The sequence below is a fragment of the Allobaileyella intestinalis genome, assembly GCF_009695865.1.
Classification (GTDB): Bacteria; Bacillota; Clostridia; order Peptostreptococcales; family Anaerovoracaceae; genus Allobaileyella; species Allobaileyella intestinalis.
This window is the reverse complement of the sequence record NZ_VUNB01000001.1, coordinates 346029-403699: the sequence shown is the minus strand read 5'-3', so window position 1 is coordinate 403699 and position 57671 is coordinate 346029. Positions and strand designations below refer to the sequence as shown.

The window sequence follows — 57671 nt, the reverse complement described above, 5'->3', positions numbered from 1 at the left end:
GACCTTTCCACCGGCAAATCAGAGACTATAATAACAGACCTGGATCGTCAGGGAAAAATAAACATGCTTGCTTCCCTGTTCAGCGGCGGCGCTTCAGGTAAATCTGCAGAAGCAGCCGAGGAGCTGATGAACAAGGTGGAATCAGAATCATAATAAAAAAAGCCCGTGGCTTCTCCGTAACTGCATGGAATTTCATGGAGTATGGAAAATCACGGGCACTTTTATCTCTGGTTATCTGGTCTTTGATTAGTTAAGTATAGACTGTTCAAATATTAAATTCTTTAAATTGAAGCCATGAAAATCTCCAGACCCATAGTGGCATTCATCTCACCTGTCTTCATTTTTCTGTCGATATCATATAGATCCATGAGGCATTTTTTTATTTTTTTCTGACCGAATTTGACTGCAGCTTCCCGGGCTTTTTTCAGTCTGTATTCATTGGCTCCCAGTTCTGATGCCATGGCCTTAAAGGACTTGCCCGGAGAATATATCTCCAGGGAATCATACATAAGCTCAAACTGACTGGTAAGCAGGCCCGTAATGCTTAGGGCAATACCGTCTCTGTCACTAGTGTTCTTAGCTGAAGAAAGATTATTTATCACCAGCTGGAAGGCTCTCTTCCTGTTTCCCCGTCCCATTGCATCGATCATAGCAAAGATGAATTTCTCATCATCTCCTGCCATCATCTCATGGATAAGCTCACGGCTTATTTCTTCACTCTCTTCAGCCTGGAAAAGTTTTTCCAGATTTCTTTCGATATCATCCAGAGTAGCAGTAGTTTCCTTGTTGAAGTATCCTGTCAGATCTGTCAGATAATCCAGATTTCTGCCACCGATTTTCTTTCCTGCCTCCCGGATCCGCTTAAGAACAAACTGCTTGAATTCAGCTGGAGACAGGGCTCCCATCTCATAGGAAGAAGCAGCCTTGGCAAAGGACTTAGCGGCAGCGTTCAGCTTGCCCGAGCCATACATGCTGTCCAGATAGAAAATCATTACAGATGAATCCGGCTGATCCTTGGCTAGTTTCTCAATGAGTTTCAGATCTTCTTTATCCTGGTCTTTTGTTGCACTTGTCTTGCTGTTCTGGTGCAGTATCCGGAGGTTCCGGACAACCACCACCCTCCTGCCTGGAAACATAGGGTAGGTCAGAGCACTGGATACCACCTGCTGCACATCTGCATTTTCATCAAGTTCAACAAGATTAAATTCCCTGTATTCAGGATCTGTATATTTCTTTATCAGCGTATCTACTGCCCACCTGATGAGAAGGTTTTCTCTTCCATAGAAAAAAAACACCCTACCCGTTCTGCCATTCTTCAGATCTGCAGCAAAGTTCTTATATGACATCTGTATTTCCTTCCTCCGGAGACTGTCTTATCATAGTATGCACCTGGATATGGTTTTTCCGGATTCTCATACCCACAGCCCCCTGAACGTCCGTTCTGTATATTTTAATCCCCCTTGATTCTATTCTCCTGACTACCTGCCGGTGAGGATGGCCATAAATATTATTCCTCCCCACTTGTATTACAACTATTTCCGGATCCACAGCATCAAGGAATTCTGGTGATGTGCTGGTTCTGCTTCCATGATGGCCAGCCTTCAGCACATGGCACTTCAGCAGGCCAGAATTGCGGTAGTATTTTATCATAGCCTTCTCGTCTTCCTCAAGGAGATCACCTGTTACCATGATCTTCCTGCCATCTATATTTACGATCATTACCATATTCATTTCATTTTTTTCGTCCAGCAATCCTCCCCTATCGGCCTGTCTGCCGCCTGATTCTCCTTTCAGAGGCCAGATTACCTGGATGGAGCTGTTTTTCCCTATGGAAACCCGGTCACCTGCTGATAAATACAAAAGTTTTTTTACATCCTTTACTGTATCAAAACTTTCCCCCTGGTATTCAGAGGAAATAGCCGTGGAACCTACTGGATAGATTTTTCTCAGTTCCTCCACTCCCTTGCAGTGATCCTGGTGAAGGTGAGTTATGAAGGAAACATCAATTCTTTCACAGCCGTTCTTGAGAAGATACGGTCTCAGAGTTTCCTCTCCCACGTTCCTGAACCTGTCCCCTCCTCCATCTATGAGGTAATTGCCTCTTTCTGTCCTTATGTGCACACAGTCTCCCTGTCCCACGTCTGCAAAAACCAGCTGATCACCGGCCATTGGATTTCTCATGGTCCACGCCAGAGCCAGAACAGGAATGAGCAATATGGCTGCCGTAACCCCAATCCTCTTCCACTGCCTTCGTATTACCATCACCGTAACCAGTTCAGAGGTGAGAAAAAAACATACAAAATAGATACATACCAGGCCCCCTGCCGCCATAGATGGAACCACAAAAGAATGGCGTCCACCTGCCGAAAGAAGATGATTAATCTTGACAAGCAGCTGGCAGAGGCTGTCGATTATGAACACCAGCAGAGGGGGAACATATCCCGTAAGGCAGAGAAAAACAAGGACAAGTATTGCTGCCGGCGCCACCACAGAAGCCAGGGCAATCACCGGCATGTTAATGAAGAGGCTGAAAGGATCCACCATGTTGTATGAATAAGAAACATAGGGCAACATTCCCCCCTGAACTGACGCTGCCCCGCCCAGATATTTTCCAAAAAAATGACCCATCGGAACCGAAAGGAATGAAATGCCAAGCATGGCCAGATACGACATAATAAAACCGCCGTTAAACAGCAGATATGGCCTCCAGGCAAGCATTACAACCGCCGAAAAACTCAAAGCCGACAGAAGATCAAAGGGTTTCTTCACGAAGAAAGACAGCATGGACAGGGATATTATCAGCCAGGCCCTGATTGTGGAAGTGCTCCACATGGTAATCTCCCCATAGGCTGTGAGCACAATCCATATCATCCATGTCACCTGCCTGTTTCTCTTTTTTCCCGTTATGAACATCAGAGCACCATAAAGAAATCCCATGTGCAGTCCGCTGACCGTCAGTACATGAGCCGTGTTATTCTCTGTAAATTCCATATAAACCTTCTTATCCAGGTCTGACTTATCCCCGAAGAGTATTCCGTTCAACACCCCCTTGCTTTCCGGCGCCCTTTCAAAGGCCTCCATGAACTTTACTCTCTGGGCCACCATGAAGCTTCTTTCCTTCCACAGCAGTTTTTCTGGAAATTCCTTGATAATATTAATCGCACCGGCAATACCATTGGTTTCCAGGTAAAAAAGAGTGCCCTTCCCCGGTTTTTTACGGCTGTCCGGCCCGCCCAGGATTACAAGTGTATCGCTGTAGCTGCCTGGCCCATCATCCTGTCCTTTACTGCTATCAGGACTGCCGTTTCTGGTTCCTGAGGTTCCCTGAAACCGGAGCCTTCTCATCTTTGACTCAGCGGAAATCCCCCTGGACCTCAGATACAGCCTGTAGTCAAAAAGCCCCGGGTTTGTTGCTGGCTGAGGCAATTGAAATTTTCCTGCTGCAATGCATTTTCTTCCCGTCAGACTGAGAAGATTGTTCTGACCTTCCGTGTATTCTTCTATGTCCTCATTGCTGACCCTGACCTGACTCCTGCCGCCGTTCTTGTCCTTGACGGTAAAGCTCCAGCTGCTGTCACCTTTCCGGACATCCACTATTCTTCCTGCCAATCTGGTTTCCCTGCCTGCATTTTCTCCATGAACCAGCTCCCTGCCATATGAATCAAGTCTGTATCCATTCCAGGATATAACCAGCACCCCTGCAACTGCCCACAGTAGAATGTTCGCAACATCCCCCGGTTCTATTTCTCCCGACCTTGCAAGAAGGAGAAGAGCCAGAATACAAGAAAGTGCCACTGCCATGGCTCCCGGAAGGTTCATTTTGTCCCTGAAAAGATATCCGGAATATATGCCTAAGGAGAATGAAATTCCAAAGGCAAAGAGTTTTCTTCGAAGCATGTCATTTCTCCCCCCGCAACTCATCATCGGAAGCCACTTCAACCCCTGTGAACGTACAATATCCCAGTGTATTTCATGGTTCAATATGGAAAATAAATTGTGCATCCTGTTGTCAGATAACGATACATTTTCGAAAAAAGTCCCATATATAGTTTTTCTAAGCACCATATCACCGGCAAATCTGAAAATTATCTGAAAATTCCCCTATATCCTTGTGTTTTCATTCATTTGAGCCTTGAAAAATGTTAAAATAACTCGATTATGAAAGGATAATTATGGCTATAGATCAGAAACCGAATATGAATAACAGAAACAGAAAGGCCGGTGGCTCAACTGGCGTTTCCGGTTCAAAAGGCAGTAGTCCTTCATCCAAGGCTGCTGAGGAAGCACGCCTTCACAAGGAGATGCAGGCTGTAGCCAGAGCTATGGCAAAGAAACGTCTCCAGGAACAGCAGGCCGCTTCTGGCATTTCCACATCCGGCAGCAAACACACTGGCGGGCAGAAGGAACAAACACCAACTGCCGGCCATTCTTCAGGTGTAAAGAGTAAAGGGAATTCAAGCACCATGAATTCCCGGAATTCCCAGGCAAAAAAGCCCCAGGTAAATTCTGCGAAATCTGAAGCTCAGAAGCAGCAGGAAATGCGTGAGCTTGCCAGGGCCATGGCAAGGATGAAGATGAAGGAAGAAAAGAAGGGTTCTGGTGCTGGCAAGAATACTGGTATTAATTCCGGTAAAAGTGCTGGTACAAGTACTGGTACAGCATCACCTTCGATTTCACACAGGCCACACGACCACAGCAAGCATGACCACAGCAAGAAAGATGAAAAAAAGGTCATCCCAGTTGTGGAAGGTGCCCTGCCTCTTTCAGTTAGTCCCGATGACGACGACTTTTTGAAGAGAATAGATGCACAGCTCAGCGGAGAAGATGAAAGCCGCCACTCCAGAAGGGGAAGACACAACCGGAGCAAGAACTCTTCTTCTCCTGAAAATGGCAAAAATAAGTCCGGAAACAGCCAGAAATTCCAGAACTTCAAGGATAAGGTCACCCATCCAGGCAGAACTCTCAAAGAACTGTTTACAGTGGAGAACAAGGCCTACGATCCTGATGGTGGCGAAAAGGTCAATTTCAAAGGAAAATCCGTTAAGAACAAGCCTCGGCTGTTCAGCGTGAAGAAGACCATCAGAAACGCCTTCGCAGTCTTGGGGGCAATGATAGTTATTTTTGCGGTTTCCACAATTCTCATTATCGCAACAGCCCCTAAGATTGATCCGACCCACATATATGACCAGATTTCTCAATCTTCTGTTATTTATGACCAGGACGGCAAACAGATTGATAAGGTAAGCTACGGTCAGGACCGGACTATCATTAAATATAAGGACCTTAACAAACAGACTGTTAACGCCTTTGTTGCCCTGGAAGATAAGACTTTCTGGACGCACCACGGCTTCAACTGGACAAGAATGGGCGGTGCGGTGCTCCAGGCTGTTACCGGTCACGGGTCCATCAGCGGAACCAGTACCATTACCCAGCAGCTTGCCAGAAACGTATATCTCCCTGAGATAAAGAGCCAGCGAAGCCTGAAGCGTAAGATAATCGAAATGTATTATGCTCACCAGATTGAGAAAGATCTTTCGAAAGAGCAGATTATCACAGCATATCTGAACAGCATTTACTTTGGATTCGGAAACTATGGAATTGAAGATGCTGCGAAAACTTATTTCTCCAAGAACGCTTCTCAGCTGACTCTTGAAGAAAGTGCAGCTCTGGCCGCCCTTCCTCAGTCTCCAGATACCTATGCTTTCCTCGTACAACAGGATTCAGCTTCCGGTTCAGGAACAATTATCAGTGTGAACGGGCAGAACTACGTGGTAAACGATATTTCAAAGAACAGAAGAGACACCTGTCTGGATCTGATGGAGCAGCAGGGCTACATCTCCAAATCAGAACATGACAGTGCTTACGAGAAGGATCTTTCCACCTTTATTAACCCTACAATACAGCAGGCTGAACATCATTCATCATATTTCACAGACTTTACAATCAATAAAGTAATAAGCGATTTGATGGACAAGTACGACATGTCTTACAAGAGAGCCCAGGACATGGTATACGCTGGTGGTCTCAAGATATACACCACCATGGACAGCACTGCTCAGAACGCTATTGAAAAGGAATTTGATGATAATTCCAATTTCCCTGGACTAACCAACCTGCAGAAAGACGGCAGCAACAACATTATCAATGATGCCGGGGGAATCATACTCTACGATTACGGAAATATGCTGAAAGACGGCAATTTCGTATTTGCAGATGGTGAATACAAGCAGAAGAGCGACGGATCTCTTGTAGTTTATAAGAATAAACGTCTCAATATCTACAAGACCGATACCTCTGCAGGCACAGATTACAGCCTGGAATTCAAGCCAATGTACGTCAGTGAAAACGGTACACTATACATTTATCCAGGTGGATACGTAAATATTCCGGCTAAGTACAAGTCTCTTGACAGCAGCGGCAATCTGGTAATTTCAGGAGAGTACATAAATAGCAATAAGGATCTGATTTCAGAGATAGATGGACATCCTGCCTTTACAGAAAAAGCATACACCCTTCAGTCAAAGGTGGTACAGCCTCAGGCAGCAATGGTTATCACCGAGGTAGGCACTGGAGAGATGAAGGCCATGGTAGGAGGCAGAGGCGTTTCAGGAGCCCATCTGTACAACAGAGCCACAAACACAAGGCAGCCGGGATCTTCCATCAAGCCTATTGGTGTTTACAGTACTGCCCTTCAGATGAGCAAAGAGGCCTACGATAAGGGCAAGAAGTTCACCTACACAGATCCGGGAAACGACACCCAGGGTGCTGCAGGATATGGTGACTACCTCACCCCATCCTCTATCATTAAGGACGAGCCTCTGAAATTCGGAGGCAAGGTTTGGCCGAAGAACTCCTATAACGGATTCAAAGGTGATGTAACAATGCGCTATGCTCTCCAGCAGTCCATCAACACTGTTGCAGTAAAACTGTACGAGCAGGAAGGCTATGAGAACGTTGCAAACACCATAAAGAAATTCGGAATATCCACTCTGGATATTAAGGAATCCACTGGAAACAAGGACTCTGGTCCTGCTTCCCTGGCTCTGGGAGGTCTTTCTAACGGAGTATCTCCTTATGAGATGGCCGAAGCATACGCAACCTTCCCTAATAACGGTGTGAGAATGTCCACTATCTGTTACACCAAAGTTAAGGACAGAAGCGGAGTGCTTCTGGAGGCTGAATCTAAACCACATACAGTTCTGGACAAGGGCGTTTCATGGATTATGACAGATATGCTGAAGTCTGTTGTTTCAGAAGGTATTGGTAAGAACGCAAATATCTCGGGAGTCCAGGCCGGAGGAAAAACCGGTACAACAGAGAACAACTACGATATCTGGTTTGACGGTTTCACGCCTAAGTATGCAGCCTCCCTCTGGATCGGAACAGATGTTAATATCCAGCTCACATCTGCATCTGGAATGGCTGCCAGCCTCTGGGGAAAGATTATGAACCAGATTCCTGAAGCAAAGACTGGACACTACCGGTCCATGCCTTCAAATGTAGTGAAATACCATAATGAATACTACATAAAGGGAACGGAGCCTTCAAAATCTCAGCTTAAACAGGCTGAACAGGTTCAGGAAGAAGAGAAACCAGAAGAAGTTCCGAAGCCTGAAAGTCCTTCCAAGGATACGGAAAACGAAGAGAACAATCCAAACACCGGCGGCAATACTGGTGGTAACACCGGTGGCAATACCGGCGGAAATACCGGTGGTAACACTGGTGGCAGTACCGGCGGCAACACCGGTGGAAACACTGGCGGAGATACCGGCGGTAACACAGGCGGCAGTTCTACTGGAGGTTCATCATCCGGCAATACGCCATCAAATCCATAATAGTCACTGAACAGCTAAAAAACCCGTATCGGATATTTCCGGTACGGGTTTTTCTGTATTCACATATTAATTTGCTGATTAAATTCACAAGCTGATTCCCAGGTAAGCTTACATTTCATTCTTTATGAGTCTGATGGCTTCCCCTCTGTCTTCTGCCTTGAAAACTGCAGATCCGGCCACAAGTATATCTGCACCGGCTTCTTCCAGTTTTCCCCCGTTATCAGGGTTTACTCCACCGTCCACCTCAATGAGGAAGTCGTAACCTCCCTTTTTCCTCATCTCATCCAGCCTTCTTATCTTGCTGTAGCTGTTCTCAATGAATTTCTGTCCGCCAAAACCCGGATTTACCGACATCACAAGAACCATGTCAAGATAGGGCAGAACATACTCAAGGATGTCAGGAGATGTTCCAGGGTTAAGAGAAACTCCTGCCTTCATTCCCAGAGAATGGATATGCTGCAGAGTCCTGTTAAGGTGGAGGCAGGCTTCCTGATGGACGGTGATAAATTCAGTGTTTTCAGTTACAAAATCTTCCAGATATCTGTCCGGATCTGCAATCATAAGGTGAACGTCATAGGGAACGGTGGCAATGGGGTTCAAGCTCTTCATCACCGGAGCACCGAAACTGATATTCGGCACGAACATCCCATCCATTACATCCACATGAATATAGTCGGCTCCAAGGTCGCATATTTCCTTAACATCCCGTCCCAGGGCGGCAAAATCCGCCGACAGAATCGATGGTGCTATTTTCGCCATTCTGATACCTCTTTCATTATCTGTAAATATGAATTATACCTGCTCTCAGATATTTCCCCATTCTGAAGGGCCTCCTTAACAGCACAGTCAGGCTCGTTTATGTGAACGCAGTCAAGATAGCGGCACAATCCTCTGTATCTGTTCATTTCCGGGAAAAAATCTCTTACGTTCTTCCTGTTTAACCGGGGAGCGTCCAGGGATGTGAAACCCGGAGTATCGTAAACATCCGTGCCGTCAGGAAATCCGAAAATCTCCACATGTCTTGTTGTATGCTTTCCCCGGCCAGTTTTCTGGCTGATGCTTCCTGTCTCAGCTGATCCGCTTCCTGCAATGCGGTTAATCAGCGTGGACTTTCCAACTCCTGACTGTCCGGCAAAAGCAGCGCTTTTACCGGAAATTTCCTGCAACAGTTTATCTGTCCCTTCCCCTGTCTTGCCGTTTACAGGGCAAACCGGGTAAATACCGGAATAGATATCTGAAATTTCCTTAAGCCTTTCCCTGCTGACCTGATCAGTCTTATTTACAGCAATAACCACGTCCAGGCCTGCCCCTTCTGCTCCCACGCAAAGCTTGTCTATAGTAACAAAACTTGGCTCAGGTTCTGCTGCAGCAAAAGTTACAATAAGAACATCCAGATTAGAAACAGGAGGCCTGGAAAGACAATTCTTTCTGGCCTCCACATCTGTGATGACAGAGTTCCCGGCCTCATCCAGTTCAAATTCAACATGGTCTCCCACAAACAGGATATTCTTACCTCTTTTGAATCTGCCCCTGGCCTTACCCATGAACACCTGTCCTGATTCATCATCTCTGACAAAATAGAATCCACCGATTCCCTTAACTACTTTTCCTCTCATTAGCCTCCCGGCGGCTCTTCTGCCTCTTTTAATAAATCACTGCCTTCCCGGAAAACAAGTTTCCGGGAAGGCAGAATGCTTAGCCGTTGTTAGCAGTCTGATTTCCTGTGTTTCCGGTATTTCCTGTGTTACCGTTGTTTCCAGTATCACCGCCGGAGTTATCAGTATCTACCTGTGGCTTTCCTTTGCTTACTTCAATATCAATGGAAGTGCCCTTGTCAAGCTGTGTATTGGCTGCATACTGCTGCCACATTACATATCCATTTCCATATACATTTGACTCATCGTATGTGATGTTTCCAACGGTGAATCCAGCACTGGCTATGGCTGATTTTGCCTGGGACAAGCTCATTCCAGTAACTGATGGAACGTTTGCCTTTTCCTTGCCCTTTCCATCGGATATGACGATATTTACCCTTGCGCCCTTGCTGGCTGAGCTTCCGCCTTCAGGGTCCTGGGACAAGATGGTTCCTGCTGCTTCGGTGGAGGTCTGTTCTTTTACTACACCCAGCTTGTATCCGTGCTTCTTCAGATACTTCTCCACCTCGTCGTACTTCATTCCTACAACATTAGGAACTGTTCCATCCTTTGAGCCCTTGCTCAGGTTGATGGTTATCTTAGTGCCTTTCTTAGCCTCTGTTCCGGCTTCCGGGTTCTGCTCTGCAACCCTGTTCTTTGAAACAGAGTCTGAATAAACATCTTCGCCCTTCTTAATGGTGAAACCTGCATCCTTGGCTGCCTTTTCAGCTTCAGTGTAGGACATTCCGGAAAGATCAGGAACCTGGGTCTTGGCTGCTGCGAACTGTTTTACTCCCAGCACCAGAAGAGGAATCAGACAGATTGCCGCAACAATGCCTATAATCAGTCTCTTTTTTTTCTGATCAGGCGTGAGCTTTTTCTTCTTCTTGCCTCTGTCTCTGCGCTTCTTCTTTTTCTCGTCGGCCTCTTCTTCTTCCGGATCCTTTGTCTCCACCGCACGGTTAAGAGCACTCTCTCCCACCATTTTCGTAACGAACTCGATATTGTCAAGTTCCTCGATCAGCTCGTCGGCACTGGAATATCTGTTGGTCTGGAACTTGTTGGTGGCCTTCATTATGCACCGCTCAAGTGCCGGAGGAATTCCGCTTACAAACTCACTTGGGGGAATAACATCTTCGTTAATGTGCTTCAGTGCAACTGTAACCGGGTTATCTCCGTCAAATGGAACTCTTCCGGTGATCATCTCGTACATCACTATTCCCAGGGAATAGATGTCTGATCTTTCATCAACGTAGTTTCCTCTGGCCTGCTCCGGCGAGAAATAGTGGATTGAGCCGATTACCTTGCTTCCTGTTGAAAGAGTAGCATCGTTTACAGCCTTGGCGATACCGAAGTCTGCCAGCTTTGCCACTCCGTCCTTAGTCATCAGGATGTTGTGAGGTTTTACGTCTCTGTGTATTATCTTGTTCTTGTGAGCCACACTAAGAGCCGAAGCTACCTGTCTGGCAATGTTGATTACAGTTCTGTAATCCATAGGAGCTTCCTCAGCGATGATATCGCTGAGGGGTCTTCCATCTACCAGCTCCATGACTATGTAATTGATGTTTCCTTCCTTGCCTACATCGTATACTCCTACGATATTAGGATGAGAAAGCTTAGCGGCTGCCTGAGATTCTCTCTTGAAGTTTTCAACAAAAACATCATCTTTTGTAAATTCAGGGCGAAGGATCTTGATAGCAATATATCTGTTAAGCAATTTATCCTTTGCCTTGTAAACGACAGCCATGCCGCCATCACCAATCTTCTGGATAAGCTCATATCTGCCGGCTAAAAGTCTGCTGCTCATCTTAGTCCTCCATCATATCAATGCAAATTACGGAAATATTGTCACTTCCGCCTTTTTCGTTGGCCATATCCACCAGCTTCCTGGCGCAGTCCTGCATATCCTCGCCGGACTGAATGACTTCCATGATGTCCTTTTCCGGAACCTCGTCGTACAGACCATCGCTGCAGATAAGGATCTTATCGTCTGGTTCTATGAAAATATTAAAACAGTCAGGGCTGTTGTAAGCATTTGCTCCTATGGCCCTGGTAATCACGTTCTTCTTCTCGTGATGAGCTGCTTCTGATTTCGTTATTGCGCCCATCTTCAGAAGGTCATTTACATAGGTGTGATCCTCAGTGATCTGATGTATCACATTGTTGTGAATGAAGTAGACCCTGCTGTCACCTACATTGGCAATGTACAGGATCTTTCCGTCAACATAGGCAAACACCAGGGTTGTAGCCATTCCGTTATATTCCGGCTTCTCCTGAGACATCTCCCTTATGTACTCATTCACATAATTTACTGCGTCCTCGAAGTATCTGAACATAGCATCTCTGCCGGAGACCTTGTCCAGAGGGTTATTCTGTACATAATCCTGAAGGGCGTCCAAAGCAGCCTGGCTGGCAACCTCTCCTGACTTGTTTCCTCCTACACCGTCAGCCAGCATGAAGAACTTCTTTTCCTTCAAAACTCTCAGTGCATCTTCGTTCTTTGTGCGCCTTCTGCCGGGATCTGTAAGATATCCAATATTCATTAAATCACCTTTAAACTTGAAATTTATTTGTTTTCCGGTGCTTCTTGTTTTTTTCTCATAATGCACCAGTAAAAACCTGTCGTAATATTATATGGTAATAACAAGCATTTTTCAATAGTTTCAACGTCTCCGGCCTCTTTCCTCCACTGGAGAAACCAATTTATCACACCGTCATTTTCATCTTTGTTCAGAGTACAGGTGGAATACATGAGATACCCGCCGGGCTTAACATAAGAAAAAGCGTTTGCCAGGATTTTTTTCTGTATCTCCGGAAGATCTCTGATTTCTTCTTCATCAAACCTTAATTTTATCTCAGGCTTTGCTCCAATAGTTCCAAGGCCTGAGCAGGGAACATCTGCAACAACCAGCTGAAAACTGTTTTCCCATTCCTCCACTTTGTCAGTGCCGTCATGAATCTCTGTTCTGATTCCTTTGATGCCCAGCCTTTTTACGTTGCTGTTTACCAGCTCAAGTCTGTGACTGTAAATATCACAGGCCAGTATTTCGTGGATGTCCCCAGTAAGCTCTGCCAGCTCACAGGTCTTGCCCCCGGGAGCCGAGCAAAGGTCCAGATATTTTAATTCTGTGGCTTTGGGATTTTTATTGGAAAAATCATTTTCCTCCCCGAAGGCTGCGGCCTGCCCTGAAAGATCTGCCAGATGCTGAACTGCGGTCATAGAGCTTTTTCCCTGTACAGAAAACAAGCCCTCTCCAAAAAGACTGGTTCCAAGAGGTGATCCTTCATTCACCACGATTCCCAGCCTGGTGCCATCTGCCTCAGAGCACCTGCACCCTTCTTCCTCCAGTTTCTCCATCAAGGCTTCTCTGGTAATTCTCAGGGGATTTGTACGGATAACCAGGGGCTGGCCATCATTCATGGCTGCCATTATCTTTTCTGCCTCATGGTCCCCGTACTGTTCAATAAACAGGTTCACCAGTTCTGGAGCATAAGAATACCGGACAGACAGATTTTCTTCCCGGCTTTTCTTCCCCGTTACCGGATTCTTCCAGGTGTCTGTGTACAGGCTCTTCCTTTTTCTCAGATAGTTTCTTAGAACAGCGTTTATGAATCCTGCAGTTCCTCCTGACACCTTTCTGGCCAGAGTCACCACTTCATTTACAGCCGCATATTCAGGCATGGAATCCATTTCTTCAATTGCAAAAATTCCCATCCGCAGGAGAATAAGAGTTCTGTTTTTTATCTTCTTAATACCCTTTGACGCAAGACCGTCAATGTAATAATCCAGCAAAATGGAATTTCTGAGAACTCCTTTTACCATAGCTCTCACAAATGCCGGCTCGCAGTCCCTGTGATCTGAAATGGCCTTGTTGAGAGCAAGATTAGAGAATGCATCTTCTGAGTACACATCTTTAAGTGCCTGAAATGATGCCAGGAGATTTTTGTTCAACACTGGTTACCTCCGGAAAAATACGATTTCATTTTCCTCAATACACACGAAAATGCCGACTCAACCAGGAGCCGGCAGATACTTATATCAATTATTGCTAGTCTCTGTTCCTGAGAAGCATGATTCTCAGCAGAGAAGCCACTGCTGTTGCCAAGGCTGCCACGTAGGTCATTGCCGCAGCTCTCAGAACCTTTCTGCTTCCATACATGTCTTCCTTGTCTACAATACCGGCTGCCTCCATCTGCTTCAGGGCTCTGCTGCTGGCATTCAGCTCCACAGGCAGTGTAACCAGATGGAAAAGAACTACGAACACGAAACACAGTGTTCCGATGTTAAAGAGCAGGGAACCGTAAGCGTTTGTTGTTGACAGGAGCAGTCCAAGGAAAATCAGCGGCCAGGAAAACCTGGAAGTCAGGTTTACTACTGGCACCAGGAAATTCCTGATCTTAATTGGGAAGTATCCCCTGGCGTGCTGAATTGCATGACCTACCTCGTGGCAGGCGATGCACATGGACGCAATGGAATCTGTTTCCCCTACCGCCCTGGATAAATTCACAGAATTGCTGGACGGATCGTAGTAGTTGGTCAAGGCATCTCCACCTATGATGTTTACAGGAACGCTGGTCAATCCGTTGGAGTCAAGGACCAGTCTTGCAGCCTCCCTTCCTGTGATCCGCCTGCTGTTAGTAATATTTGAATATCTGTTAAATGCTGACTTGATGTTGGCCTGCACAATAATAGTGAAAATCATTGCAGGAATCAGCACTATCATAGAAGAATAATATCCCAGTCCTCCGTAATAATACATATTTCCCCTCCTAGTTTATAATAATCTCTCCTATTCATGCTGGCCGGTGGTGAACCGGTCACCCTTTTCCAGCTTTCTTCCCCGGAGAAAATCTTCTGTTTTCATGCGCTTCTTTCCCTGAAGCTGAAGTTCAAGAATTTTAAGCCTGCCGGAACCGCAGTTAATCTGGAAGCTGTCCTTATCTACCTTCGCAATGGTACCGTGATCCCCTTCCGGAGGCAGATCGATTACCTGAGCCTTGTAAAACTTTACAGTCTGTCCATTGAGATAACTGTGAAGTACAGGCCAGTCTTTAAAAGCCCTGAGCTTTCTCTCTTCCTCCGCTGCGCTTCCGGAAAAATCCGTAAGACCGTCAGTTTTTTTAATCATGTGGGCATAGGTGGATTTGCTGTCATCCTGAGGCACAGCTTTTACTGTGCCGTCCACAATGGCTGGCAGCGTTTCCATGAGAAGCTCTGCACCCATTACTGAAAGAGATTCTGCCACCTGGTCAATATCCTTGTCTCCAATTTCCAGTTCTCTTACAGCAAGCATGTCCCCAGTATCAAGGCCCTTGTCCATCTTCATCAAGGTTATTCCTGTCTTCTGGTGGCCTTCCATTATTGCGTACTGCATAGGCGCCGCGCCTCTCAGTTCAGGCAGAAGAGATCCGTGAAGGTTTACGCATCCGTATCTTGGGATGTTAAGCACCTGCTCCGGAAGGATCTGTCCGAAGGCAGCCACAACAATTATATCCGGTGAAAGTTCCCTGAGGCTTTCCACAAATTCAGGATCCTTCCTTATGGAAAAAGGCTGCGCCACCGGGATGCCGTACTCCATAGCCGTCTTCTTTACAGGAGACATAGTAATCTTTCCTCTGTTTCCCTTCCTGTCCGGCTGGGTAACCACAAGAGCAACTTCTATGTCTTTTCCCTCTGCCAGCGCCCTGAGACAGGGAACTGCGAATTCCGGTGTTCCCATATAAACTGTTCTTAACAAAATCTCACCCTGCCTATTCTCTGCTTTCTTTCTCAGCCTGTTCTCTCAAAAGCTCCTCATATTCCTCGTTGGTCATAAGGTCTTCTGCATTATCTGTATAAAGTATTCCGTCCAGATGATCGTATTCATGACAGTTTACCACTGCCGAGAATCCCTGAAACTCATATTCGTGCCACTGTCCTTCAAGATCCTGGGCCCTCATTTTTATGGACTCCGGCCTCTTCAGATGACCGGTGTAGCCCGGCACACTGAGACAACCCTCAGTGGAGATCTGCTCTCCCGTCCTCTCGTAAATGTCTGGGTTTACCATTACAAATACTTTTTCCTGATCCTCAAGATAAGGTCTTGCCACGTACATTCTCTTCATGACGCTGACCTGAGGAGCCGCAAGCCCTACACCATCAGCCTGGTCCATGGTTTCGATCATATCTTCTGCCAGAACCTTGAGACGATCGTTAAAGTTCTTAACTGGTTTGCAGTGTTTTCTGAGAATAGGATCTCCCTTTTCTGCTATTGTTCTTGTTGCCATAGAGTATTCTCCTTCTGTATATTTACTATTTCATCAATATGGATTGATGTCTATTTCGATGTTGAAATTCTCTTTGCTGGTAATGTACTTACCTCTCTCCTCCATATAGAAATGGACATATCCACTTCTGGTTCCTTTAGGGGCCTTTATCATGAAAGTGACTTTTTCCCTGCCCCCTGGCTTCAGGTTGTCGGGACGAACTGCCAGAATCTGGCCGCCTTCTATTCCCCGGGAAAGTCCGATCAGCCTTCTGCGGAAATCTTCTGCTTTCTCCATCAGCTGCTCTGAAGTAACTTTCTCATCTGATCCTGTGAATGATATCGCGATTATATCAGAGTAGGGTGGGTAATTCATGATTCTTCTGTGTAGCAGCTCTGTCTCGTAGAAGCCTTCATAGTCCATTTTTGCCGCAGCAAGTATGGACTGGTCTTCCGGCTCATAGGTCTGAATAATCACCTGGCTCCTGCCGGATCCTCTTCCTGCTCTCCCAGCCACCTGGGTTATCAGCTGGTATGTCCTTTCTGAGGACCTGTAGTCAGGTATGTTCAAAGTTGTATCTGCCAGCACTACGCCCACCAGGCCCACGTTTCTGAAATCCAGCCCCTTGGCCAGAATCTGGGTACCGATGAGTATATGAGTTTTTCCTTTCTCAAAGTCCCCTATTGTCTTGTCAATGTCCTTCTGGGATGTTGCTGTATCCAGATCGAAACGGCCTACCACCTTATCTGGAAAAAGCTCTTGTACCTGCTCCTGTATTTTCTCTGTGCCGGCGCCCAGAAGCTGAAGACTTCCTGTGCCGCATTCCGGGCATTTTTCCGGGAGCTTGAAAACCCGCCCGCAGTAGTGGCACATAGCACCTCCAAAGCTTTTATGAAAGGTAAGGGAAATGCCGCAGTCCGGGCATTTAAGCCTTTCCCCGCACTCTCTGCATATAATTGCAGGTGCGAATCCCCTTCTGTTAAGGAAAAGAATGACCTGTTCGTTCCTGTCAAGGGTCTCCTTTATACCGTCATAAAGGCGGCGGCTTACCGGATTCCGGTTTCCCGCCCGGATCTCATCCTTCATGTCCACTATCTCAACATCAGGCATGACGCTGGTGCCGATACGGTTGTCCATCCGGATCAGCTGATAGATTCCTTCCATGGCCCTGGAGTAGGATACTATACTAGGTGTAGCACTTCCCAGAAGCAGTACAGCATTGTTCAGCATGCACCTTTTATATGCTACGTCTACAGTCTCGTACTTTGGATTATGGTCTGACTTGTAAGTTGACTCATGTTCCTCGTCTATCACTATCAGGCCTATATTATCTGCCGGAGCGAACACCGCAGTTCTTGCCCCTACAACAATCTTCGCCTGGCCCTCTCTTATTCTAAGCCATTCCGAAAGTTTCTGAGATGTGGTCAGGCGGCTGTGAAGAACTGCCACCATGTCTTTTCCAAACCGTTTCTCGAACCTTCTCTGGACCTGAGCCGCAAGAGCTATCTCCGATGCCAGAACTATTACTGTCTTTCCAAGGGATACGGCCTTCTCCGCAGCTCTCATGTATACTTCAGTCTTGCCGCTGTTTGTAACTCCTTTAAGTAAAAAAGCTGCGCTCTGGTTCATCTCCAGTTTGCGGCTTATAGTATCTGCAGCCCTCTGCTGTTCCGGGCTGAGCCTGATGTTTTCCTCTTCCCCCGGAAGATCCTCTACTTTAAGCTGCTTCCTGGTGTCCCTCTTTCCACCTACAGCGAACATCTTTATTCCGTCAATGAACTTGATGCCGTATCTGTTTCTCATCCAGACTGCGGTGGATATCATCTCTTTATTAAGTGACCGCTTCTTGTCAACTTCGCTGATATCTTTAATTACAGAATCCTTGAGCTCCGTCTTAACGCCGGTTTCAAAAACGTATCCTTCTGTCAGCTTCTTCCTCTTTCCGAAGGATACAAGCACCTTGTCCCCTACACAGACATGGTCGGGGGCCCTGTATGTGTAGTAGGTATCAGTGTACTGGCTCTTATTGTCTATCACAACGCTTACGTACTGCACAGCTCCCCCCTTTCACCTGACTTATACAAAATAATAACCCGGAGCTTTTGGCGCCCCGGGCCTGAACTCAACTATTATTATACACTATCTAACTACAGAAGGAATATGTCATTCTCAGCACATTCTTCAATCATGTCATCCGGCCATACGGAGACCTGTACCTCTCCAATATGAGCCTTCTTCAGGAAGAACATGCAGAGACGGCTCTGTCCGATTCCTCCGCCAATGGAAAGAGGAATAGTTCCGTCAATAACTCCCTTGTGGAAAGGCATTTCCAGTCTGTCTGTCTTTCCATCGATCTCCAGCTGACGCCTCATGGACTCTGCATCTACACGGATTCCCATGGAAGATATCTCAAATGCCTGCTTCAGAACATCGTTCCACAGAATAATATCTCCGTTCAGCTCCCAGTCATCATAGTCAGGAGCTCTTCCGTCATGTTTCTCACCGGAAGCCAGAACTCCTCCTATCTTTTTGATGAATACTGCACCGTATTTCTCGGCAACAATGTCCTCTCTTTCCTTAGGAGTCTTGTCAGGATATGCGTCCTCCAGCTCCTGGGTAGTAATGAATGTGATTTCGTTCGGTATCTCCACCTGAATGTCTCTGTAAAGCCTGTTTACATAGTCTCCCAGGTTCTTCATTGCGTGATAAATGGTGTTTACAGTTTCCTCAAGATACTCCTCAGTGCGCTGTTCCTTTGTAATCACCTTCTCCCAGTCCCACTGGTCAACATATATGGAGTGCAGGTTGTCCAGCTCCTCATCTCTCCTGATGGCGTTCATGTCTGTATACAGTCCTCTTCCAGGCTCCACGCCATACTTGCCCAGGGCCATTCGCTTCCACTTTGCCAGGGACTGAACCACCTCTACTCTGGTTTCATCCATATCCTTTATGGTGAATTCAACTCTTCTCTCGTATCCGTTCAAGGTGTCGTTTAATCCAGTCTCAGGTATTACAAACAGCGGTGCTGTAACTCTCCTGAGCTGAAGACCATAGGCCAGCTCCTGCTGGAAGTAGTCCTTTACCTTCTTGATGGCTCTCTGAGTTTCTCTTTCGTCCAGTGCAGACTGGTAACCTTCAGGAATTATCACTTTGCTCATTTTCAATACCCCTTTCTTATACGTCTCTCTGACGTGTAAAAACAAGTTTTATTTACCCAGCCCTTCTACCAGTCCAGCATTTCTGGCGAATTCACAGCCGCAAAAACGCTGACGGTAAAGGTCGTATTGTTTCGACAGCTCCACGCTTCTCTTGAAACCGTCTTTTTTCTTAAAATCTACATCTAAAAATTGTGTGTTCATGCCCTCCCCGAGGGCATTACCCATCTGAGAAATAAGCTTGTAATTCTTATGGGGGCTTACCGTCATAGTTGTGGTGAAATAGTCAAATCCGAGAGATTCTGCGGTTCTGGCAGAATTTGCCAGCCGCATCTCGAAACAAAGAGTGCACCTCTTTCCACCTTCTGGCTCATCTGCCAGAGGTTCAGCTCTCTTCAGATATTCTCCGAAATCATAAGGCCCTTCAAGATAATCCACAAAGAATTCACCTTCGTGGTCTCTGTTAAACCCGTCCAGGAATTTTCTGAGATTATCCCTCCTGAGATAATATTCTTCACTGTCGGTAATGTTTGGATTATAATAATAGACCGTTACTGAATAGTCCGGTGCCAGCCGCTCCACACAGGCTGTTGCACAAGGACCGCAGCAGGCATGAAGAAGCACTGACGGTTTCTCAGTGCCAAGTGCAAAACTGCCGAACTTCCCGCCTTCCAGACCGGTCATTCCGGACATATTACCAGCGGGGAAAATCTGCATTGCATCTATTTTCTCTTTTGAAACAGACCTGCTGTGGGACATTGTGAACGCTCCTTTTGTTCAAAAACTATGCTGTGAGTATACCATATTCCTGGTTGCTCTGCATCATTTTTTATGATACAAAACATAATTTCAAATATCTTTTATAGATATCAACCAACATTTTCGATTAAGGTGCTGAATAAATGGAAAACAATACACGTTTCAATTCGATAAACTCATACTTGAGGAAAGTTTTTGGCCGGAAGACCGTTAAACTTTCAATTGACGGAGGCTTCACTTGTCCTAACAGAGACGGCACCCTGGGAACCGGCGGATGCGCCTTTTGCTCTCCTGATGGTTCAGGAGAGATGGCCTCAGACATTGACGGACAGATAGAGCTTCTCAGCAAAAAATGGCCGGATGCTGCCTACATTGGGTATTTCCAGAGCCATACGAACACCTATGAGCCTGTGGAAGATCTCCGCAGAAAATACTACTCGGTTTTGCAGGATCCCCGTATTTCCGGAATAGCCATCGCCACAAGGCCAGACTGCCTTAGTGACGAGGTGCTGGACCTTCTTTCAGAGATTAACCAAAATCATTTTATGTGGGTTGAACTGGGTCTTCAGACTTCAAACCCCGAAACTATGAAAAAAATGAACCTGGGCTATACGACAGAAGACTTCAGGCGCTCAGTAAAGGAACTGAACCGCAGAAACATAAAAGTTGTTACCCATCTTATTCTGGGACTACCGGGGGAATCTGAAGAAGACATGTTCAATTCCGTAAAATTCCTTACCTCAGGTGAAAACGGTCACATTTTCGGACTGAAGCTCCACCTTCTCAATGTTGTAAAGGGCTCGACTCTGGCTGCCACCATGCCTGACTACACTCCCTTCTCTTCTATCGAAGAATACTGTGACCTGGTGGTCAAGATCCTGGAAATCATACCTCCGGACATCACCATCCACCGGCTCACCGGCGACGCTCCCAGAAGTCTTCTGATCACCCCGGAATGGAGCTACCGTAAAAGGACCATACTGAACACAATAAACAAGATGATGAATGAAAGGGACGTAAAACAAGGGGACAAGATCCCGAAGTAAAAAATACCGGCTGATGGAATGTTTTCCGCCAGCCGGTATTTTTGTTGTTTTGATTCATCGCTGCTTTACTTCAGGCAGTTTGCTCTGCCCTGTCAACCACTTCTTAAGATGGAAGTGAGGTTGATCCTGGCATATTCGTGTATACAGGAATCAAGAATACAAGAGCTTCATTGGTGATTCCGTAGCTTGAATATGCGTTCTTTGTAGTGAGGGATTCGCTGTACGGTGCCATAATATTGGTCATGTACTGGTGGGTTGCAACTCTTGATGCTCCGTTTGCAACGTTGAATCTCTCAAGATACATTGTGTTCTGTTTGTTGTTAATATATCCGGAAGCCAGGAACTTAGCTGCGCCGTCAATGGCGGCCTGCTTTGTGTTCCAGCCCTGCTTCTGTGCATACTGCATTCCAAGCATAACCGGATTGCTGCTGGTATAAGCGCCGATATTAAACGGATTGTAGTATGTAATCCCGTTTATCATGTATCCGCTTTCAGCAATGCTCCCTCCGCCTGTCTCCTGTCTTGCTCTTGCAGCCAGGGAAACTGGGCTGATTCCGTACTTTGCTCCTGCAGAAGTAAACCAGGATGCCTGATATCCATGGCGCTGCAGTGCTGTACCGGCCAGAATCTTATCTACCACCTGAACGGTTTGGTATGAGCCGTTGTAGGACAGGTTTTCAAACATGTAGATTCTGTCTTCATTAAGGAAGTTTCTAGGATCCACAAAGTACGCTACAGTCTGAGCGTTTGCGGCAAACCAGTTGCTTCCGTCCTTAGGAATGTAGCTTCCCTCCACAACTTTTCCTGTTCCGTTCAGTGATGAAGGATCTGCATGGGCTGCTGCCTGAGCCTGGGAGGCCTGCTGCTGGCTCTGCTGTGGCTGCTGTGCCTGGGACCCGGAAGCTCCTGCTTTTACATCAGATTTTTCTGTTCCAATAGTTACCCAGTCAGATGCCACATAAACATCTTTTCCGTTATAGTTCGCCCTGTACCATGTATATCCATCGGCTTTCTTGGATCCTGTAATAGTAAGGGATGTTCCGGCACTAAGTGTTCCCAGTCTGGATGCGGACATGGAAGGCGCGGACCTGTAGTTAAGCCATTCTTTTACAGTTCCAGGAACGGTTGCAGTGCCTGCTGACACAGTTCCCGAAACCGATACGTAATCTGCACAAACATATACTACTTCACCGTTGTAGTTTACCTTGTACCATCCGTTATTGTCACAGGATGTTACTGATGACAGAATTGTAAGCTCCTGACCTCTGTTGAACATTCCCTTCTTCTGGAATGCTGCACCCGGGCCCACTCTGTAATTCAGATCATCAGTGGCCTTTCCGGTAACTGCTCCTGAAGACGGCTGAGCCGGCTGGGTATTCTGATTCTGAGGCTGATCCTGAGCCTGATTCTGCTGGCCTTCCTGAGGCTGAGAGGCAGCCGGCTGTTCAGTTTTCTGAAGTTTTACATAATCAGCGCAAATATATCTGTATGTGCTGCCATCTCTGAACTTATACCAGGTAGTTCCCTTGGAATCCTTTGCAGAAAGGACGATGTCAAGGGTAGTGTCTGCATTCAGGGTTCTGACATATGATCCTGAAGCTGTACCTGCTATAGATCTTATGTTGGTGTCTTTCTCTCCTACGCCCTTGATGGAGCTTACGTAAGATTCACTGGTAATGGCACCATTAATGTAGCCGGAAGAACCATTTGACAGCTTTACGTGAGTCCATTTTGCGCTTGAAGCTGTGCTGTTGGATGTGAACTTCTCATCCAGGATTGTAAATGATTCATTATTGGCTATATGACCTGCAGAAGAAGATGATGTGCTGGTACTGCTGTAAACAGTTCTGCCGTTTCCTGCCCTGAAGTCTCCAGCGGCAGTGCTCCTGTAAGAAAGTGGGTATGCTCCGTTAATCAGAGAAACGTTCCCTGCACTTTCCTTGCTTACTACGGTATTGAAGTCCAGTCCTGTGTTAATGCTCTGGAATACCCAGTTCGGATGAGCCTGGTGAAGCTTTCTGAGCTGAACCTTGTAGTCCTCCGGGAATCCCTGGGCGTTCAGCTGATCTTCAAAGGACGAAGGCTGAGCAGTGTTTCCTCCGGTATTTCCACTGTTATTCCCGCTCTGGCTGCCCCAGTTGTTTCCGCTGTTTCCTGAAGACGGATTCTCAGGCTTTGTGAAGATTGAACCTGTCAGATTTACCCAGGTGCCGCAAACGTATCTATAGGAGGAACCAATTTTTACCTTATACCACTGAGCGCTGGAATTATTTGCTCTGGCCTTCAGAACAACTGCCAGACCTGTACCCTTTCCCAAGGTTCCCGCTCTGTACATTCCTGTTCCCGCACCGTTTCTGTAATTCAATGCATCGGTGGTTACACCGTTTACAGTAGTATACGACACCCCATCAATAAGGTCTGCTCTGATGTAACCGGACCTTCCGTATCTGCTGACCCGGTACCACCTGTTGACAGATGAGGTGCTGCTGTTGGTCACAAAATATTCCTCGTGAATGGTTACCTTTGCGTTATCACCTAAACCAAAGGCAATCTTGTATCTGGTACCCGGACCGGATCTTACGTTAACTCCCACTCTGGAATTAACATATCCGGTAGCATCACTGACAGATGCGCCGTTTACCTCTACTGCACCAAATCCAAGAAGCACAAAAGCAGCCGCCAGTAGAACAATTAAAGCTGTCCTGATCTTCCCTGCAGTCATCTTCATTATTACCTCCTGATTATTTCAATGATTCAGTTCCTGTATAAGGCGGAACTGCTTCACACTATCAACACATTTAATAAACAATATCATTTTATCTGAAAATCTTATCCTGTCCAATACTGTTTCTGCCACTTGAAAGGAATAATTCCGCATATCAGTAAAAAATAATTATTATTTTTTACTGGCTTCAACGCAAAACACCCTATGTTGTATTTGCATCAATGTGCATCCACAACATAGGGCGGCTTCTCATTAGTTTACCTTATTGTAAAAAATTCTTCGGTTAGTCTTAGTTATTCGACACTACAGGGTGTATGTTTTTTGTAGCAACAATGTCCACGCCAGTGTCACACACATTTCTCAGAATCACCTGACCAATGGTGACAGGAGCTTCTAATTCAACATCTTTCAGGCTTTTCATGCAGTCCATGATTCTTCCTTTTGGAATGTCTCCTGCTGTTTTTACAGAAACTTCCGGAAGATTTCCACCCTTTACTCTTACTGTTGATGTTACCACTCTCCTGGGATCGGTCACTTCTTTTCTGGCATAGTCATCACCTTTAGGACAGGTATTTCCTGTTACGGTCAGGCTGTCTCTGAATTCTGAAGGTACCAGTTCAGAAGATTCAGGAATATCTTTATCTGATGTAACTGTCAGATTACAGCCCATCGGGCATCCTATGCAGATCAATTCTCTCTTCCACATTTTACGCCTCCTTGTCTGCAGCCTTTGCTTCTGTCTGATTATCTTCCACAGCAATTACTATTTTTTCAACCGGACCGGCAGCAATAAGCTTGTCTTTTCTGATTACAACCTGCTCCATCTCGCCAGGGGCCATCACTCTCTTCTTTGATGAAGAAAGAACCTGGTCACCGGCGGTGGTAACAACTTTTACGTTCTTGAATACTTTTCCTACACGGAACCTTACAACCTGCTTGTCAGCCATTCTCTCAGGGTCGATTTCCGCAGGCACTGTATAACGCACACCTCCAACGCCCTGAAGAGAAATCTTTTTCCCTGAAGGAGCCAGGGCACCCTTTACGTACTCAGCTGCTTTCTCACCTGCAATCGATGCTTCCTGGGAAACAAAGTCAACCAGATCGTGAACGTGGAGGACATTGCCACAGGCAAAAATTCCATCTATGTCTGTTTCCAGGCTTTCATCCACTACAGGTCCACCTGTTACAGAGCTCAGCGCAACGCCTGCCTGAGAGCTGAGTTCATTTTCCGGTATCAATCCGCAGGAAAGAAGCAGTGTATCACAGCTGTAAAACTCCTCAGTTCCAGGTATTGGCTTAAGCTTCTCGTCTACCTGTGCAATGGTTACGCCTTCAACTCTGTCTGTTCCTTTAATATCCACTACAGTATGGCTGAGCTTCAGGGGAATACCAAAGTCGTCAAGGCACTGTACGATGTTTCTCTTCAAACCGCCGGAATATGGCATGAGTTCAGCCACTACCTTTACCTTTGCTCCTTCCAGAGTCATTCTTCTGGCCATGATCAGACCGATATCTCCTGAACCAAGGATCACAATTTCCTTTCCCGGCATACGGCCTTCCATGTTTACATAGCGCTGTGCAGTTCCGGCAGAATAGATTCCTGCAGGCCTGTATCCCGGAATATTAAGGGCTCCTCTGGATCTTTCCCTGCAGCCCATTGCCAGGATGATAGCATCAGCCTCAATGGTGAAAAGGCCTTTTTCCCTGTTCATGACAGTGATCACCTTATCCCTTGAGATGTCAACAACCATGGTCTTGAGAAGATATGGGATCTTTCTCTCATTTACCATATCAATATATCTTCCGGCGTATTCAGGGCCAGTAAGCTCTTCTTTAAAAGTGTGAAGGCCAAATCCGTTGTGAACGCACTGATTCAGTATTCCTCCCAGCTCGTTGTCCCTTTCGATAATCAGAATGTCTTCTACTCCTGCATCTCTGGCTGCAACAGCTGCGGCAAGTCCTGCAGGGCCACCACCTATGACAGCAACTTCAGTCTTCATTTTACAAGTCCTCCTTATCATAGCCGGAAATAAATTCAGATCCGTGGCCCTTCTTAGTTATCTCGCCTTCATCAACTCCCAGTTCCCTTGCAAGAATTTCAACAACTCTGGGATTGCAGAAACCGGACTGACATCTGCCCATGCCAGCTCTTGTTCTGCGCTTAACTGCATCCAGGGTACGGGCTCCCAGTGTTCTGTGAATTGAATTGAGGATTTCTCCTTCTGTGACCGTTTCACACCTGCATATTACATTGGCAAAAGAAGGATCACTTTCAATGAGCTTCTGCCGCTCTTCGTTTGTAGCATTGGCCATTGAAGGAACACCTTTTCTTGTTGCTATAAAATCTTCCTTCTCTTCTGCCGGCATGATTTCCCCGGTCAGCTCAGCCACATATTTTCCTACTGCAGGGGCACTGGACAATCCAGGGGACTCCATTCCAGCCACATCAATAAATCCTGGAGCATCTTCCGGCTGTCCAATTACAAAATCGTGTTCAGGTCTGTGGGCTCTCAGTCCGCTGAAAGATGTAATAACCTGTCTGACCGGAAGATCCGGAACGCTGAGCTTCGCCTTGGTGAGAAGTTCGTTCATTCCGTCTGCAGTAGTGTTTACGCCCTCTTTGTCTTCGATATCTGTGGCAGTAGGACCTGTAAGCAGATTGCCGTGCACTGTAGGAGTAACCAGAACTCCTTTTCCATACTCAGTAGGAAGCTGGAAAATCGTGTGAGAAACGGTATTCCCCACCTTCTTGTCCATCAGGCAATACTCACCCTTTCTTGGTATTATTGTCATTTTGTTGCTGCTTACCATGTTGTGGAAACTGTCAGCATATACTCCTGCGCAGTTGATGACTATTTTAGCTGTTAAATTAACCTGTTTCCCACAGTTTTCAGCAGTGACTTCATAGCAATCTTCTTTGCGGACAATATTTTTCACTGCAGTGTTGAGCTTAAACTGAACTCCGTTGTCTGCAGCGTTTTCTGCAAGAGCCTCTGTAAGACCGAAAGGACAAACTATTCCACCTGTTGGGGCATAGAGGGCAGCGGTAACCTTGTCCGAAACTTTAGGCTCAAGTACCCTGACCTGACTGCCTGTAAGAATCTCAAGACCCGGAACACCGTTTTTCTTTCCCCGCTCCAGCAGGTCATTCAGTTTATGTTCGTCATTTTTGTCAAAACAGAGAACCAGTGATCCATTTCTCTTAAATTCGAAATCCAGGTCTTTGGACAGCTGCTCCATCATGGCATTTCCCTCAACGTTCATCTTCGCCATAACAGAACCAGGTTCATTATCAAAACCTGCATGAACGATTCCACTGTTTGCCTTCGATGTTCCCTCGCCTACATCAGAACATTTTTCAAGAACAAGTACATTATATTTATACCGGGACAGTTCTCTGGCAACAGCACTGCCAGTTACTCCGGCCCCAATAACGATTATGTCATACATTCTGTGTTTCCTCCCCTGGCTAAAAATACAGTCATATTTTCGAAACAATACTCTAGCTTTTTATTATATGAAATTTTCAGGACGATAACAAAAGAAAATGAAGATATCCATTGTATTTTTATGTGAATTTCTTCAAAACCCTCTTATGTGGGCATGTATGGATATGTAGAAATGGATTCACATAGAAGGCATAAAAAAACATCCCCTGAAAAGAGGATGTTGGTGCCCAGACTCGGAATTGAACCAAGGACACTGTGATTTTCAGTCACATGCTCTACCAACTGAGCTATCTGGGCATAATCTATCAATTTATATGGTGGGCCATCGGGGACTTGAACCCAGGACCTGCCGGTTATGAGCCGGATGCTCTGACCAACTGAGCTAATGGCCCACGTTGAGAAAAAATGGTCGGGGTGGCAGGATTTGAACCCGCGGCCCACTGGTCCCAAACCAGTTGCGCTACCAAGCTGCGCTACACCCCGTCTTCATAATATTTGCAATCTCCACCCACACCCTGAAAAAGAACATGGTCGGAGTGGCAGGATTCGAACCTGCGACCCACTGATCCCGAACCAGTTGCGCTACCGGACTGCGCTACACCCCGATGTACACACATGTTCGTAATTCAGAAATGGTCGGGGTGGCAGGATTTGAACCCGCGGCCCACTGGTCCCAAACCAGTTGCGCTACCAAGCTGCGCTACACCCCGTAAATGGCAGGGGCAGTAGGATTCGAACCCACGGCACGCGGTTTTGGAGACCGCTGCTCTACCAACTGAGCTATACCCCTATAATTGGCGGAGAAGATGGGATTCGAACCCATGCGGCCCTAATACCGAACCCTAACGGTTTAGCAAACCGTCCTCTTCAGCCTCTTGAGTACTTCTCCAAAGCGTGTCTTATGGCGGAGAGGGTGGGATTCGAACCCACGGTCCCTTTCAGGATCACCGGTTTTCAAGACCGGCTCCTTAAACCACTCGGACACCTCTCCGAATATTAATTTGGTGACCCATCGGAGATTCGAACTCCGGACACCTTGATTAAAAGTCAAGTGCTCTGCCACCTGAGCTAATGGGTCATAAATGGCTGGGGTAGCAGGACTCGAACCTACGAATAACGGAGTCAAAGTCCGTTGCCTTAACCACTTGGCTATACCCCATTATCAAGGCCGGCTGCATACTCAAAGTCTATTAATAATATTGGTGAGCCCACAGGGATTCGAACCCCGGACACACGGCTTAGAAGGCCGTTGCTCTATCCAACTGAGCTATGGGCCCACATATCCATACGGCTGATTGGCTACAGAAAACGCCGAACAAGTCGGCGCTTCGTATGGATTTTTAATTGTGGAGCAGATGGCGGGAATCGAACCCGCGGCTTCAGCTTGGAAGGCTGAGGTATTACCATTATACGACATCTGCATATTGGAGCGGAAGACGAGATTCGAACTCGCGACCCTCGCCTTGGCAAGGCGATGCTCTACCCCTGAGCCACTTCCGCATATGTTGGTCGAGGGAGATGGATTCGAACCATCGAAAGCACAGCTAACGGATTTACAGTCCGCCCCCTTTGGCCGCTCGGGAATCCCTCGAAAATTTGGAGCTGATGGAGGGAATCGAACCCCCAACCTGCTGATTACAAATCAGCTGCTCTACCGTTGAGCCACATCAGCATAAGCTGACACATCCAGAAATGCATCAATTGGCGACCGGGAACGGGCTCGAACCGTCGACCTCCAGCGTGACAGGCTGGCATTCTAACCAACTGAACTACCCGGCCATAAATTGGTGGACGCTATAGGGCTCGAACCTATGACCCTCTGCTTGTAAGGCAGATGCTCTCCCAGCTGAGCTAAGCGTCCATCACCAGACACCCTGTCATTCTAAACGATTCATCGTTCATCGTCAAGATACATTTGATGAGTGCTGCAGTCTGCTCAACGTCTTACGTTTCTCACGACTGCAAGAAGTATTTTAGCAGACTTGTTTGCCGTTGTCAAGAGGAATTTTGAATCATTCTTTTCTCAGAAGACTTCGCTATTCATCCGTGCGACTTGTTTATTTTAGTATAAGCCGACTCTTAATGCAAGCACTTTTTTTATAAAAAATGTATTTTTTATTTCTAACCTGTCAGAATCCAGCTAAAATCAGAGGAATTCCTGCTTTTTTCATCCTAAACCCACTGGTTTTCGTTTAATCACAGCAGTATTCTGTGAGTTCCTTCTGCTATGTCCAGGATCTCTCCCTTTCCGGAAGTCAGGTTGCCTATCATAGACAAAAGCTCTTCCCTTTTCTCCGAATCTGCTTTCAGCTCTACGGTTATCTTGTCAGTATATTCTTCGTTACAGATATAAAAGCCTCCATCTTTTTCCATTGATCTCAGCTTGTTCAGATAGGAATATTCCATTCTGCATTTAACAGCTACCACGCTGTTAACAGAACAAATTCCTGCGTTTTCTATTGCTCCTCTGGCTGCCGATGAATAGGCTCTGACAAGCCCCCCTGTTCCCAGTTTTATTCCGCCAAAATACCTGGTCACCACAACGGCAAGGTTCGTCAGCTCCTTTTCTGTAAGCAGATTCAGTACAGGCGGCCCAGAAGTACCCTGGGGTTCTCCATCGTCACTTGCCCATTGGTGTTCTTGTTTATTTCCAGTAACAAAAGCAGGAACATTATGAGTTGCATCCTTATATCCTTCTTTAATGCATGCAATAAATTCACGTGCCTCCCGGTCATCTCTGACCGGAGACACGTGTGCAATGAATATTGACTTGTTTATAGTTTCCCGGAATTCTCCAGCTCTGTAAACTGATTTGTACAGCTGCATTTCTACCCCATTAAAGAATGTATTTGTCTACGTCAGCTTCTTTTACCTTCTCTTTGAAGCATTTCTGAACATCTTCTCTGTCAATTGTTACATCGCTGATTTCAGGGTCAGGTAAACGGAAGGAGAGATCCTCCATCAGAACCTCCAGAATAGTGTGAAGTCTTCTTGCTCCAATATTTTCAGTTTGCTCGTTCATAAGATAAGCCATTTCTGCTATTTCATCTATGGCATCATCTGTGAATTCGATATGAACTCCTTCTGTTTCCAGCAAAGCTTTCTGCTGCTTAGTTACAGCGTTTTCAGGTACAGTGAGGATCTGTTTGAAGTCTTCTTTGTCCAGGTTCTTCAGTTCTACGTTTATAGGGAAACGTCCCTGGAGTTCTGGAATCAGATCTGAAGGTTTTGCTGTATGGAATGCGCCTGCACCTATAAAGAGCATATGGTCGGTTTTTACAGGGCCATGCTTGGTGTTCACAACACTTCCTTCCACGATTGGAAGAATGTCTCTCTGTACTCCCTCTCTTGAAACGTCTGCACCTGAGCGCATAGAACTGCCTGAAGCAATCTTATCGATTTCGTCGATAAATATAATTCCGTTCTGCTCGGCATTGTCCAGTGCCTCGTCCACTACCTGATCCATGTCAATAAGCTTATTGGCTTCCTCTTCAGTAAGGATTCTTCTTGCTTCCTTGACGGTCACCTTCTTATGTTTCATCTTCTTAGGCATCATATCTCCGAAGATGTTTCCAATAGCTATTCCAACGCCTTCATTCTGCATATCCAGCTGATTAGTCTTCGGCGCTTCTTCGACCTCGATTTCGATCAGAGTATCCTCCAGTTTTCCATCTCTCAGGTCTCTCTTCACCTGTTCTCTGGCAAGGTCAATCTCACTTCTGGACGGGCCGTTCTGCTGGTTTTCTGCCTTTTGTTTAGCTTCATACTCTGCCTTCTGGCTTGTATACCCTCCTCCATTCATAATCATGTCAAAAGGATTGGAAGATTTCTTGTTATCCTTGTGGGTATCGCCATCAGGAATAATAGCTTCAACGATTCTGTCCTCAGCAAGGGACTGAGCTGTTTCTCTTTTCTCAGCAATTCTCTTTTGCTTTTGCAATCTGATGGAAGCCTCAACCAAATCTCTTACCATGGAATCCACGTCTCTGCCTACATAACCAACCTCTGTAAACTTAGTGGCTTCCACCTTAACGAAGGGAGCATCCATTATCTTTGCCAGCCTGCGGGCAATTTCAGTCTTACCAACACCGGTAGGTCCCATCATGAGGATATTTTTCGGTGTGATTTCTTCTCTCATTTCATCGCTGAGCTTGTTTCTTCTATACCTGTTTCTCAGCGCAATAGCCACGGACTTCTTGGCTTCTGACTGACCTATTATGTATTTGTCCAGCTCCGCAACAATTTGTTTCGGAGTCATGTCCTTAATGTTCTCACTCATTTTCTGTCTCCTTAATCACTGGATGTTATTTTCAGAATTATCTTCCATGTCCATACGCTACAGCTTCTCTACTGAGATATTGTTGTTAGTATAAACGCAGATATTGGAAGCGATTTCCAGTGATTTTCTGACTATGGACTCTGCGTCCAGGTCTGTGTTTTCATAAAGTGCTGTTGCAGCTGAATAGGCATAATTTCCGCCAGATCCGATAGCAACCACATCCTTATCCGGAACAATTACCTCTCCGTTGCCAGAAATGACCAGCATATCGTTTTCATCAACAACGATCATCAATGCTTCAAGGCTTCTTGCTGCCTTGTCACTTCTCCAGTACTGAGCCAGATCCACAGCTGCTCTTTTCAAGTTTCCATCATGTTCTTCAAGCTTGCTTTCGAATTTATCCGTAAGAGAAAAAGCATCCGCAACGGATCCTGCAAATCCGCTGAGAACTTTTCCCTTATAAATCTTCTTTACTTTCTTTGCACCATTTTTCATTATGGTGGTTTCACCCATTGTTACCTGGCCGTCGCCGCCAATGCAGATATCTCCGTTTGGCCTTTTAACTGCGCAGATAGTAGTTGCATGAAATTCTACCATTAGGCATTCCTTTCTGCGGAACTGTTGTCCGCTCTATTTTAATTAATCTCAAAGTCACAATGAGAATATCTCATTATTTGATGTCATCTCTATGTTAACCATATTATTGATATGTGAAAAGGGCCTTGGCCATGAACATTGACCTAAGCCTCATCCTTTTCATCTTCTTTCTTTTCCTTGTACTTGCACTCCGGATTAGAACATTTGATTGTCTTCGTTTTGCCCTTGGTTTCTACCAGCATTGAACCGCATTCAGGGCAGGCTCTTCCCACAGGCTTATCCCAGTAGACAACATCGCAGTCCGGGTAGCCCATGCACCCGTAGAAAATTCTCCCCCTCTTACGGCTTTTCTTTTCAATTATGTCTTTGCCGCACTTAGGGCACTTTACCCCCGTTTTCTTAATAATAGGCATGGTATTCTTGCATTCAGGATAACCGGTGCATGCAAGGAATTTCCCAAAGCGGCCTTCCTTAATTGCCATAGGCCTTCCGCAAAGCTGGCATACCTGATCGCTGAGAACTACTTCCTGCTGAATCTTCTCCACTTCCTCTTCTGCAACCTTCAGCTCCTTGCTGAATCCGCCGTAAAAATCGTTTATTACCTGCTTCCAGGCTTCTTTTTTCATCTCCACATCATCAAGTTTGTCTTCCAGTTCACCTGTGAACTTAACATCAACGATGTCAGTGAAATAGCTCTGCAAAATTCCAGTCACATCAAAGCCAAGCTTTGTTGGCACCAGACTTTTTTTCTCTCTCTTTACGTATTTTCTCGTTGTAAGGGTGGAAATAATGGCAGCGTATGTACTTGGACGGCCAATGTTCTGCTCTTCCATTTCTTTTACCAGTCCGGCTTCGGTATACCTTGCCGGCGGCTGGGTAAATTTCTGTTCTTTTATTATTTCCTTTAATGAGAGAGAGCTGCCTTCTTCCAGCATCGGAAGATCTTTCTCCTCCCCCTGGGCAGAGGTTTTATATACCTTTCTCCATCCGTCAAACACCTGTCTTGAACCGCTGGCCTTCAGCTCGTAAATTCCGCTGTTAACTTTGATGGTCAGAGTGTCCACCTGTGCAGGTGCCATTTGGGAAGCCACAAATCTGGTCCAGATCAGAGTATATAGCTTGAACTGATCTGGTGTCAGTGAGCCCCTGGCCTCTTCAGGAGTAAGTGTAACGTCTGAAGGACGGATTGCCTCGTGGGCATCCTGTATGTCCTTTTTCTTGTTTGAATAAAAGTTGTTTCCAACGTACTGATTTCCATATTTTTCAGTAATGAAGTCGCGGGCAGCAGCTCTTGCAACTTCCGAAATACGAACAGAGTCTGTTCTGATGTATGTAACCAGACCTCTTGCTCCTCTTCCTTTTATTTCAATTCCTTCATATAACTGCTGTGCAATCTGCATGGTCTTCCTTGTCTGGAATCCCAGCTTTATGGAAGCATCCTGCTGAAGGCTGGAAGTAGTAAAAGGAGCATAGGCCTTTGGACTCCTGTGTCCCTGCTTCACCTCTCCCACAGTAAACTGGCCTTTTCTCAGGTCTTCGGCAATTTCTTCAGCATTTGCTCCGTCAGGAATCTCTGCTTTCTTTCCTGAAATTTTAGAGAGCTGTGCCCTGAAACCATCTTCAAAATCTGCATAGAGATTCCAATACTCAGCAGGAACAAAGTCGTTAATTTCTTTTTCTCTGTCACACAGCATCTTTAATGCTGCCGACTGGACTCTGCCGGCAGACAATCCCCTTCTCACCTTTTTCCACAGAAGGGGGCTGATCTGGTATCCAACAAGGCGGTCAAGAACACGCCTTGCCTGCTGTGCATCTACAAGTCCCATATCGATTGGTCTAGGATGCTTAATAGCCTCCTTGACTGCATCTTTATTGATTTCATTAAAAGTCACTCTGCAATCCGACATAGGATCTATGTCCAGAATATATGCCAGATGCCAGGCAATAGCTTCTCCCTCACGGTCCGGGTCCGTAGCCAGAAGGATCTTTGATGCTGCTTTGCCTTCCTTCTTTATAGCCTTTATGGTATCGCCTTTTCCTCTTATATTAATGTATTCAGGTTCAAAGTTGTCTTCTACCTGAACACCCAGTCTGCTCTTAGGCAGATCTCTTACATGACCTACGGAAGCAATGACCTTGTAGGAAGATCCCAGATACTTGCTGATGATCTTTGCCTTCGATGGAGACTCTACTACAAGCAGTGTTTTTTTTCTGGTAGTTTTCGTCGTTTTCTTTGCAGATGAAGTTTTTACTGCCATACTTCAAATTATTCCTTTTCTATAGTTTTGTATATTTTTTTACGTAATACGTGTTTAAATACTTCAACATCGCAGACTTTACAAGCCTGCATAGTTACACATCATACGATGAAAAATTGCATTTTGCAACAAATCAGTTGTCAGTGATTCAAAAAAATTCTTCCTGAGCACATCATTATTGCCCCCTTTATTTCCATAACCGTAAGGATTCCATTGATTTTTGAAATGGGCAGTTCCACTTTTTCAGAAAGAGCATCTGGTGAGATTCCCTGCTCCTGCCGTATCTCGCTGTAAAGTTTCTTTTCATCATCATCCATTTCCACTGGAAAACCCTCTTGGTCTTCACCGAAGGTGCCTCTGTTCATTGATTGAACTCCCATTTCCCTGATTACATCATCCACAACAACCAGGGGGTATGCTCCATCCCTAATAAGAAGGTTTGTTCCTATGCTGAACTGGCTGTTGATGTTTCCGGGAACGGCAAAGACTGTCTTTCCCTGATCACCTGCAATCTGTGCAGTAATAAGTGATCCGCTTTTCAGTCCTGCTTCAACCACTATAACCGACTTGCTAAGCCCGCTTATTATCCGGTTTCTAGCCGGGAACCCGTACTGACTTCCGGGAAAATCAGGAGGATACTCGCTGATTACAAGTCCTTTTTCTTCTATTTCTTCCATCAGGGCTGCGTTTGATGCTGGATAGGGTTTGCCAATGGCCGTACCCAGAACAGCAATGGTTTTGCCTTCCTGCTTAGAAAGGGCTCCCTGGTGAGCAAATGAGTCTATACCTTTTGCCATGCCTGATACAACAGTTATACCTCTCCCGGCCAGCATCTTTCCTATCATCAGTGCAGTCTGCCTTCCGTATATTGTATACCTCCTTGAACCTACTATGGCTGCGCATGGAGTTTTGAGCAGGCTTATGTCGCCAATGCAGTACAATTCCCTGGGGCTTCCCTGGATTTCTCGAAGGCTGTCGGGATATTCATCAGATTCCATGGTTATCCTTATAATTTTTTTCATATCATCTCCCTGTGCGACTTTTCATTAAAATATACTTGAAGGCCGGAACTGCAGGGCTTCCAGTATATGTTCTTCGCGGACTTCTTTGCTTTCTCCCATATCTGCAATAGTTCTGGCTACTCTCAATGTTTTCAGGCCTGTTCTGGGAGTCAGATTGAGGTTTTTATAAGCAGTCTCCATCAGTCTTTCAGATTGCTGATCCATGAAAAGACAGTCCATAAGCTTCTTGTCATCCATTCTTCCTGGTGGCAGATTCCTTCCCATAGACTCCCTGAAAACAATGGCATTTTTAACGCTGCGGCACATCTCACTGTGGCTCATATCTCCGTTTCCTGTTCCAACTCCTCCATGGATGGTATCGAAGTCGATTTTTTCCATTCTCACATGAATATCTATTCTCTCTATGAGAGGACCGCTTATCCTCTTCCTGTATCGCTCTATCTCAGCTGCTGTGCAGGTGCAAACTCTTGTTTCATCTCCAGAGAATCCGCATTTACAAGGATTAGAAGCTGCAACCAGCATAAAGTCGCTGGGAAAGGTGAATGGTCTGCCCTGCCTGAAATGAGTTATCTTCAGTTCTTCTGAAGGAATCCGCAGTCCCTCCAGAACGGAGACGTTGAACTCAGCCATTTCATCCAGGAAGAGCACACCGTTATGAGCGAGAGAAATCTCACCGGGTACCGGCCAGGCTCCTCCTCCTAACATCCCGGCTCTTCCAATGGAGTGATGGGGACTGCGAAAAGGTCTGACAGTAACCGGAGTGCCCCTGTCAAGAAGGCCAGCGGCTGAATATATCATAGTGGTAGACAGTATCTCCTCTTTGTTCATCTCTGGAAGTATTGTCCTTACTCTCCTGGCTATCATTGTTTTGCCGCATCCCGGGCTTCCCACCATAAGGATACCGTGACGACCTGCCACACCAATAGTTACGGCTCTTTTTATGAGATGCTGGCCTTTAACATCATCAAAGGTCAGATTTTCTTCCTCTTTGTGGATTGCTTCTGGGATTTCTGTCATTCTGTTACCGTTACAGATTTCCGCCAGATCTTCATCGCTGATATCATCATCACTTCCTATGCGGTTTACTATCTGGCAGCAGCTGCGGAGATCTGATACTGGAATCAGCCCTCTTGGCCCTGCAAGAACTGCTTCCCCGTAATTCTCCCGGGGCACAATTATTCTTTCTATTCCTTTGTCTCTAAGGCCAGCCACAACCGGAAGTACTCCATCTGTTCCTACAACACTTCCGTCAAGGGAAAGCTCCCCAAGGATTCCCGTTCTCCTGAGCCCCCTTAAATCTGAAAAGCCTGCAGATCCCAGGATTCCCATTGCAATGGGAAGATCCAGATGACTTCCTGACTTCTTTAACTCCGCAGGCCACATATTTACAATCACCCTGTTTCTGGGATACTGAAAGCCCGAATTAACTATGGCGGCTCTTATCCTGTCTCTCGATTCATTTACAGTTCCTGAGGGATGACCAACTATTATGAAATTGGGGAGGCCCCTGACCACATCTGTTTCCACAACAACATTTCTGCCCGTCACCCCGTCACAAACTCCTGTATTTACATGACAAAGCATACTTTTCCCCCTAAAAACAACCTCTTATATGTTCTGCCTGGATCGCCATCACATCAAAGGAGTATTCTCTGGCATCCCCTTTGTGATCAGCCATGAATACCGCCGCCGTCTTCTTTATTTTTGAGATCTTGGACCTTCCCACAGATTCTTCCGGCCATCCCCAGTTATCATTTAATCTGGTCTTCACTTCTACAAAGTGAACCCGTCCATCCTTCTGGGCGACCACATCGATTTCTCCGGACCTGGTTCTGAAATTCATATCCAGAATGGAATATCCTCTATCTGACAAGATAGCCGCCGCCAGAAGCTCCCCTGCCCTGCCTGTTTCTTTTCCGCTCATAAGCCACCTCCTGTATCTTTCGTATCCAAGGTATATCACATCTTTCCTTCCCCTCCAGTACATACTTTCTCGTAACGTTTTTGCATCAGAAGGATATAATCTTGTCTGAATTTACAGGAAAAAACCGCCGGCCCTTCAGGTTTTCACCTTCCGGTCCGGCGGTTATAGCTTCTTGAAGATCACGGCTTACGAGATACTATAGGCTTTAGGAGATAATACACGGTCCCTCGCTCTCTCTGATCTACAGTACAAATTTTTCAATGGCCCTGGCAACTCCATCGTTTACATTGGTATCAGTAATATAATCGGCAGCTTCCTTAACCTGATCCCAGGCATTTCCCATAGCCACTCCGATTCCCGCATCTCGTATCATAGGAATGTCGTTTGGTGCATCTCCTGCGCACATCAGATGACTGTATTCCAGTCCCAATCCCTCCATAAGGAACTTAAGAGCCATGCTCTTGTTTGTATTTTTTCCACCTACCTCCACATTATTAGGCAGAGAAGAGAGCACTGTTGAATTTGGAATTGATTCTATAACAGGCTGCCACTTTTCTCTTTCCTCCACTGTAGGAAAGAAGAAATTGATATTTTCGATTGAATCTCTATGTTCTTTCATGAACCCCAGAATGTCAGAAAGGGGTTCCCTGGTTTTCATGACATACTCTCTGTTTCTGTACTGGCATCCCTTGTCGCGGATATCCTTGAACAGGTCTTCATCTATGTACGCCTTGTCGTGATAAAAGGCCTCCAGAGTAAGATCGTTTTTCCTTGCAATTTCAATTGCTCTGTCCACTGCCTCCGGATCCACAAAGCTGCTGTAGATATACTGACCTGTGGCCAGATCAGTAATGTGGGCTCCGTTAGAGGAGATAACATATCTCAGGCCCTTTATTTTCAGCAGATCTTCCGGAACAGCCGAGAAAGCCCTCCCGGTGGACACGCACACAATAACTCCTTTTGCAATGGCTTTTTCTATTGCAGCTCTGTTGCCTGGAGAAAGGGAACTGTCTTTTCGAAGGGTGGTTCCGTCCAGGTCTAGAGCAATTATTCTGATTTTATTTTCCATTGATTTCTCTATTTTCATCTTATGATTTCCTCCGGATTTGTGGAATTAGCGGGTTTCTTATTTTTATGACTAAAAATTCTGCAGATTATGCATTGCAATTTACAACATGCCCGCAACAATGATAAATATTCTATATCCCTTGATTTCAAAGGGAAACAAAGAACCGATATTGTTTGAAATATCAGTATTGAAAAAACCATATCACAGTAGTACAATACGATAGCATTGGCCCGGGAAAGATCTTTTCCATATTTCCAGAGGTCAGTATATAACTAATGTATACACAATTCCAGCCTGGTCTTTATTTGTCGGTATCCTGATCTGACATAATGGACCGGGCCGCTGTATAGATAAGACTTTTTTCAGTCAGATAAAGAATTAATCCGAGGTACAAGAAAGAACAATGTTAGCCTTTACTTCAAGGGAAAAGACCGTCAAAGTAGCTATCTTTGGTGCAGGAAAACTGGGTGTCCGCATAGTTTCGGCCCTGGTGGACGGCAATTACGACATAACCCTGGTCGACATCAATGAAAAGAAACTGTTTCAGCTGGCTCAGCAGCTGGACGTATTTACTGTGACCGGTGACGTAAAGTCTCTGGAAATGCTTAAGAGCATAGATATCGGCCATTTTGATTTTGTATTTTCATGTACGTCATCGGACGAGGTAAACATCCTGTCCGCCTCTTTCAGCAAGCTTCTGGGATGCAAGACAGTATCAGCCAGAGTCAGAGATCCTGAATACATGAGTCAGATTGACTTCATCAGAGAGCACTACCACATTGATATGATGGTAAATCCTGATCTTCTTATTTCTTCGGAAATTTACAGATATCTCGTTGAGAAATACACACTGAGCAATGGTATCTTCACCAGCCACAGAATCGGACTCATCGAACTTGAAGCCAGAAAGAAACCTGCTCTCATCGGGAAAAACCTCATAGAGTTCCGTTCCGCCATGCCTAACACGATTGTGGTAGGTATTTCAAGGAAGGGTAAACTCATCATTCCTCATGGTCAGGACACCATCCAGTCTGGAGATATTCTCTACCTGGCAGGAGAACGCCAGGAGATTGTTGAAATGGGTGAAAAATACCAGTCAAGATCCAGGAGGTCTGACGTAAACAAGGTCATGATCATCGGCGGCGGAAAGACTGGTTATTACCTTGCAAGACAGCTTTCCGAATACGGCTGTGCAGTAAAAGTAATTGAGCAGGATAAGGAAAGGTGCCACTACCTCACTAACAAGCTGACGAACGTCATGGTCCTTAACGGAGACGGTGCCGACATCAAGCTCCTGGATGAGGAGAACATTGACGACATGGATGCTTTCGTTACTGCAACAGGATATGACGAGGAAAACCTGCTGCTGGCTCTCACCGCAAAAAATCACGGAATAGAAGACGTTATTTCCAAGGTGAGCCATGACAGTTACATGGGCCTTATTGAGAAGCTGAATATCGACGTTGTTCTGAATCCTCTGGACATTACTGCAAGTTCTATTCTGAACAGAATAAGAGGAGACAAAAAAGTCATTTCATCTCTCCTCCTTCAGGGACAGGCTGAGCTCATGGAAGTTTGCGCCTGCGAAGGAATGAGCATGATCAATGTTCCTCTTAAGCACTTGAGGCTTCCGGATTACATAATCCTTGCTGCTATTAACAGGGGAAACAAAACTATCATTCCTGACGGAAACACGCGGATTCAGCCAAAAGACAGAGTCATTATTGTATGCAAGCTTTCTAATATCGGCTATGTGGAGAAGCTCTTCAAGCCAAACTCACCGCTGAAGATTCTGGGATAAGAAAGGGTAAAGATGCTAAAAAGAACTTCCGGCTTCTTCGGTATATTTTTGATATTTCTGGGAATCATGATGATGATTCCTACAGCAGTAGCTTTGATGTACGGTGAATACACCTGCGTCAGGGCTTTTCTGTATGGAATTTTTACTGCCATAATTCCAGGCATTTTAATACTCATAATCAGGAACAGAAACGCCATCTCCGAGGAACGGCTTAAATTAAGATACAGCTACTTTGTAGTGTCCATGGCATGGCTCACCGCTTCCGCCATTTCAGCCATTCCTTTTTACGTTCAGGGAGCAATCCCTAATTATGTAAATGCATTTTTTGAAATGTGCTCCGGCTTCTCTACAACCGGATCCACAATTATCCAGAACGTTGAAGTTATACCAAAGTCCCTGCTGTTCTGGAGAGCTCAGACCCAGTGGCTGGGAGGCATGGGAATTATTGTTTTCGTAATGGCATTTCTTCCCAGCTTCGGAATCAATGCCCAGAACATCGCCAGTGCAGAGACGCCTGGACCAATATCCACAAAATTAACTGCAAGGTTTACAGACACAGCAAAAAGGCTGTATCTCCTGTATATTTTTTTCACAGTGCTCCTGACAGTGCTGCTGATGTTCGGTCACTTAAACCTCTTTGACGCCATCACCCACTCTTTCACCACAATGGCCACCGGGGGATTCGGGAACTACGGCAACAGCATCGCCCATTTTAACAGCTACTATGTATACTGGGTACTTACTATTTTCATGCTGATTGCAGGAACCAACTTCAATCTTTTTTTCATGATCAAACCTCAGGGCCTGATTAATACAATAAAAGACGATGAATTTTCCTTTTACATAAAGTGGGTAGGTGTTGCGACTGCTTTGATCACAATGGGACTGATGGTCAAGGGCGGATATCACTCCTTCTGGAAGGCCCTTACTGACAGTGCTTTCCAGGTGTCCACAATAATTTCAACCACCGGATTCGCAACAGCAGACTTTGACCTCTGGCCTGCCTTTTGTAAAATTATAATCATTTTCCTGATGTTTACGGGAGCCTGCAGTTCTTCAACAGCAGGAGGCATTAAGATTGTAAGAGTTCTCACGGTATTCAGGATGATAAAAAGAGATGTGAAGTCCAGGATTCACGGAAAAATTTTCAACGACGTGCGGCTTAACGGTCATAAACTTGAAGCCAAGGATCTTCAGCTTATGCTTACTTTTACCTGCTTCTTTATTGTTATGGTCTTCGGAGTTGCAGCCATCATTTCCATAGACGGCTTCGATCCCATGACGAATTTCACAGCAAGTCTTACATGTATGAGCAACGTAGGGCCGGGGCTTGCAGGAGTAGGGCCAGTAAGAAACTTCTATAATTATTCGGATTTCAGCACCCTGGTACTGTCCCTTACTATGATTGCAGGCAGGCTGGAACTGTACACATTCATGATTCTGTTTTCCAGGCACTTCTGGAATCCGGACATGGCATAGGGAGACCAATTGAAGATGAACAACAACAAGCGATTCATTATTAATATTGTTTCTACTGCCATGAGAGCCTGCGGTGCAGCCATGCTGCCGGTTTCCCTGGTAGGCCTTTATTTTGGTGAAAACAGCAGCGCTATGGTACTGTTTCTCATGTCAATTATTACGATTACAATGGGAAAACAGGTGGGAAATTTTGTACCTGACCCGCCGGAACCGCCAGTATCAAGAGTGAGATACATGTCAGTACTTATAACCTGGGTGCTGCTTATTATTATCGGCGCTTTCCCATTCTACGGTGCTGGTGATGGTTATTCATACATCAATTCTCTGTTTGAATCATGTGCAGGTTTCTGTACCACAGGGATTTCCATTATTCCCTTCAGAACCATGCCTGTATGTCTGCAGCTATGGAGGGTTATGTGCAGCTGGACAGGTGGCTTGCTGTGCCTGATGCTGACCATGTCTCTTTCCCCTTCAATGCTGGTAACAGGACGAAAGCTTTTCTCAGCAGAGATTCCAAGCCTTTCAATGCTTAAAAACTCCGCCACATACCGGGGAGTTTATTTTAAACTGATGGTTGTTTACTCCAGTATTACTGTTGGAGGAACCCTTCTTTTAATTCTCCTTGGGATGAGAAAATTTGATTCTCTCATCACTGCCATGTGCAGCATCAGTACTGCAGGTCTTCCAATGTTCACACTCAAGGAGACAGCCGCCTTTAATTCAGGAATCAAGGCAGTAATAACACTGCTTAATTTCCTGGGTTCTCTGAATGTTGCCCTGATGTACATAGCAATTATTCACGGATTAAAAACAGCTGTAAAAAACAACGAGTTCAGGATGTTCATCAAGGTCATTCTGGCCGGCACAGCAGTAATCAGCGGATCACAGATCGTCCACCTGTTCCATGCCGGAACCCTGGCAGCGTCCCAGGGGCCATTGCACATCGCCTTGCAGAGCTGCAGAACCATATTGAATTCACTGTTCATGACCGTTTCTTTCTCTTCTACATCAGGTTATGCAACCACATATTTCATGGACAGAACAACCATGACCACCTCGGTGCTGTTGATACTGTCCATAATCGGAGCTTGTGCCGTCTCTACAGGAGGAGGAATCAAGATTTCCAGATTCCAGATTGTAGCAAAAACAGTGCGTCTCGGATTGTTCAGGCACGTACATCCCAGTGCGGTAAAGCCTCTTAAGGTAAATGGCAAGACTCTGGATTCTGCGGTTGTTCTCAAGTACATGATGTACATGGTGCTGTTCCTTATATTCATTTTGTTCGGTGCCCTTATTCTTTCACTGGACAACCTGAATATTGATCAGTGCTTTGATATTTCCACTGCCATGCTGACCACAAACGGAACCATACTGACCAACCTGGGTAATGAAACAGCTCTGGTCAACTCACTGACCCCGCTTTCGAAGATCACCATGATGGTATTGATGACAGCAGGCAGAATAGAAATATATCCTGTAATGATGCTGCTGTTTAAAGGTTTCTGGATAACCAAGAGCAATAAATAAATTCCGGCATATTCATAATTAAACCATCATAAAGTGGCACAATGTTTTATCAACTTACAATGAAGGGTCTTCCACCATCTGTGGAAGCCCTTTTTTGCGGCATGATAAAAGCCTTCACCCAAAGGCGAAGGCTTTGAATCCAGTAATTCCGCTGAACAATATATTCCAGATTGAGACCCTCAATCTGTCCCATTACTTCTGAGCAGTAATGGTAACTGTATTATTACCATTATTATCTTTGTTAGCAGCAACTGTCCAGCCTGTTGTTGAAGCTTCTACCTTCTGACCACCAATTGTGCTGTCGTTGTCCTTGGAATTATAGTCAGTTCCCTGCCAGCCTGCTTTCTTCTGCTTTGCAGGTACTTTAACAGACGTATTAGAAGAATCGTCCGTAAGCAAGTCTGCAGAAACCTCAGCATATGCAGATCTGATGTTTGCTGCATCTGTTGCCTCTCTTGACTTCTCCAGCTGTGCTGAGAAAATTGGAATACTGATGGCAACCAGAACTGCAATAATAGCAACTACAATAAGAAGCTCTGCCAGTGTGAAACCTTTCTTTCCGTTCTCTCTCATCTTTCTGATCATCTCGATCATCTTCCTTTCTTGATAATTTTCTTATTCACCAGCCATCCATGCACTTATTTCTGCAGAAAATGGCAATTGGAAACTGCACTTAATAAATTCATATTGAATCTATGGTTAAATTTTACTACGGTATAAAACAAAACACAACCGATTTTGTGACCGATTTTCCACAAAAGATTGTCCTTAATTTCGTTATTAATCAACAACACGCATCTACATGTAATTGTACATCGTAAATATTGGCAGATAAATAGCAAATACTATGAAACCTGCAAAGAATGCAAGGAGTATCAAAATAGTAGGTTCCAGTTTGGCTATTGCCTGTTTAGTAGCATGGTCAGCCTCATTATCGAAGTACTGGCCCGTAGTTCTCAGTGTCTGGTCCAACTCACCTGTCTCTTCTCCGACGGAACACATATCCACAAGGGTGTCAGGAAAGTGCTTGCACCTCTTCATACAATCGCCCAGAGACCTGCCTTCCTGAAGATAGCTGGTAATGTTCCGTACTTCTGCCTTTAAAATGTAATTGCTTAGAGATTTTCCAGTAACATCAACGGCTTCATCTACCCCCAGGCCTGCCGAAAGAAGAACAGCCATGGTGTTGGCAAACTGGCTGCTGGCACTGAGTACATTAATATTTCCCACCACAGGCATCTTAAGGGCCACACGGCTCCAGAAGATATGACCTTTTTCCGTTAAAGTAGAGATCTCAATTCCCAGGGCCATCAAAACAATCACTGACACAATTGGAATCCAGTGGGAGCCAAAGAAGTGGGACATTCCAATCATGGTCTTTGTGATGGCCGGCATCTTTCCACCAAGATCTGAAAAAGTAGCAGCCAGAGTTGGTATTACCTTGGCCATGACCACTATAAGAACTATAATGGCAATTACAATTACGAAGGCCGGATACGTGAGAGCCTGACGGACTTTCTGTTCAGTCTTGTATGCTCTTTCATAGTACTGTTCCATCTGACGGAAAGATCTGTCAATGGTTCCTGACTTCTCTCCTGCCCGTACTGATTCAATGAAAGTTGCCGGCAGATCCGGGCCGTTCCTCTCAAAAGAATCTGCTACTCCAGTTCCCTGGGAAACATCCTGAGCTGCTCCTGCAAGGATTTTCTTCAGCTTCTTGTCGTCAATCTGGGTGCTGATCATCTCCATGGCCCGGGCGATATTCACTCCTGACTGGAGGATGATTGCGAACTGAGAACACATTACCGACAGATTCTTCTGATTTATCTTCCTGCCGCCAATCTCCGCATTGAGAATGCCCTTTTTTTCCTTGACGGCAGAGATATTGGTGACAATTGGGCATGTGGCCTTTATTTTATCAACAGCATCATATTCATCTACGGCCTGAACAACTCCCTTGGTGGGTGTTCCGTCTGGCGACAATGCTGTGTACTTGTATGTATTCATTAAACAAGCTCCTGTGTATTATCTTATTCCCAGCCTTTTCCGGAAAAATTCTTTGTCTTCTGCAGCCTCAAGAGCGGTTTCCTGAGAAATAATTCCGTCCATGACCATGTTCACCAGGCAGTTTTCCATAGTGATGCTTCCCTGACCTGCGGAGGATAGAATCGCCGAATAGATCTGAGGCGTCTTTCCTTCTCTGATAAGGTTCCGGATAGCTGGCGTCACCACCATTGCTTCGCAGGCTGCCACCCTGCCATGTCCTGATTTTCTCACAAGAAGCTGCTGGGACAGTACTGCCTTGAGAGTCATAGAGAGCTGAAGGCGGATCTGGGGCTGGCGGTTTTCAGGAAAAATCCCAGTCATCCGGTCCACAGCATCGGCTGCGTTGTTTGTGTGAAGTGTGGCAAACACTAGATGGCCCGTCTCTGCAGCCGTTAAAGCCGTTTCTATGGTTGTAAGATCTCTCATCTCTCCTATGAGGATAATATCCGGATCTTCTCTGAGAATTGCTCTCAGGCCAGTTTCGTAACTCTCTGTGTCTTTTCCGATTTCTCTTTGATTGATCACACACTTGTCAGGTATGTAGACATATTCTATTGGATCTTCCAAGGTTATGATGTGGAGATGCCTGTTGTGATTTATCTGGTCCAGGACGGAAGCCATTGTGGTGGACTTTCCGCTGCCTGTCTCACCTGTTACAAGAATTATTCCCTTGTTCCATGTGGAAAACTGATTTACTACAGGCGGCAGTCCCAGGCTGGAAAGCTTGGGAATATGGTCGTTCAGAATACGGATTGCTGCAGAAACGCTGGCCTGCTGGCGGAAAAGGTTGATTCTCACCCTCCGTCCGGCCAGGGTGCCGCCCAGGTCCAGCTCACCTATGGAGCGGATTGAATCATATTTTTCCCCGCCAAGCTCCATGGCAATTTTCTCGCAGTCTTCATGGGAAAGGATTCTGCTTCCCATATTCTGAAGGCTTCCGTCAATCCTTACGCGAACCGGAAGTCCTTTTACAAGATGAATATCTGAAGCTCCAAGCTCCGCTGCCTGCCTAACAACTTCTTCTGCGAACATTACTACTCCACTACTCCCTTCGGGACGATATTTTCCTAAAAATCCTGATCTGTTATTGCCAGCACCCTGCATACTTCCTCAACTGTGGTGATCCCTCTGGCAACAAGGGTCTCTGCACTTTTGTTCATAGACTGGAATCCCGCTTCGTCCATAAGCTGGCGGATTCTGTCTTTGTCTTCATTTCTGGTGATTGCTTTTCTTAAATCTGCTGTTACAGGCAGTATCTCAAAGACTCCTGTTCTGCCTCTGTATCCTGTATGGAAGCACTGCTCGCAGCCTCTTCCTCTGTAATATCTGATATTTAATCCCGGGTCCATTCCGGCCAGCCGGATTTTTGCTGAATCCGGAACGTATTCCTCTCTGCAGTTAGGACATACTCTTCTGAGAAGTCTCTGGGAAATCACGCCTCTGAGTCCGCCGGCAATCAGATATGGCTCTACGCCCATGTCCTTAAGCCTGTCCACAGCAGATACCGCATCTTCAGTGTGAATGGTAGAGATTACCAGATGGCCGGTCATGGCCGCTCTCATAGCTATTTCTGCAGTTTCTCCATCTCTGATTTCTCCTACACAAATTATATCAGGGTCCTGTCTCAGAACTGACCGGAGGCCGCTGGCAAAGGTAAGCCCTGTAGCCTCGTTGATCTGCACCTGAGTTGCTCCCTGTATTGTGTATTCTACAGGATCTTCCAAGGTAACAAGATTTACCGACTCGTCCAGCAGTTCCCGCAGAAGAGTGTACATGGTGGAGGATTTTCCGCTGCCTGTTGGACCTACAATCAGAATAACACCACTGGTGGAAGCCATGATCTTGTCCAGTTTCACAGATTCTTCCGGTGTAATGCCAATGCCTTTGCGGTCAAGAAGGCCCATGTCCTGTGAAAGAAGCCTTATTACCACCTTCTCTCCTGAAACCGTAGGAAGAGTGGACATTCTCAAGTCAATGGACTTTCCTCTGAAACGGATCCTTGCTCTTCCATCCTGAGGGATTCTTCTTTCCACGAGGTTCATGCGGCCCATGATCTTAAGCCGGGAAATTACAGAATCCTGAATATCTTTAGGAATATTGATGATATTGTGGAGTCTTCCGTCAATTCTCATGCGGACGTGCATATCATCTACAGAAGGCTCGAAGTGGATGTCGCTGGCGTTCTCGTTTACTCCTCTTTCTATTATGGAGTTCACAAGGCGGATAGCCGGAGCCGCTGCCCGGTTACCTTCCTCTTCATTTGTCTGGTCAGCCCCTTCGCTCCAGAGCCCGGCCTCAGCCCTCATCTGAGATATTGCTTCTGCCGCACCTTCATTTCCATAGAGAGTGCTTATAGCATGCTCCACTCCTCTTGTACTTGCTATCATCTGTACAATACGGAGCTTGGAAGTTCTTCTGACTTCTTCAATTGCAGGGAAATTCAGAGGATCGGCCATTGCAAGATAAAGCACATCCCTCACTACTTTTACAGGAACTACAGAATACTTTCTTGCAACGCTTCTGGGCACGTATTTTACTACTGAAGGATCAATGTCAGCGGAAGACAGGTCTATGTAATCGATTCCCAGCTGCCGGCTGAGGGTGTCTATAAGCTGTCCCTCAGAAATAATATTATTATCTATCAATACTTTTCCAAGCCGGTCATGGGACTTCTTCTGAAGAGCCAGGGCTTCCATAAGCTGATCTTCAGTAATTGCCTTGTCTGCTACCAGCATGTCTCCAAGTCTCTTGTATTTATTTCCTGCCATAGATTATCCCCTCGTATCAGCTGTTAAGTGGTCTTACTTTAAAACTCTGCGAAACTATTTTGTGACCACTGCTGTCGTAAATTGTTATCTTTCCGGAAAAAACTCCCTTATCTTTATTGTAACTGTAAGTCAGAGACTCCTTCATTCCGTCTGACACGGTTTTCTCCGTAAGAAGCATCACCTGGTTGTCTTCATCTGCCTTGTAATCACCGTTCTCATCCCTGATTACATACTGTTCAACAATAATGCCCGGAGCTTCTCCAATATCATGGGTGCTGTAAATTTCCCTGACGGTCATAAGCTTTACAGGTACTCCGTTTCTTCCATCCAGAAAAACCGGCTCTTCTGTATTTCCGTCAGTTGTTGATAAATCGGCATTCCGGAAAATATCCGTTGTCCGTGAGATAGATGTGGACAAAAGGGTCTGGGCGTTAGCCCTCATCTTAACATTTCTGTAAGACTGCCTTACCGCCGGGATTCCTGCTGCCGTTACTGTTCCCAGCAAACCGATCAGCAGTACTACTACCAGCATCTCCACAAGAGTAAATCCCCCGGTGTTTCTTCCTTTTTTTCTCAAATATCCAATTGCATTTTTCAAGGAAATCATCTTAATTCCCCTTCTCTGGCATTATCTGTACAATCCCCCCGGACTGGTACAAAGTCAGGTCCCTGATATCTATTTCGGCCACCTGCTTACGGCTGTCTCCAGCTTCATCAAAACTTATCTTCATGGCAACAGGCTGACCAGGCACACTTTCCTCCTCCAGGCGGCTGACATTATCGTATACAGCGCTCATCTTTGAGCTGCTCTTCTTTATCAGATTTCCGGAAGCTGCCACTGTGGAGCCAAGAAGGAGAGCGCCAAGGGCCGCAATAAGGAGGCCTGCCAGGACTTCCAGCAAAGTCTCTCCAGACCGGTCTCTGACTTTTTTCCATATCCTTTTTCCAGAAAACTTCATCATTTCATGGAACCTCCTTTAATCTGAGGATCCGGCCATCTCACACTGATGACATTACCGGAGGAATCCCTTTCCGGAGAAGCTTCTGCATCTACAACGTAGTTGCAGATTTTCTTGTTCTTGTCATAATAAGCCAGGTTGATCTCAATATCGTACTGATTGTGACTGTCCCCGCCTCCGTACATAGTGAAGGTGCCTTTAACATTCTTCATCACATCTTCAGCCCCGGTATTGAAAAGGCTGAAGCTCATGTCATAGTTTACTGTATTCCCCTGGCTTGCCGAAGCTGCGCCGTTAACCAGAAGCTGATGAAAATCTGCAGGGGCCCCGGCAGGAGAATCTTTTTTCAGGTCCACAACGTTATTCTTGTCCTGAAGCTGGCTTTTTATCACTCTAGCAGCAGATGTGGCCGAATAATAGGCCTGCTGGCTGCTTGTCAAGGTTCCCACAGAGCCAGATGCAGTTGTGGCTGCAGCCAGAATGATCACAGCCACAACAGCACACATGATGAAAAAGAACAGCCCGATCAGAAGGGTTGCTCCTTCCTGTGAATTTATTTTGTTTTTTACTTTGCGTACTGGATTCATATGTTCTCCATGGAAAAAAATCTATCCTGATGAGAAAGGCTGCGGACCTACCGCGACCAGTCTCCGTAATGAGCTGCCGGTATCTTTCCCTTGTCATCTTCAGACAGACTGCTGAGATAATCTCCATCCGACTGGGCCAGTTCAAGTACAGTCTTCAGCGGATATGTGCTGCCCAGATACCTGTCGTAAGGGATGGCCGGCCTTCCTGTTCCGGAAACAGGACTGTTGTAAATTCCAGCTTCTTTTGCGTAAGAATCATCTGGATTGCTGTTTGTTATAAAGTAGTTATTTTTTGCAGATGCCCTGGTAATATCCATAGTATCTTTGCTGAATCCTGCGAAATCTCCTGCATGAGGATCAGAGAAAGTGCTGTTTTTTACTATTACCGGGCCGTCAGAGTAACAATAGTCTACTCCTGCAAGGGATTCTGCATAACCGGCAAAACCTCCAACGTAATCTGAGCCTGTTACGGAACATGTAGAATAGCAATGGCGGATCACAGTTTCTGTGTTTTCTATGGAACCGGCAAAACCTCCGATTTTCTGGCCACTTTCGGCAAACTGGACATTTACGTATTGTTTTCCGGAATCCCAGCGATTATCATTTTTCAGAATATCGCTGCCATAGTACCCGCCTCTGTAGGTGTGTCCTGAAGCGTAAGAGTCCATAATGGACTGTTTTCTGTTTCCATCAAGGAGGCCTGCAAATCCTCCTGCAGACTCATCTCCGCATACATAGGAGGATGCGTAAGTTCCTGCAATAGAAGCTTCTCCACTGATTCTTCCTGCAATGGCGCCGGTGCACTTGCTTTCCGACTCTGTAAGGAAGTTTTTGCCGGACACATGACAGTTTTTCATGTTCAGTGAAGACTTGTTGTCAGAGTAGCCTGCAAGGCCTCCAGTATTACAAGGACCGTGGATCTGGGCCAGCTCATCTCCTGACTGGACAGCACTATCCTGAATGTTCAGGACAGAATCTGATACAATTCCTGCAATTCCTCCAGTTCCTGCAGATTCTGAGTAGCTGTTATCATCACCGCTCTTGTTATCAAGGATGATTCCATTACTGCCTGACTGGGAAACAGTTACTCCCGAAACCTTAAGATCTGATCCATCAATGATTCCGGATACACCTCCCAGGCTTCCGTAATTGTCACCATCTTTTTCAGCGGTCATGCTGATACTCAATTCTGAATTTGTAATCCCTGATCCTTCACCTGTTCCGGACAGGCAGCCGAACAATCCTCCGGCGCCCCATGGGGATTTCTCATTTTTCATTTTCAGAGACAAACTGCTGGTTCCTGTGCCCCTTGCATCAATTTTGATTCCGGACACATCCAGTGCTGTCTTCCCACTGTTTCCTCTCTTTACGGAACCTGCCAGACCCCCGAAATATGAAGCCTTTTCCAGATTTATTTTTCCACCCGATACTGTTACGTCCTTTATCTTCAGCGATGAAAGGCCTTCGGCTGATCCGGCAAGGAATCCTGCACTTCTGTTAGCGTCTCCATCCGATTCAAGAGTGTTTCCTTTCAGAGTAATATTGCTTACTGAAAGGGGCTGTCCGCTTCCTGTAACAGTTCCAAAGAGAGCACCTGTATCTGCTTCGGCTTTTCCTGACTGGCCTTGGTCTTCGAACTTTGAATTGCTCAAAGTCAAATCAGAAACTGTAAAACCGTGATCCCAGTCAGACATGTCAACGCCGGAGAACAGTCCCGAAGATGCTGAAGTTCCACTTATTCTTCCCTGGGATGTAACGGAGGAAATTGTATGGCCTCCTCCTTCATAGGATGAAACAGGGTTTCTGTTGTCAATACTGATTCCCGGGAAATTGCTGTTTTCTGAAAGGACTTTACCAGAATCAGCATTGTATATCTTTACTGAACGGGATCCGTCCATGGATTTAATGTCGTTAATATATTCGTTCCATGAAAGGTCTGCATCCTGAGATGCGGCGGAGAAGCCGGAAGACTTGCTGCATCCTGAAATTCCGCTGTCCAGATTCATCAGATTTCTGAAGTTGTGGATTACTGCATTACTGCCCGTCATATCACTGCTGAAGGTTGTTCCTGATCCAAAAATACTGTTAGTATAGGCAGAACTTCCTCCGTTAACGTTTGTAATCTTCTTCCAGTTAATTTTATCAGGCGATGCATTACTTTTATATGCAACTCCGTAATCTATCTGAACGTTTTCTCCCGGAATCAAAGCCTTGTCGCCCAGTTTGCTGTTGCCCAGTATATTGGTGAAGCTTCCTTCAGGACTGGATGGATCATCAAGAACTATGGAATAAACGTGATCAGCCCCTGCTCTCAGGTTGTTGAACCCAGAAAGATTACCACGGTTCAGGTCCTTGTAAATCAGATTTGTGGAATACTTATCTATGTACTGCTTATTGCTTTTGCTTCCGGTCTCTCTGATCAGCCAGTACTCACTGGCATTTCCGCCTTCGTTCCAGTTAGCCATCAAATAAGCTGTATTTCCTGATGTGAGACCTTTTACCCTCAGGAAAATATATACCGGATCATCGCTGTAATCCCCTTCAGATGATGCAAGGGCGATATGAACCATCAGTTTATTGCCATTCTCCACCATTGCCCGGTCAGATTTATTCACAGATCCATGGATAGGCCAGTCGCCGTAATGCGCTTTTTCTGCAACTGATCTGAATGAATATTCTCCCGAAAGAATGCTGTCAAAAGGATGAGCAGCGGCACCATCTCCGGATGCTTCCATTTCGCTGTCCGTTTTCATAGAAGCATTAAATCCGCCGTAGGTTCCGTCCCAGTCAATGGCGCCGGTATTCTTGTTTATTCCCCGAAGGGCCTCATTGCCTGAGCCTTTTATTCCATAGTACAGATAACCTGCAAATGCACCTTTTGCCCATCTGTTTCCCCTGGAATTCAACAGACCTGTAGCATAAGAATTGTCAATTCTGGTTCCTGTTCCCGATGCACTGCCAACGAATCCTCCGCTTACAGCCTGCCATGTACGGGCCGTAGCAGAAGCAGATGAAGTGGAATAGCAATTGCTTACATTCATTCCTCTTCCATTATATATTACGCCTGCAAAACCTCCGGCATAGGCACTTCCATACCCCTCTGCCATAACGTTGAAGTGTTCCGCCAGCTGTTCAGTTGTAAGGCTGGTGCTTAATTCAGAAAGTGAAGTGCCATATTCTCCGTTTACTGTTCTCCCTCCAGAGTAACAGTTGATTATTTCGGAATTTCTTCCCGGTTCATCAATGAAACCTGCAAAACCTCCGGCATAAGCATTTTCTGAACGTCCATTGCTGTTTGAGGAAGAAGCTTCAACAAAAGCATCAGATCTGGAATCTGCAGCCCGAATTACAGTTCCGTATTCGCTGTATCCCAGCACTCCTCCGGCTGCTCCGTCGCTTCCCAGGGCGCTGACCATCAGGTTCTGCCCGTCAACACCACAGTTTTCAATAGATAATGCAGTGCCGCTTTCTGCATTTGCAACTAATCCGCCAGCTCTTACAGTACAGGAATTTCCAGAGCCGTCTGCCTTGATTATCTTTGACTTATTACGGTCTGAAGTAACATATACATCAGACAAGGAAAGATTTCCGCCGGAAACTGTGCCTGCCAGCGCTGATGCTGTCAGTGACCCTGAAACACTCTGATTGTTCAGGACACTTGAAACGTCAAAGTTCTTAAGTTCCAGATTGTGAATCTTCATGGAGCTGTCAATGATCCGGAACATTGCTGCATTTGAAGATGTATTTGCTCCCGTATCCGGATCCCCGTCAGTTACTCTGTTGTAATTGTGAATGTCCACATTGGAAATCTCATGATTTCCTCCGTCATATTCCTTGAGTGTATTATTAAATATGCCAAAAAAACTGTTCTCCGACAGTCCTTTTTCACCATCACTCTGATATGATTTGTTGATTCCTCCCTGGTATACTTTGAAGTTTCCGCTGCTATCCTTTGAAGCCTTGGCAGAAAAACCTGTTTCCTTCTGTGAGTAATTGATATCCCTTGTCTGAACAGCCTTATCCGCAACAATATACTTGCTTTTTTCTGTTCCTGAGCCGGATTTATCTTTATCCTCCCTTACCAGGCTTACATTCTGCCGGAATGTATTGTTTGGACCCTCTACAAGCAAACTTCCCACTGCCTCATCGAGATTTTCTATATGACGGATCTTGCTTATGCTGGCTGTTACTGTAATACGCCCGCCCTTACTATCTGTTACATCTGTTTTCTCGAAAAGGCTGTTAGTAGTTACTGTATTGTGAACTACTTTGGACAGCTTCCTGCTGCTGGTTCCGTAAACCGTTACATTGATGTCCTCTCCCGGAATCAGATTAGGACAAAGCTCTGCAAAATGGCCGCCCCTGGTAGTCACATCGTCAAGGCTGATTCTGTAATTACCTTCACTGGTTACAGAACCGATCTTTACATTTTTGAGCACCCCAGTCTGATATGTGTTTACGTTGGTGGTCAATACCCTGGACTTGCCGTCTTTCTCCAGATCTCCTGGATTTATCTTTATATTTTTCTCGTTGCCGCTGGTTATGCCCTTTACCTTCAGGTAGATATAATTTTCCTCAGGATTATGGTTGTTGTAATTCGGATCTTTTACCAGAATTTCCAGTTTCTCACCGTTGTCCACAGAAACTTCAAGAGGTTTTTCCTTTGAAATACCAAGACTTACTGAAGGTCCGCCGTAGTACCCCAGAATAGCTTTTTCTCCAGAGCCTGCAACATAGCCAATTCTCTGGTCTTTGTCTTTCTCATCTCTCAGGCCGGACTCATTGAAGTACCTTCCTTCTGTTATTTCGTCTTTTCCTGTCAAAGTTCCCCTGTCGCTGTAAAATACGCCGTAAATTTTGCAGGAAGCCCTGTTGTATTCAATAACGTATTTACCGCTGGTGCGGATGGTGTTCTCAACAGATCCATAGGGAAGCATCAGGGAGAGAATAGATTTATCAGACTCCAGATCATTTTTGGATGAAGAGGGATCATAAACCACGTAATACATGTCATCGTCTATGTCCTTCCAGCTTCCGAACCGGGCCAGGCCCTTCTGATCCTCAGGCCAGTCATCTGGCTTTACTTTCATCTTTTTTCCGAAAAAATCATCTGCTGTGCTGTCATCTGACAAAAGTCCGTCTGTCTTCGCCTGCGTAAGATGGTTTTGAGCGGCGATGTAAATTTCCTGAGCATCGTTATCCATCTCCATCAGCTTCAGTTCATGGGCATAGTGAAAAATCCATACGACAGCAATTGCTGAAAGAATGGACATGATTGCTACAACCGTCAGAAGTTCTGCTGTGGTAAAGCCCTTCCTGTTATTCAGTTTTGACCTTACTTTGAAAATGCTCATCTACTTCCTCTCTGCAGAATGAAATATCTGCAAATCCGGCTCATATGGCTGAAGGAAAAAACTTTTTTCCCCTCATCATTTATCCCTGAGTGTAGGTATTACCCCCATCTCCAGATGAAGATCCGGACAATCCAGCCAGGCTTGTGGCATGTACTGTGGTCTCAATAAAAGTAAGATCCACATTGCAGTTGCAGCTGCTCTCAGCTGTGGTAATCTGCACTCCTGTAATGACGCATCTTGAACCACACTGATTCAAATCTGAAATTATTGATTTTGCATCATTAACGGTTCCGCAGGTAAACGAGATATTCACATGCCGCCTTACGGTATTTCCTTTTTTTACCGGATTATCGTAGCTGATGTCTACGCTGGATGCCCTGGACAAAATACTGTTAAGCTGGGAAACTTCTGCTCTGATGTTGTTATACGGCATGACAACACCGATTCCCCTGGTTTTGTTGCTCTTGATGTTTTCCTTCATCTGCCTGGTCTTTGTGGCCTTGTTCTGCTCTATTGTCAGCTCGCTGCTGATCTCAGCTGTGTCATACTTTGTCATAACTGCCTTACATGGTCTGTAACACAGGAAGTAGTAGAGGGCTGCCACAATCAGAAATGCCAGCACACCCAGAAGTATTTTTTCCCTGGTGGTATGGTCTCTGTAAAGCATTATTCACCCCCGTTAGATTTAAACTTTATAGTAATAGTTGCAGCCACACTTCCAGGATCCCTGCTGGTAGTGGAAACCGAAACATAGGAAACTCTTCCATCTTCTTCCAGGTCGGAAACAATAGCTGAAACGCTGTCCATTGGAGCCCCTTCTATAGAAACGGTGGCTTTATTTCCCGATATCTGGATGTTCTTTATTGTTGCGGCTGAGCCCACTTTATCTGTGATCAGATCCAGGTCATCAGATCTGTCACTGAGCCTTCTCTCCTTAGGTGAAAGTCTGCCGTCTCCCTGTCTGTTGTACTTGTCCAGGGTCTTTTCGTAATTTACGTTAGACGCCTTCAGCTGGTCCAGGCTTTCCTGAATGTTCATGTACTGGCTTCTGGCAGACAGTGCGGATACGATCATGTCCACTACTAAAAATTTTATCAATATCAGCGCCACGATTGCGGCAATGACTGCAATGGCTGTGTTCCGGCGTTTATCTGTCTTCCGGTCTGCCGTAACCATGTTGATCCCGGTTTTCTCCGGATAACCGGAATCGGCCCCCAGATCCTTGCTGAACAATTCCTTGAGGCGGGCCGAAAATTTTTCCAAAGATTCACTCACTGGTTCGCCTCCTATTCCCACGCAACGCCCAGAGCCTGAGGGCAGAGAATCATCCTGTCAAAAGACGGATCCTCATCTGGTATCAGCTTTCTTGAGCTTCTAAGTGTAACATCCAATGATTCCTGAATTGACTGCAGCAGTCTGAGAATGCAAACTCCACCACCGCAGACATACAAGGAATCCAAGTTTGAATCCTGATGGTTGTATCTGTAGAAGTTCATGGTACGCATTATTTCCACAGCAAGATCGCTGTATCTGCTGACCATATCCTCGGATTCCTGGATTCCATCTACGTTGTTCTCGAATTTCAGCCTGGCAACGTGCTGGTCAACATCAAGTATAGAAGCGGTCATTCTGATAAACTCATCACAGCCCGGGTCAAGCACTCTTGTGATGTCAAAGACTCCGTCGGTGAAAAAATGAATTTTTACGCTCTTCGCTCCCAGATCCAGTATTGCATAATCCCTCTTGCCTGTGATTTCTCTTTCCTCTTCATATTCATCGATTATGTTCTTCAGGGCAAAAGCTTCCGGTGAAACTGTACAGAGCTTCAGGCCGACTTTTCCGAACATGTCTTTATATTTAGCCAGAAGATCTCTTTCCATGGCCACTGCAATAAGGTCCATCTCTCCTTTGCCTGGCTTGTCAGGATCTTTCTTTATGTTGACAACGGAATAGTCATAAATGTACTGGTCCTTGTTTTCATTTATATATGCACGGAACTCGTAGGGAAGGTTGACTTTCAGCTGTCCTATGGTCATCAGGGGCATTGAGACTCTGTGAACTATCAAGTGCCTGTCAGGTAGTGACAGAGCCACGTTTCTGGTTCTGACTTTGTTTTCTGAAAGGCTGCTTTTAATGAACTGTCCCATTGCGTCCCAGGACGTTATGTCATCATTTGAGACCAGATTGTCAGGCAAAGGGACTCTTATGAACTGTTCTGGCACTCCATCCTGGCAAACGGCCATTTTGAGGGTGCTGTTTCCTATGTCCATGCCTATCATGTTTTCTTTTGCCATTTCTCCCCGCTGTTCCGGTACGAGTATTTTTGTACCTAGTAATATTAATGTATTGTGCTATGTGCTGTGTTTTGTGTAATATTTACTATTCTCAAAATGCCGTGTGAAATAGTGCTCTGTTTTACGGCTTTGCGCTGGATAATGATTTCTCAGAACAACCCCAAGTACAGGTTCAACACCCAGTCCCCCGTCAGCAAGCCCATGATCACTGCCGCCGATATGCAGGGGCCAAAGGGAATTCTGTTCTGTTTTGACGCAAGAGCGGCTATGATGCCAATCAAACATGACAGAATCAGGGCATAGAATCCTTTTCCAAATCCAAGATAGAGAGTTGTCATGAAAAACAGTTTTATGTCACCGCCGCCCATGCTGTTCTTATCTGTGACCATGTCAAATATAAGTGACAGAACAAGAATGAATCCGGCAATTCCCAATCCTCCAGCAAGTCCGTGCCATGCTTCAGTCAGAAGATTTTTTCCAAATCCGTACTCAAATATAATGCCTGCCAGCCAGTTCACTATTCCGGCGATGATGAAACCGTCAGGAATTTCCATGGTCTCCAGATCTATGAGCGAAAGGCCAAGAAGGATGAAGTACAAAATCAGATAGCTTACGGCCTTAACACTGACATCGAATCTGAGAACTATGAGCAATGAGAGGATTCCGCTGAGGACCTCTGTAATCACATAACGGGGCGATACTTTTTCTCCGCAGTATCTGCATCTGCCCTTTAAAAAAAGGTAGCTGAAAACTGGCACCAGATCCATCGCCCCCAGAACATGACCGCAATGGGTGCAATGGCTTCTTCCCTTGAGAACATTTTCCCCATTTACCATCCGCCAGGCCATGCAATTGACA

The 57671-nt window shown here is 45.7% G+C and carries 43 protein-coding genes and 17 tRNA genes (2 of these 60 cut by a window edge); 6 read left to right on the top strand and 54 right to left on the bottom strand.

What is annotated here, in order from left to right:
- Nucleotides 1-153: the end of a DNA repair protein RecN gene (recN, locus tag FYJ66_RS01895; protein WP_154571809.1), read on the top strand. 1473 nt of this gene lie to the left of the window's left edge; the window shows 153 of its 1626 coding nt (coding positions 1474-1626); its start codon lies beyond the left edge, outside the window; the stop codon is at nucleotides 151-153.
- A gap of 128 nt (nucleotides 154-281) precedes the next feature.
- Here the strand turns inward: recN and holA are convergent, their stop codons facing one another.
- Both holA and FYJ66_RS01885 read right to left on the bottom strand, forming a co-directional pair.
- Nucleotides 282-1346 (bottom strand): DNA polymerase III subunit delta, encoded by a 1065-nt coding sequence (holA, locus tag FYJ66_RS01890; RefSeq protein ID WP_154571808.1) that lies wholly within the window; start codon nucleotides 1344-1346, stop codon nucleotides 282-284.
- Nucleotides 1336-3897, bottom strand: a complete 2562-nt coding sequence (locus FYJ66_RS01885) for a ComEC/Rec2 family competence protein (RefSeq protein WP_206156950.1) — start codon at nucleotides 3895-3897, stop codon at nucleotides 1336-1338. Before FYJ66_RS01885 ends, holA begins: the two co-directional genes overlap by 11 nt.
- 275 nt (nucleotides 3898-4172) lie before the next feature.
- Here FYJ66_RS01885 and FYJ66_RS01880 point away from each other — a divergent pair, with 275 nt between their 5' ends.
- The gene (locus tag FYJ66_RS01880; protein ID WP_154571806.1) at nucleotides 4173-7835 is read left to right on the top strand and encodes a transglycosylase domain-containing protein; all 3663 of its coding nucleotides are present in this window, start codon (nucleotides 4173-4175) and stop codon (nucleotides 7833-7835) included.
- Nucleotides 7836-7943: 108 nt separating this feature from the next.
- Here the strand turns inward: FYJ66_RS01880 and rpe are convergent, their stop codons facing one another.
- The 11 genes from rpe to FYJ66_RS01825 form a co-directional block, all read right to left on the bottom strand.
- A complete protein-coding gene (gene rpe, locus FYJ66_RS01875) occupies nucleotides 7944-8594 on the bottom strand; it encodes a ribulose-phosphate 3-epimerase (RefSeq protein ID WP_154571805.1) in 651 nt (216 codons plus the stop codon).
- Complete coding sequence (gene rsgA / locus FYJ66_RS01870; protein WP_154571804.1) at nucleotides 8582-9451, bottom strand: ribosome small subunit-dependent GTPase A; 870 nt, start codon at nucleotides 9449-9451, stop codon at nucleotides 8582-8584. The genes rpe and rsgA overlap by 13 nt, the downstream gene beginning before the upstream one ends.
- A gap of 79 nt (nucleotides 9452-9530) precedes the next feature.
- Nucleotides 9531-11276 carry a Stk1 family PASTA domain-containing Ser/Thr kinase gene (gene pknB, locus FYJ66_RS01865; protein ID WP_154571803.1) on the bottom strand — a complete coding sequence of 582 codons (1746 nt, stop codon included), beginning with the start codon at nucleotides 11274-11276 and terminating at the stop codon, nucleotides 9531-9533.
- Between the two features lies 1 nt (nucleotide 11277).
- Nucleotides 11278-12012 carry a Stp1/IreP family PP2C-type Ser/Thr phosphatase gene (locus FYJ66_RS01860; RefSeq protein WP_154571802.1) on the bottom strand — a complete coding sequence of 245 codons (735 nt, stop codon included), beginning with the start codon at nucleotides 12010-12012 and terminating at the stop codon, nucleotides 11278-11280.
- 23 nt (nucleotides 12013-12035) lie between these two features.
- Nucleotides 12036-13424 carry a transcription antitermination factor NusB gene (locus FYJ66_RS01855; protein ID WP_154571801.1) on the bottom strand — a complete coding sequence of 463 codons (1389 nt, stop codon included), beginning with the start codon at nucleotides 13422-13424 and terminating at the stop codon, nucleotides 12036-12038.
- A 94-nt stretch (nucleotides 13425-13518) separates the two neighbouring features.
- On the bottom strand, nucleotides 13519-14229 hold the full coding sequence (locus FYJ66_RS01850) for a zinc metallopeptidase (RefSeq protein WP_154571800.1): 711 nt from the start codon (nucleotides 14227-14229) through the stop codon (nucleotides 13519-13521).
- Nucleotides 14230-14259: 30 nt separating this feature from the next.
- Entirely contained in the window at nucleotides 14260-15207 is a 948-nt protein-coding gene (gene fmt, locus FYJ66_RS01845) for a methionyl-tRNA formyltransferase (RefSeq protein ID WP_235897307.1), read from the bottom strand.
- A gap of 13 nt (nucleotides 15208-15220) precedes the next feature.
- The gene (def, locus tag FYJ66_RS01840) at nucleotides 15221-15736 is read right to left on the bottom strand and encodes a peptide deformylase (protein ID WP_154571799.1); all 516 of its coding nucleotides are present in this window, start codon (nucleotides 15734-15736) and stop codon (nucleotides 15221-15223) included.
- Nucleotides 15737-15769: 33 nt separating this feature from the next.
- Entirely contained in the window at nucleotides 15770-17770 is a 2001-nt protein-coding gene (priA, locus tag FYJ66_RS01835) for a replication restart helicase PriA (RefSeq protein ID WP_154571798.1), read from the bottom strand.
- 92 nt (nucleotides 17771-17862) lie between these two features.
- The gene (asnA, locus tag FYJ66_RS01830; protein ID WP_154571797.1) at nucleotides 17863-18873 is read right to left on the bottom strand and encodes an aspartate--ammonia ligase; all 1011 of its coding nucleotides are present in this window, start codon (nucleotides 18871-18873) and stop codon (nucleotides 17863-17865) included.
- A 48-nt stretch (nucleotides 18874-18921) separates the two neighbouring features.
- Nucleotides 18922-19629 (bottom strand): epoxyqueuosine reductase QueH, encoded by a 708-nt coding sequence (locus tag FYJ66_RS01825; protein WP_235897306.1) that lies wholly within the window; start codon nucleotides 19627-19629, stop codon nucleotides 18922-18924.
- Between the two features lie 143 nt (nucleotides 19630-19772).
- On the opposite strand from FYJ66_RS01825, the gene mnmL reads away from it, so the two are divergent.
- On the top strand, nucleotides 19773-20675 hold the full coding sequence (gene mnmL / locus FYJ66_RS01820; protein ID WP_154571796.1) for a tRNA modification radical SAM protein MnmL/YtqA: 903 nt from the start codon (nucleotides 19773-19775) through the stop codon (nucleotides 20673-20675).
- 103 nt (nucleotides 20676-20778) lie between these two features.
- Here the strand turns inward: mnmL and FYJ66_RS01815 are convergent, their stop codons facing one another.
- The 29 genes from FYJ66_RS01815 to FYJ66_RS01675 form a co-directional block, all read right to left on the bottom strand.
- Complete coding sequence (locus tag FYJ66_RS01815; RefSeq protein WP_154571795.1) at nucleotides 20779-23403, bottom strand: SH3 domain-containing protein; 2625 nt, start codon at nucleotides 23401-23403, stop codon at nucleotides 20779-20781.
- Between the two features lie 286 nt (nucleotides 23404-23689).
- A complete protein-coding gene (locus FYJ66_RS01810; RefSeq protein WP_154571794.1) occupies nucleotides 23690-24106 on the bottom strand; it encodes a DUF1667 domain-containing protein in 417 nt (138 codons plus the stop codon).
- A 1-nt stretch (nucleotide 24107) separates the two neighbouring features.
- Nucleotides 24108-25400 (bottom strand): NAD(P)/FAD-dependent oxidoreductase, encoded by a 1293-nt coding sequence (locus FYJ66_RS01805; protein WP_154571793.1) that lies wholly within the window; start codon nucleotides 25398-25400, stop codon nucleotides 24108-24110.
- A gap of 1 nt (nucleotide 25401) precedes the next feature.
- Nucleotides 25402-26850, bottom strand: coding sequence for an NAD(P)/FAD-dependent oxidoreductase (locus FYJ66_RS01800; protein ID WP_154571792.1), 1449 nt, complete (start codon nucleotides 26848-26850; stop codon nucleotides 25402-25404).
- A 220-nt stretch (nucleotides 26851-27070) separates the two neighbouring features.
- A tRNA-Phe gene (locus FYJ66_RS01795) sits at nucleotides 27071-27146 on the bottom strand.
- Nucleotides 27147-27164: 18 nt separating this feature from the next.
- Nucleotides 27165-27241, bottom strand: a tRNA-Ile gene (locus FYJ66_RS01790).
- A gap of 14 nt (nucleotides 27242-27255) precedes the next feature.
- A tRNA-Pro gene (locus FYJ66_RS01785) sits at nucleotides 27256-27332 on the bottom strand.
- A 45-nt stretch (nucleotides 27333-27377) separates the two neighbouring features.
- Nucleotides 27378-27454 (bottom strand) — tRNA-Pro (locus FYJ66_RS01780).
- 28 nt (nucleotides 27455-27482) lie between these two features.
- Nucleotides 27483-27559, bottom strand: a tRNA-Pro gene (locus FYJ66_RS01775).
- Between the two features lie 4 nt (nucleotides 27560-27563).
- A tRNA-Trp gene (locus FYJ66_RS01770) sits at nucleotides 27564-27639 on the bottom strand.
- A gap of 5 nt (nucleotides 27640-27644) precedes the next feature.
- Nucleotides 27645-27738 (bottom strand) — tRNA-Ser (locus FYJ66_RS01765).
- Between the two features lie 13 nt (nucleotides 27739-27751).
- Nucleotides 27752-27840, bottom strand: a tRNA-Ser gene (locus FYJ66_RS01760).
- A gap of 11 nt (nucleotides 27841-27851) precedes the next feature.
- Nucleotides 27852-27927: transfer RNA gene (locus tag FYJ66_RS01755), tRNA-Lys, on the bottom strand.
- 5 nt (nucleotides 27928-27932) lie between these two features.
- Nucleotides 27933-28008, bottom strand: a tRNA-Gln gene (locus FYJ66_RS01750).
- A 41-nt stretch (nucleotides 28009-28049) separates the two neighbouring features.
- Nucleotides 28050-28126: transfer RNA gene (locus FYJ66_RS01745), tRNA-Arg, on the bottom strand.
- Nucleotides 28127-28196: 70 nt separating this feature from the next.
- Nucleotides 28197-28270, bottom strand: a tRNA-Gly gene (locus FYJ66_RS01740).
- Between the two features lie 4 nt (nucleotides 28271-28274).
- A tRNA-Gly gene (locus FYJ66_RS01735) sits at nucleotides 28275-28349 on the bottom strand.
- Nucleotides 28350-28355: 6 nt separating this feature from the next.
- Nucleotides 28356-28440, bottom strand: a tRNA-Tyr gene (locus FYJ66_RS01730).
- Nucleotides 28441-28446: 6 nt separating this feature from the next.
- Nucleotides 28447-28521: transfer RNA gene (locus FYJ66_RS01725), tRNA-Thr, on the bottom strand.
- Nucleotides 28522-28551: 30 nt separating this feature from the next.
- Nucleotides 28552-28628 (bottom strand) — tRNA-Asp (locus FYJ66_RS01720).
- A 6-nt stretch (nucleotides 28629-28634) separates the two neighbouring features.
- Nucleotides 28635-28710: transfer RNA gene (locus FYJ66_RS01715), tRNA-Val, on the bottom strand.
- A gap of 335 nt (nucleotides 28711-29045) precedes the next feature.
- Entirely contained in the window at nucleotides 29046-29675 is a 630-nt protein-coding gene (locus FYJ66_RS01710) for a YigZ family protein (protein WP_154571791.1), read from the bottom strand.
- Between the two features lie 10 nt (nucleotides 29676-29685).
- A complete protein-coding gene (gene hslU, locus FYJ66_RS01705; protein WP_154571790.1) occupies nucleotides 29686-31128 on the bottom strand; it encodes an ATP-dependent protease ATPase subunit HslU in 1443 nt (480 codons plus the stop codon).
- 57 nt (nucleotides 31129-31185) lie between these two features.
- Nucleotides 31186-31725 carry an ATP-dependent protease subunit HslV gene (hslV, locus tag FYJ66_RS01700; RefSeq protein WP_154571789.1) on the bottom strand — a complete coding sequence of 180 codons (540 nt, stop codon included), beginning with the start codon at nucleotides 31723-31725 and terminating at the stop codon, nucleotides 31186-31188.
- A gap of 143 nt (nucleotides 31726-31868) precedes the next feature.
- Entirely contained in the window at nucleotides 31869-33983 is a 2115-nt protein-coding gene (gene topA / locus FYJ66_RS01695) for a type I DNA topoisomerase (RefSeq protein WP_154571788.1), read from the bottom strand.
- Nucleotides 33984-34123: 140 nt separating this feature from the next.
- A complete protein-coding gene (dprA, locus tag FYJ66_RS01690) occupies nucleotides 34124-35005 on the bottom strand; it encodes a DNA-processing protein DprA (protein WP_154571787.1) in 882 nt (293 codons plus the stop codon).
- A gap of 24 nt (nucleotides 35006-35029) precedes the next feature.
- Nucleotides 35030-36589 (bottom strand): YifB family Mg chelatase-like AAA ATPase, encoded by a 1560-nt coding sequence (locus tag FYJ66_RS01685; protein WP_154571786.1) that lies wholly within the window; start codon nucleotides 36587-36589, stop codon nucleotides 35030-35032.
- Between the two features lie 10 nt (nucleotides 36590-36599).
- Nucleotides 36600-36929, bottom strand: coding sequence for a YraN family protein (locus FYJ66_RS01680; RefSeq protein ID WP_206156949.1), 330 nt, complete (start codon nucleotides 36927-36929; stop codon nucleotides 36600-36602).
- A gap of 241 nt (nucleotides 36930-37170) precedes the next feature.
- A complete protein-coding gene (locus FYJ66_RS01675; RefSeq protein WP_154571784.1) occupies nucleotides 37171-38016 on the bottom strand; it encodes an HAD family hydrolase in 846 nt (281 codons plus the stop codon).
- Between the two features lie 385 nt (nucleotides 38017-38401).
- Between FYJ66_RS01675 and trkA the strand changes: the two genes are divergently transcribed.
- From trkA to FYJ66_RS01660, 3 genes are read left to right on the top strand one after another with little or no spacing between them, the layout of a single operon-like run.
- A complete protein-coding gene (gene trkA, locus FYJ66_RS01670) occupies nucleotides 38402-39799 on the top strand; it encodes a Trk system potassium transporter TrkA (RefSeq protein WP_154571783.1) in 1398 nt (465 codons plus the stop codon).
- A gap of 12 nt (nucleotides 39800-39811) precedes the next feature.
- On the top strand, nucleotides 39812-41278 hold the full coding sequence (locus FYJ66_RS01665) for a TrkH family potassium uptake protein (protein ID WP_235897305.1): 1467 nt from the start codon (nucleotides 39812-39814) through the stop codon (nucleotides 41276-41278).
- Between the two features lie 15 nt (nucleotides 41279-41293).
- Complete coding sequence (locus FYJ66_RS01660; protein WP_154571782.1) at nucleotides 41294-42805, top strand: TrkH family potassium uptake protein; 1512 nt, start codon at nucleotides 41294-41296, stop codon at nucleotides 42803-42805.
- A 192-nt stretch (nucleotides 42806-42997) separates the two neighbouring features.
- Here FYJ66_RS01660 and FYJ66_RS01655 read toward each other — a convergent pair whose 3' ends face one another.
- The 12 genes from FYJ66_RS01655 to FYJ66_RS01600 all read right to left on the bottom strand — a co-directional run.
- Nucleotides 42998-43390 (bottom strand): type II secretion system protein, encoded by a 393-nt coding sequence (locus tag FYJ66_RS01655; protein ID WP_235897304.1) that lies wholly within the window; start codon nucleotides 43388-43390, stop codon nucleotides 42998-43000.
- A gap of 213 nt (nucleotides 43391-43603) precedes the next feature.
- On the bottom strand, nucleotides 43604-44812 hold the full coding sequence (locus FYJ66_RS01650; protein ID WP_154571780.1) for a type II secretion system F family protein: 1209 nt from the start codon (nucleotides 44810-44812) through the stop codon (nucleotides 43604-43606).
- Nucleotides 44813-44830: 18 nt separating this feature from the next.
- The gene (locus FYJ66_RS01645; protein WP_154571779.1) at nucleotides 44831-45883 is read right to left on the bottom strand and encodes a type IV pilus twitching motility protein PilT; all 1053 of its coding nucleotides are present in this window, start codon (nucleotides 45881-45883) and stop codon (nucleotides 44831-44833) included.
- A 35-nt stretch (nucleotides 45884-45918) separates the two neighbouring features.
- Nucleotides 45919-47619 carry a GspE/PulE family protein gene (locus FYJ66_RS01640; RefSeq protein ID WP_154571778.1) on the bottom strand — a complete coding sequence of 567 codons (1701 nt, stop codon included), beginning with the start codon at nucleotides 47617-47619 and terminating at the stop codon, nucleotides 45919-45921.
- Nucleotides 47620-47635: 16 nt separating this feature from the next.
- Nucleotides 47636-48226, bottom strand: a complete 591-nt coding sequence (locus tag FYJ66_RS01635) for a prepilin-type N-terminal cleavage/methylation domain-containing protein (protein ID WP_154571777.1) — start codon at nucleotides 48224-48226, stop codon at nucleotides 47636-47638.
- Nucleotide 48227: 1 nt separating this feature from the next.
- Nucleotides 48228-48581, bottom strand: coding sequence for a hypothetical protein (locus FYJ66_RS01630; RefSeq protein WP_154571776.1), 354 nt, complete (start codon nucleotides 48579-48581; stop codon nucleotides 48228-48230).
- Nucleotides 48578-49165 (bottom strand): hypothetical protein, encoded by a 588-nt coding sequence (locus tag FYJ66_RS01625; RefSeq protein WP_154571775.1) that lies wholly within the window; start codon nucleotides 49163-49165, stop codon nucleotides 48578-48580. The genes FYJ66_RS01630 and FYJ66_RS01625 overlap by 4 nt, the downstream gene beginning before the upstream one ends.
- 47 nt (nucleotides 49166-49212) lie before the next feature.
- Nucleotides 49213-54519 (bottom strand): type II secretion system protein, encoded by a 5307-nt coding sequence (locus FYJ66_RS01620; protein WP_154571774.1) that lies wholly within the window; start codon nucleotides 54517-54519, stop codon nucleotides 49213-49215.
- 79 nt (nucleotides 54520-54598) lie between these two features.
- Nucleotides 54599-55186 (bottom strand): hypothetical protein, encoded by a 588-nt coding sequence (locus FYJ66_RS01615; RefSeq protein ID WP_154571773.1) that lies wholly within the window; start codon nucleotides 55184-55186, stop codon nucleotides 54599-54601.
- Nucleotides 55186-55794 carry a type II secretion system protein M gene (locus tag FYJ66_RS01610; RefSeq protein WP_154571772.1) on the bottom strand — a complete coding sequence of 203 codons (609 nt, stop codon included), beginning with the start codon at nucleotides 55792-55794 and terminating at the stop codon, nucleotides 55186-55188. The genes FYJ66_RS01615 and FYJ66_RS01610 overlap by 1 nt, the downstream gene beginning before the upstream one ends.
- A gap of 11 nt (nucleotides 55795-55805) precedes the next feature.
- Nucleotides 55806-56813: a pilus assembly protein PilM gene (pilM, locus tag FYJ66_RS01605; protein WP_154571771.1), complete on the bottom strand. Its 1008-nt coding sequence runs from the start codon at nucleotides 56811-56813 to the stop codon at nucleotides 55806-55808.
- Between the two features lie 149 nt (nucleotides 56814-56962).
- A protein-coding gene (locus FYJ66_RS01600; RefSeq protein WP_154571770.1) for a prepilin peptidase crosses the window boundary here: on the bottom strand, nucleotides 56963-57671 show its 3' portion. The gene runs 80 nt beyond the window's last position; the window shows 709 of its 789 coding nt (coding positions 81-789); its start codon lies off the right edge, out of view; its stop codon occupies nucleotides 56963-56965.

Excerpts from the sequence above, each read along its gene's own strand:
- holA (WP_154571808.1), bottom strand. The coding sequence starts at position 1,346 with ATGTCATATAAGAACTTTGCTGCAGATCTGAAGAATGGCAGAACGGGT.
- FYJ66_RS01885 (WP_206156950.1), bottom strand. The coding sequence starts at position 3,897 with ATGCTTCGAAGAAAACTCTTTGCCTTTGGAATTTCATTCTCCTTAGGC.
- FYJ66_RS01880 (WP_154571806.1), top strand. The coding sequence starts at position 4,173 with ATGGCTATAGATCAGAAACCGAATATGAATAACAGAAACAGAAAGGCC.
- rpe (WP_154571805.1), bottom strand. The coding sequence starts at position 8,594 with ATGGCGAAAATAGCACCATCGATTCTGTCGGCGGATTTTGCCGCCCTG.
- rsgA (WP_154571804.1), bottom strand. The coding sequence starts at position 9,451 with ATGAGAGGAAAAGTAGTTAAGGGAATCGGTGGATTCTATTTTGTCAGA.
- pknB (WP_154571803.1), bottom strand. The coding sequence starts at position 11,276 with ATGAGCAGCAGACTTTTAGCCGGCAGATATGAGCTTATCCAGAAGATT.
- FYJ66_RS01860 (WP_154571802.1), bottom strand. The coding sequence starts at position 12,012 with ATGAATATTGGATATCTTACAGATCCCGGCAGAAGGCGCACAAAGAAC.
- FYJ66_RS01850 (WP_154571800.1), bottom strand. The coding sequence starts at position 14,229 with ATGTATTATTACGGAGGACTGGGATATTATTCTTCTATGATAGTGCTG.
- def (WP_154571799.1), bottom strand. The coding sequence starts at position 15,736 with ATGGCAACAAGAACAATAGCAGAAAAGGGAGATCCTATTCTCAGAAAA.
- asnA (WP_154571797.1), bottom strand. The coding sequence starts at position 18,873 with ATGAGCAAAGTGATAATTCCTGAAGGTTACCAGTCTGCACTGGACGAA.
- FYJ66_RS01825 (WP_235897306.1), bottom strand. The coding sequence starts at position 19,629 with ATGTCCCACAGCAGGTCTGTTTCAAAAGAGAAAATAGATGCAATGCAG.
- mnmL (WP_154571796.1), top strand. The coding sequence starts at position 19,773 with ATGGAAAACAATACACGTTTCAATTCGATAAACTCATACTTGAGGAAA.
- FYJ66_RS01815 (WP_154571795.1), bottom strand. The coding sequence starts at position 23,403 with ATGAAGATGACTGCAGGGAAGATCAGGACAGCTTTAATTGTTCTACTG.
- FYJ66_RS01810 (WP_154571794.1), bottom strand. The coding sequence starts at position 24,106 with ATGTGGAAGAGAGAATTGATCTGCATAGGATGCCCGATGGGCTGTAAT.
- FYJ66_RS01805 (WP_154571793.1), bottom strand. The coding sequence starts at position 25,400 with ATGAAGACTGAAGTTGCTGTCATAGGTGGTGGCCCTGCAGGACTTGCC.
- FYJ66_RS01800 (WP_154571792.1), bottom strand. The coding sequence starts at position 26,850 with ATGTATGACATAATCGTTATTGGGGCCGGAGTAACTGGCAGTGCTGTT.
- FYJ66_RS01710 (WP_154571791.1), bottom strand. The coding sequence starts at position 29,675 with ATGCAGCTGTACAAATCAGTTTACAGAGCTGGAGAATTCCGGGAAACT.
- hslU (WP_154571790.1), bottom strand. The coding sequence starts at position 31,128 with ATGAGTGAGAACATTAAGGACATGACTCCGAAACAAATTGTTGCGGAG.
- hslV (WP_154571789.1), bottom strand. The coding sequence starts at position 31,725 with ATGGTAGAATTTCATGCAACTACTATCTGCGCAGTTAAAAGGCCAAAC.
- topA (WP_154571788.1), bottom strand. The coding sequence starts at position 33,983 with ATGGCAGTAAAAACTTCATCTGCAAAGAAAACGACGAAAACTACCAGA.
- dprA (WP_154571787.1), bottom strand. The coding sequence starts at position 35,005 with ATGAAAAAAATTATAAGGATAACCATGGAATCTGATGAATATCCCGAC.
- FYJ66_RS01685 (WP_154571786.1), bottom strand. The coding sequence starts at position 36,589 with ATGCTTTGTCATGTAAATACAGGAGTTTGTGACGGGGTGACGGGCAGA.
- FYJ66_RS01680 (WP_206156949.1), bottom strand. The coding sequence starts at position 36,929 with ATGAGCGGAAAAGAAACAGGCAGGGCAGGGGAGCTTCTGGCGGCGGCT.
- FYJ66_RS01675 (WP_154571784.1), bottom strand. The coding sequence starts at position 38,016 with ATGAAAATAGAGAAATCAATGGAAAATAAAATCAGAATAATTGCTCTA.
- trkA (WP_154571783.1), top strand. The coding sequence starts at position 38,402 with ATGTTAGCCTTTACTTCAAGGGAAAAGACCGTCAAAGTAGCTATCTTT.
- FYJ66_RS01665 (WP_235897305.1), top strand. The coding sequence starts at position 39,812 with ATGCTAAAAAGAACTTCCGGCTTCTTCGGTATATTTTTGATATTTCTG.
- FYJ66_RS01660 (WP_154571782.1), top strand. The coding sequence starts at position 41,294 with ATGAACAACAACAAGCGATTCATTATTAATATTGTTTCTACTGCCATG.
- FYJ66_RS01655 (WP_235897304.1), bottom strand. The coding sequence starts at position 43,390 with ATGATCAGAAAGATGAGAGAGAACGGAAAGAAAGGTTTCACACTGGCA.
- FYJ66_RS01650 (WP_154571780.1), bottom strand. The coding sequence starts at position 44,812 with ATGAATACATACAAGTACACAGCATTGTCGCCAGACGGAACACCCACC.
- FYJ66_RS01645 (WP_154571779.1), bottom strand. The coding sequence starts at position 45,883 with ATGTTCGCAGAAGAAGTTGTTAGGCAGGCAGCGGAGCTTGGAGCTTCA.
- FYJ66_RS01640 (WP_154571778.1), bottom strand. The coding sequence starts at position 47,619 with ATGGCAGGAAATAAATACAAGAGACTTGGAGACATGCTGGTAGCAGAC.
- FYJ66_RS01635 (WP_154571777.1), bottom strand. The coding sequence starts at position 48,226 with ATGATTTCCTTGAAAAATGCAATTGGATATTTGAGAAAAAAAGGAAGA.
- FYJ66_RS01630 (WP_154571776.1), bottom strand. The coding sequence starts at position 48,581 with ATGATGAAGTTTTCTGGAAAAAGGATATGGAAAAAAGTCAGAGACCGG.
- FYJ66_RS01625 (WP_154571775.1), bottom strand. The coding sequence starts at position 49,165 with ATGAATCCAGTACGCAAAGTAAAAAACAAAATAAATTCACAGGAAGGA.
- FYJ66_RS01620 (WP_154571774.1), bottom strand. The coding sequence starts at position 54,519 with ATGAGCATTTTCAAAGTAAGGTCAAAACTGAATAACAGGAAGGGCTTT.
- FYJ66_RS01615 (WP_154571773.1), bottom strand. The coding sequence starts at position 55,186 with ATGCTTTACAGAGACCATACCACCAGGGAAAAAATACTTCTGGGTGTG.
- pilM (WP_154571771.1), bottom strand. The coding sequence starts at position 56,813 with ATGGCAAAAGAAAACATGATAGGCATGGACATAGGAAACAGCACCCTC.